Origin of the sequence: Bacillus sp. AFS073361, from assembly GCF_002567005.1 — a bacterium.
Lineage (GTDB): Bacteria > Bacillota > Bacilli > Bacillales > Cytobacillaceae > Neobacillus.
On the sequence record NZ_NUZU01000033.1, the window covers coordinates 57,672 to 115,342 of the forward strand.

The 57,671-nt window shown below is 37.2% G+C and carries 62 protein-coding genes and 1 other annotated feature (2 of these 63 cut by a window edge); of the genes, 21 read left to right on the forward strand and 41 right to left on the reverse strand.

All coding sequences use genetic code 11. The features are described 5' to 3' along the window. Positions 1-107 carry the end of a NarK family nitrate/nitrite MFS transporter gene (locus COJ96_RS16895; protein ID WP_098574983.1) on the forward strand. Its footprint begins 1,195 nt before the window's first position, so the window shows 107 of its 1,302 coding nt (coding positions 1,196-1,302); its start codon lies beyond the left edge, outside the window; the stop codon is at positions 105-107. 62 nt (positions 108-169) lie between these two features. On the opposite strand, the gene fdhF is transcribed toward COJ96_RS16895, so the two are convergent. Continuing rightward, positions 170-2,230: a formate dehydrogenase subunit alpha gene (gene fdhF, locus COJ96_RS16900; RefSeq protein ID WP_257148542.1), complete on the reverse strand. Its 2,061-nt coding sequence runs from the start codon at positions 2,228-2,230 to the stop codon at positions 170-172. Between the two features lie 144 nt (positions 2,231-2,374). Further along, on the reverse strand, positions 2,375-4,531 hold the full coding sequence (locus COJ96_RS16910) for a PAS domain S-box protein (RefSeq protein WP_098574986.1): 2,157 nt from the start codon (positions 4,529-4,531) through the stop codon (positions 2,375-2,377). A 295-nt stretch (positions 4,532-4,826) separates the two neighbouring features. Between COJ96_RS16910 and yhfH the strand changes: the two genes are divergently transcribed. Further along, complete coding sequence (yhfH, locus tag COJ96_RS16915) at positions 4,827-4,961, forward strand: protein YhfH (protein ID WP_081825336.1); 135 nt, start codon at positions 4,827-4,829, stop codon at positions 4,959-4,961. A gap of 139 nt (positions 4,962-5,100) precedes the next feature. Further along, the gene (locus COJ96_RS28725) at positions 5,101-5,274 is read left to right on the forward strand and encodes a hypothetical protein (RefSeq protein ID WP_180230149.1); all 174 of its coding nucleotides are present in this window, start codon (positions 5,101-5,103) and stop codon (positions 5,272-5,274) included. A 56-nt stretch (positions 5,275-5,330) separates the two neighbouring features. On the opposite strand, the gene COJ96_RS16920 is transcribed toward COJ96_RS28725, so the two are convergent. Further along, a complete protein-coding gene (locus tag COJ96_RS16920) occupies positions 5,331-5,549 on the reverse strand; it encodes a cold-inducible protein YdjO-related protein (protein WP_251462270.1) in 219 nt (72 codons plus the stop codon). Between the two features lie 46 nt (positions 5,550-5,595). Between COJ96_RS16920 and COJ96_RS28730 the strand changes: the two genes are divergently transcribed. Beyond that, complete coding sequence (locus COJ96_RS28730) at positions 5,596-5,733, forward strand: hypothetical protein (RefSeq protein WP_098574987.1); 138 nt, start codon at positions 5,596-5,598, stop codon at positions 5,731-5,733. Positions 5,734-5,781: 48 nt separating this feature from the next. On the opposite strand, the gene COJ96_RS16930 is transcribed toward COJ96_RS28730, so the two are convergent. Further along, positions 5,782-7,716, reverse strand: coding sequence for an endonuclease MutS2 (locus COJ96_RS16930; RefSeq protein WP_098574988.1), 1,935 nt, complete (start codon positions 7,714-7,716; stop codon positions 5,782-5,784). 606 nt (positions 7,717-8,322) lie between these two features. On the opposite strand from COJ96_RS16930, the gene COJ96_RS16935 reads away from it, so the two are divergent. Further along, positions 8,323-8,925, forward strand: coding sequence for an SCO family protein (locus COJ96_RS16935; protein ID WP_098574989.1), 603 nt, complete (start codon positions 8,323-8,325; stop codon positions 8,923-8,925). Between the two features lie 74 nt (positions 8,926-8,999). On the opposite strand, the gene COJ96_RS29275 is transcribed toward COJ96_RS16935, so the two are convergent. Then, positions 9,000-9,134, reverse strand: a complete 135-nt coding sequence (locus COJ96_RS29275; protein WP_257148543.1) for a hypothetical protein — start codon at positions 9,132-9,134, stop codon at positions 9,000-9,002. Between the two features lie 188 nt (positions 9,135-9,322). Between COJ96_RS29275 and COJ96_RS16940 the strand changes: the two genes are divergently transcribed. Further along, positions 9,323-10,942, forward strand: coding sequence for an ABC-F family ATP-binding cassette domain-containing protein (locus COJ96_RS16940; RefSeq protein ID WP_098574990.1), 1,620 nt, complete (start codon positions 9,323-9,325; stop codon positions 10,940-10,942). Between the two features lie 39 nt (positions 10,943-10,981). On the opposite strand, the gene COJ96_RS16945 is transcribed toward COJ96_RS16940, so the two are convergent. Continuing rightward, complete coding sequence (locus COJ96_RS16945; protein ID WP_098574991.1) at positions 10,982-11,113, reverse strand: YuzL family protein; 132 nt, start codon at positions 11,111-11,113, stop codon at positions 10,982-10,984. A 102-nt stretch (positions 11,114-11,215) separates the two neighbouring features. Between COJ96_RS16945 and COJ96_RS16950 the strand changes: the two genes are divergently transcribed. Further along, positions 11,216-11,458: a YkuS family protein gene (locus COJ96_RS16950; protein WP_098575037.1), complete on the forward strand. Its 243-nt coding sequence runs from the start codon at positions 11,216-11,218 to the stop codon at positions 11,456-11,458. Positions 11,459-11,609: 151 nt separating this feature from the next. On the opposite strand, the gene COJ96_RS16955 is transcribed toward COJ96_RS16950, so the two are convergent. Both COJ96_RS16955 and mprF read right to left on the reverse strand, forming a co-directional pair. Further along, complete coding sequence (locus COJ96_RS16955; RefSeq protein ID WP_098574992.1) at positions 11,610-12,779, reverse strand: D-alanyl-D-alanine carboxypeptidase family protein; 1,170 nt, start codon at positions 12,777-12,779, stop codon at positions 11,610-11,612. A 143-nt stretch (positions 12,780-12,922) separates the two neighbouring features. Next, complete coding sequence (gene mprF, locus COJ96_RS16960) at positions 12,923-15,451, reverse strand: bifunctional lysylphosphatidylglycerol flippase/synthetase MprF (protein WP_257148544.1); 2,529 nt, start codon at positions 15,449-15,451, stop codon at positions 12,923-12,925. Between the two features lie 282 nt (positions 15,452-15,733). Here mprF and COJ96_RS16965 point away from each other — a divergent pair, with 282 nt between their 5' ends. The 5 genes from COJ96_RS16965 to yidC all read left to right on the forward strand — a co-directional run bounded on the left by COJ96_RS16965 (position 15,734) and on the right by yidC (position 20,845). Then, on the forward strand, positions 15,734-16,183 hold the full coding sequence (locus tag COJ96_RS16965) for a cupredoxin domain-containing protein (RefSeq protein ID WP_098574994.1): 450 nt from the start codon (positions 15,734-15,736) through the stop codon (positions 16,181-16,183). 334 nt (positions 16,184-16,517) lie between these two features. Then, positions 16,518-18,743 carry a formate C-acetyltransferase gene (gene pflB, locus COJ96_RS16970; RefSeq protein WP_098574995.1) on the forward strand — a complete coding sequence of 742 codons (2,226 nt, stop codon included), beginning with the start codon at positions 16,518-16,520 and terminating at the stop codon, positions 18,741-18,743. A gap of 58 nt (positions 18,744-18,801) precedes the next feature. Then, on the forward strand, positions 18,802-19,554 hold the full coding sequence (pflA, locus tag COJ96_RS16975) for a pyruvate formate-lyase-activating protein (protein WP_098574996.1): 753 nt from the start codon (positions 18,802-18,804) through the stop codon (positions 19,552-19,554). Positions 19,555-19,729: 175 nt separating this feature from the next. Next, on the forward strand, positions 19,730-20,029 hold the full coding sequence (locus COJ96_RS16980; RefSeq protein WP_098574997.1) for a hypothetical protein: 300 nt from the start codon (positions 19,730-19,732) through the stop codon (positions 20,027-20,029). 21 nt (positions 20,030-20,050) lie between these two features. Then, positions 20,051-20,845: a membrane protein insertase YidC gene (gene yidC / locus COJ96_RS16985; protein WP_098574998.1), complete on the forward strand. Its 795-nt coding sequence runs from the start codon at positions 20,051-20,053 to the stop codon at positions 20,843-20,845. An 83-nt stretch (positions 20,846-20,928) separates the two neighbouring features. Here the strand turns inward: yidC and COJ96_RS16990 are convergent, their stop codons facing one another. Both COJ96_RS16990 and COJ96_RS16995 read right to left on the reverse strand, forming a co-directional pair. Then, positions 20,929-21,519: a GNAT family N-acetyltransferase gene (locus tag COJ96_RS16990; RefSeq protein ID WP_098574999.1), complete on the reverse strand. Its 591-nt coding sequence runs from the start codon at positions 21,517-21,519 to the stop codon at positions 20,929-20,931. Positions 21,520-21,580: 61 nt separating this feature from the next. Further along, complete coding sequence (locus COJ96_RS16995; RefSeq protein WP_026563761.1) at positions 21,581-21,784, reverse strand: DUF6501 family protein; 204 nt, start codon at positions 21,782-21,784, stop codon at positions 21,581-21,583. 199 nt (positions 21,785-21,983) lie between these two features. Between COJ96_RS16995 and sda the strand changes: the two genes are divergently transcribed. Beyond that, the gene (gene sda, locus COJ96_RS17000; RefSeq protein ID WP_098575038.1) at positions 21,984-22,118 is read left to right on the forward strand and encodes a sporulation histidine kinase inhibitor Sda; all 135 of its coding nucleotides are present in this window, start codon (positions 21,984-21,986) and stop codon (positions 22,116-22,118) included. 23 nt (positions 22,119-22,141) lie between these two features. Here sda and mnmH read toward each other — a convergent pair whose 3' ends face one another. The 8 genes from mnmH to trpE form a co-directional block, all read right to left on the reverse strand. Next, positions 22,142-23,236, reverse strand: a complete 1,095-nt coding sequence (gene mnmH / locus COJ96_RS17005; protein ID WP_098575000.1) for a tRNA 2-selenouridine(34) synthase MnmH — start codon at positions 23,234-23,236, stop codon at positions 22,142-22,144. 174 nt (positions 23,237-23,410) lie between these two features. Then, on the reverse strand, positions 23,411-24,196 hold the full coding sequence (gene trpA / locus COJ96_RS17010; protein WP_098575001.1) for a tryptophan synthase subunit alpha: 786 nt from the start codon (positions 24,194-24,196) through the stop codon (positions 23,411-23,413). A gap of 3 nt (positions 24,197-24,199) precedes the next feature. After that, on the reverse strand, positions 24,200-25,399 hold the full coding sequence (gene trpB, locus COJ96_RS17015) for a tryptophan synthase subunit beta (RefSeq protein ID WP_098575002.1): 1,200 nt from the start codon (positions 25,397-25,399) through the stop codon (positions 24,200-24,202). Between the two features lie 6 nt (positions 25,400-25,405). Next, entirely contained in the window at positions 25,406-26,023 is a 618-nt protein-coding gene (locus COJ96_RS17020) for a phosphoribosylanthranilate isomerase (RefSeq protein WP_098575003.1), read from the reverse strand. Continuing rightward, positions 26,020-26,811: an indole-3-glycerol phosphate synthase TrpC gene (gene trpC, locus COJ96_RS17025; RefSeq protein WP_098575004.1), complete on the reverse strand. Its 792-nt coding sequence runs from the start codon at positions 26,809-26,811 to the stop codon at positions 26,020-26,022. The genes COJ96_RS17020 and trpC overlap by 4 nt, the downstream gene beginning before the upstream one ends. After that, positions 26,812-27,840, reverse strand: a complete 1,029-nt coding sequence (gene trpD / locus COJ96_RS17030) for an anthranilate phosphoribosyltransferase (RefSeq protein WP_098575005.1) — start codon at positions 27,838-27,840, stop codon at positions 26,812-26,814. Then, positions 27,812-28,423, reverse strand: coding sequence for an anthranilate synthase component II (locus COJ96_RS17035; protein WP_098575006.1), 612 nt, complete (start codon positions 28,421-28,423; stop codon positions 27,812-27,814). Before COJ96_RS17035 ends, trpD begins: the two co-directional genes overlap by 29 nt. Beyond that, positions 28,420-29,808 carry an anthranilate synthase component I gene (gene trpE / locus COJ96_RS17040; RefSeq protein WP_098575007.1) on the reverse strand — a complete coding sequence of 463 codons (1,389 nt, stop codon included), beginning with the start codon at positions 29,806-29,808 and terminating at the stop codon, positions 28,420-28,422. Before trpE ends, COJ96_RS17035 begins: the two co-directional genes overlap by 4 nt. 61 nt (positions 29,809-29,869) lie before the next feature. Continuing rightward, positions 29,870-30,118: a binding site (T-box leader), on the reverse strand. Between the two features lie 222 nt (positions 30,119-30,340). Between trpE and bcbE the strand changes: the two genes are divergently transcribed. Continuing rightward, on the forward strand, positions 30,341-31,627 hold the full coding sequence (bcbE, locus tag COJ96_RS17050; RefSeq protein WP_098575009.1) for a bacillibactin exporter BcbE: 1,287 nt from the start codon (positions 30,341-30,343) through the stop codon (positions 31,625-31,627). Positions 31,628-31,655: 28 nt separating this feature from the next. Here bcbE and COJ96_RS17055 read toward each other — a convergent pair whose 3' ends face one another. The 3 genes from COJ96_RS17055 to COJ96_RS17065 are packed head-to-tail and all read right to left on the reverse strand — an operon-like array spanning position 31,656 to position 35,198. Then, positions 31,656-33,521: a PTS fructose transporter subunit IIABC gene (locus COJ96_RS17055; RefSeq protein WP_098575010.1), complete on the reverse strand. Its 1,866-nt coding sequence runs from the start codon at positions 33,519-33,521 to the stop codon at positions 31,656-31,658. Positions 33,522-33,534: 13 nt separating this feature from the next. Then, positions 33,535-34,449, reverse strand: coding sequence for a 1-phosphofructokinase (pfkB, locus tag COJ96_RS17060; protein WP_098575011.1), 915 nt, complete (start codon positions 34,447-34,449; stop codon positions 33,535-33,537). Beyond that, a complete protein-coding gene (locus COJ96_RS17065; RefSeq protein WP_098575012.1) occupies positions 34,446-35,198 on the reverse strand; it encodes a DeoR/GlpR family DNA-binding transcription regulator in 753 nt (250 codons plus the stop codon). The genes pfkB and COJ96_RS17065 overlap by 4 nt, the downstream gene beginning before the upstream one ends. 302 nt (positions 35,199-35,500) lie before the next feature. Between COJ96_RS17065 and COJ96_RS17070 the strand changes: the two genes are divergently transcribed. Continuing rightward, positions 35,501-35,794, forward strand: coding sequence for a DUF6509 family protein (locus COJ96_RS17070; protein WP_098575039.1), 294 nt, complete (start codon positions 35,501-35,503; stop codon positions 35,792-35,794). Between the two features lie 35 nt (positions 35,795-35,829). Here the strand turns inward: COJ96_RS17070 and COJ96_RS17075 are convergent, their stop codons facing one another. The 4 genes from COJ96_RS17075 to ku all read right to left on the reverse strand — a co-directional run bounded on the left by COJ96_RS17075 (position 35,830) and on the right by ku (position 38,610). Further along, positions 35,830-36,033 (reverse strand): cold-inducible protein YdjO-related protein, encoded by a 204-nt coding sequence (locus tag COJ96_RS17075; protein WP_180230153.1) that lies wholly within the window; start codon positions 36,031-36,033, stop codon positions 35,830-35,832. A gap of 182 nt (positions 36,034-36,215) precedes the next feature. Beyond that, positions 36,216-36,416: a cold-shock protein gene (locus tag COJ96_RS17080; protein WP_066256683.1), complete on the reverse strand. Its 201-nt coding sequence runs from the start codon at positions 36,414-36,416 to the stop codon at positions 36,216-36,218. A 290-nt stretch (positions 36,417-36,706) separates the two neighbouring features. After that, entirely contained in the window at positions 36,707-37,669 is a 963-nt protein-coding gene (locus COJ96_RS17085; RefSeq protein WP_257148545.1) for a nucleoside hydrolase, read from the reverse strand. 110 nt (positions 37,670-37,779) lie between these two features. Continuing rightward, the gene (ku, locus tag COJ96_RS17090; protein WP_098575013.1) at positions 37,780-38,610 is read right to left on the reverse strand and encodes a non-homologous end joining protein Ku; all 831 of its coding nucleotides are present in this window, start codon (positions 38,608-38,610) and stop codon (positions 37,780-37,782) included. A gap of 129 nt (positions 38,611-38,739) precedes the next feature. Between ku and COJ96_RS17095 the strand changes: the two genes are divergently transcribed. Beyond that, positions 38,740-40,584 (forward strand): DNA ligase D, encoded by a 1,845-nt coding sequence (locus COJ96_RS17095; RefSeq protein ID WP_098575014.1) that lies wholly within the window; start codon positions 38,740-38,742, stop codon positions 40,582-40,584. Positions 40,585-40,592: 8 nt separating this feature from the next. Here the strand turns inward: COJ96_RS17095 and dapF are convergent, their stop codons facing one another. The 3 genes from dapF to COJ96_RS17110 form a co-directional block, all read right to left on the reverse strand. Beyond that, positions 40,593-41,576 carry a diaminopimelate epimerase gene (dapF, locus tag COJ96_RS17100; RefSeq protein ID WP_098575015.1) on the reverse strand — a complete coding sequence of 328 codons (984 nt, stop codon included), beginning with the start codon at positions 41,574-41,576 and terminating at the stop codon, positions 40,593-40,595. Between the two features lie 79 nt (positions 41,577-41,655). Then, complete coding sequence (locus tag COJ96_RS17105) at positions 41,656-42,447, reverse strand: hypothetical protein (protein ID WP_098575016.1); 792 nt, start codon at positions 42,445-42,447, stop codon at positions 41,656-41,658. Between the two features lie 111 nt (positions 42,448-42,558). Then, entirely contained in the window at positions 42,559-43,413 is an 855-nt protein-coding gene (locus COJ96_RS17110; protein WP_098575042.1) for a patatin-like phospholipase family protein, read from the reverse strand. Between the two features lie 180 nt (positions 43,414-43,593). Here COJ96_RS17110 and COJ96_RS17115 point away from each other — a divergent pair, with 180 nt between their 5' ends. Next, a complete protein-coding gene (locus COJ96_RS17115) occupies positions 43,594-44,721 on the forward strand; it encodes an amidohydrolase (RefSeq protein WP_098575017.1) in 1,128 nt (375 codons plus the stop codon). A gap of 309 nt (positions 44,722-45,030) precedes the next feature. Then, on the forward strand, positions 45,031-45,591 hold the full coding sequence (locus COJ96_RS17120) for a GNAT family N-acetyltransferase (protein ID WP_098575018.1): 561 nt from the start codon (positions 45,031-45,033) through the stop codon (positions 45,589-45,591). Between the two features lie 51 nt (positions 45,592-45,642). On the opposite strand, the gene COJ96_RS28735 is transcribed toward COJ96_RS17120, so the two are convergent. Together COJ96_RS28735 and COJ96_RS17125 are read right to left on the reverse strand one after the other, a co-directional pair. Next, entirely contained in the window at positions 45,643-45,801 is a 159-nt protein-coding gene (locus tag COJ96_RS28735) for a hypothetical protein (RefSeq protein ID WP_180230154.1), read from the reverse strand. 90 nt (positions 45,802-45,891) lie between these two features. Continuing rightward, positions 45,892-46,662, reverse strand: coding sequence for an SDR family oxidoreductase (locus tag COJ96_RS17125; protein WP_098575019.1), 771 nt, complete (start codon positions 46,660-46,662; stop codon positions 45,892-45,894). Between the two features lie 222 nt (positions 46,663-46,884). Here COJ96_RS17125 and COJ96_RS17130 point away from each other — a divergent pair, with 222 nt between their 5' ends. Next, the gene (locus COJ96_RS17130; RefSeq protein WP_306460598.1) at positions 46,885-47,301 is read left to right on the forward strand and encodes an Hsp20/alpha crystallin family protein; all 417 of its coding nucleotides are present in this window, start codon (positions 46,885-46,887) and stop codon (positions 47,299-47,301) included. A gap of 49 nt (positions 47,302-47,350) precedes the next feature. On the opposite strand, the gene COJ96_RS17135 is transcribed toward COJ96_RS17130, so the two are convergent. Continuing rightward, positions 47,351-47,821: a FixH family protein gene (locus tag COJ96_RS17135; RefSeq protein ID WP_098575021.1), complete on the reverse strand. Its 471-nt coding sequence runs from the start codon at positions 47,819-47,821 to the stop codon at positions 47,351-47,353. Positions 47,822-47,833: 12 nt separating this feature from the next. Continuing rightward, positions 47,834-48,112, reverse strand: a complete 279-nt coding sequence (locus COJ96_RS17140; RefSeq protein ID WP_098575022.1) for a hypothetical protein — start codon at positions 48,110-48,112, stop codon at positions 47,834-47,836. Between the two features lie 100 nt (positions 48,113-48,212). Here COJ96_RS17140 and COJ96_RS17145 point away from each other — a divergent pair, with 100 nt between their 5' ends. Further along, positions 48,213-48,458 carry a DNA alkylation repair protein gene (locus COJ96_RS17145; RefSeq protein ID WP_098575023.1) on the forward strand — a complete coding sequence of 82 codons (246 nt, stop codon included), beginning with the start codon at positions 48,213-48,215 and terminating at the stop codon, positions 48,456-48,458. Between the two features lie 61 nt (positions 48,459-48,519). On the opposite strand, the gene COJ96_RS17150 is transcribed toward COJ96_RS17145, so the two are convergent. The 6 genes from COJ96_RS17150 to deoD all read right to left on the reverse strand — a co-directional run bounded on the left by COJ96_RS17150 (position 48,520) and on the right by deoD (position 55,411). Continuing rightward, positions 48,520-49,341 (reverse strand): hypothetical protein, encoded by an 822-nt coding sequence (locus tag COJ96_RS17150; protein WP_098575024.1) that lies wholly within the window; start codon positions 49,339-49,341, stop codon positions 48,520-48,522. A gap of 88 nt (positions 49,342-49,429) precedes the next feature. After that, entirely contained in the window at positions 49,430-50,335 is a 906-nt protein-coding gene (locus COJ96_RS17155) for a CobW family GTP-binding protein (RefSeq protein WP_098575025.1), read from the reverse strand. A 76-nt stretch (positions 50,336-50,411) separates the two neighbouring features. After that, on the reverse strand, positions 50,412-51,905 hold the full coding sequence (locus tag COJ96_RS17160) for a lmo1851 family serine protease (protein WP_483861183.1): 1,494 nt from the start codon (positions 51,903-51,905) through the stop codon (positions 50,412-50,414). Positions 51,906-52,068: 163 nt separating this feature from the next. Next, complete coding sequence (gene copZ / locus COJ96_RS17165) at positions 52,069-52,275, reverse strand: copper chaperone CopZ (RefSeq protein WP_098575027.1); 207 nt, start codon at positions 52,273-52,275, stop codon at positions 52,069-52,071. Positions 52,276-52,295: 20 nt separating this feature from the next. Beyond that, entirely contained in the window at positions 52,296-54,485 is a 2,190-nt protein-coding gene (locus COJ96_RS17170; protein WP_142333015.1) for a heavy metal translocating P-type ATPase, read from the reverse strand. Positions 54,486-54,706: 221 nt separating this feature from the next. Continuing rightward, the gene (gene deoD, locus COJ96_RS17175; protein WP_098575028.1) at positions 54,707-55,411 is read right to left on the reverse strand and encodes a purine-nucleoside phosphorylase; all 705 of its coding nucleotides are present in this window, start codon (positions 55,409-55,411) and stop codon (positions 54,707-54,709) included. A 160-nt stretch (positions 55,412-55,571) separates the two neighbouring features. Between deoD and COJ96_RS29280 the strand changes: the two genes are divergently transcribed. After that, positions 55,572-55,700, forward strand: coding sequence for a hypothetical protein (locus tag COJ96_RS29280; RefSeq protein WP_098575029.1), 129 nt, complete (start codon positions 55,572-55,574; stop codon positions 55,698-55,700). Positions 55,701-55,761: 61 nt separating this feature from the next. Here COJ96_RS29280 and COJ96_RS17185 read toward each other — a convergent pair whose 3' ends face one another. The 3 genes from COJ96_RS17185 to COJ96_RS17195 form a co-directional block, all read right to left on the reverse strand. Next, entirely contained in the window at positions 55,762-56,073 is a 312-nt protein-coding gene (locus COJ96_RS17185) for a YodL domain-containing protein (protein ID WP_180230155.1), read from the reverse strand. Between the two features lie 195 nt (positions 56,074-56,268). Continuing rightward, on the reverse strand, positions 56,269-57,039 hold the full coding sequence (locus COJ96_RS17190) for a sporulation protein (protein WP_098575031.1): 771 nt from the start codon (positions 57,037-57,039) through the stop codon (positions 56,269-56,271). Between the two features lie 11 nt (positions 57,040-57,050). Then, positions 57,051-57,671, reverse strand: the 3' portion of a protein-coding gene (locus COJ96_RS17195; protein WP_098575032.1) for a serine/threonine-protein kinase. It continues 177 nt past the right edge of the window; the window shows 621 of its 798 coding nt (coding positions 178-798); the start codon falls outside the window, past its right edge; its stop codon occupies positions 57,051-57,053.

Below are 57,671 nucleotides of genomic sequence, written 5' to 3' on the forward strand. Positions count from 1 at the left end.
CTTTTTACTTCTTTATCGGTTTTTATGTTATATCCTTTGTGCTTAACTGGTATTTTTATCAAAGAAAAGCAACTGCAGCTAAAGCTCTTACACAGCAAGTCGGGTAATCCCGGCTTGTTTTTTATATAATAAAGACGCAGTTAAAAAAACTGCGTCTACAATAGTTTATTTAGATTTTTTCAATTGCAACTGCGCATGCTTTGTATTCGGCGGTTCCTGAAATAGGGTCGTATTCATTTAATGTTAATACATTTGTTGGTGTTTCACTCCAGTGAAAACTCATAAAGACCAAGCCTGGTACCACCTGTTCTGTAACCTTTGCCTTTACCTCAAGCTCCCCTCTTCGTGAACGAACCCTGACCACTTCTCCATCCATAATTCCTAGTGCAGCTGCATCAGAAGGAGAGATATCTAGGGTCTCTTCCGTTTGTTTCACCTTTACACCAGAAGCATAATGACGAGTCTGAGAATGGGTATTATAAGATTCATAGCGACGGCCAGTCGTTAGTGTAAATGGATAGTCATGATCTGGTAACTCTAACGGAGCTGTGTAATCTACCGGAACAAATGGTGATTTTTTCGTTGGCACTTCATGCTGATGAAACCTCTCATGCATGATAAAAGTTCCAGGATGATTTTCGTCCGGACATGGATAGTGGATGCTATACTCTTTTTCGAGCCTCTCGTAAGAGATACCACCATACATCTCCCAAGCAAGTTTCCTCACTTCATCCCAAATCTCTTCACTATTTTTATAGGTTATCGGATAACCCATAATTGTGGATAATTCACAAAGGATTTCCCAATCCTCTTTCACATTTGGATGTGCCTCAATTGCTTTGCGAACCCTTTGAATTCTTCGATCTGTGTTGGTATAAGTACCATCTACTTCTCCCCATGAACGAGCTGGTAAAACAACATCTGCCATTTTGGCTGTTTCGGTCATGAAAATATCTTGAACAACTAACAAATCTAATTTCTCAAGCAATTTTTTCGTATGGTTCATATGAACATCGGCAAGTAGAGGATTTTCACCAATAATATATAGTGCCTTTAGTTCACCCATTTCTAAGCGGTCAAATGTACGCGTTTGTGTATCGCCTGCCTGCGGATTTAATTCGACTCTCCATTCTTTTTCATATCGGCTACGGAATTCGTCATTTGCTAAACTCATTGCTCCAGCTAATTGGTTTGGCAGGCATCCCATATCCCCAGCACCTTGGACATTGTTCTGGCCCCTTAATGGCATAATTCCAGTTCCTGGTTTTCCAATATTTCCGGTTAATAAAGCAAGATTGGCGATATCAAATACATTATTAACACCACAGTGATGCTCTGTAATACCAAGTGTATATGCTATCATTGAACAGCTTGCTGAAGCATACTCCCTAGCTGTAGCGACAATATCTTCTGATTGCAAACCAGTAATGCTTGCAGCAAATTCAGGAGTATATGGTTCAACTTGTTTTTCAAGTTTCTCAAAGTCGACCGTAAATTGTTTAATAAACTCAGGATTATATAAGCCTTCTTTCAGGATAATTCGAATGAATGCATTGATCAGTGCAATATCTGTACCGACATTAATTTGCAGATGACGGTGCGCAACTTTCACCATATCAATCCTTCTTGGATCAATAACGATTATTTTCAGGCCGGCTTTTGCCGCCTTTTTAATGCGATTAGCGATAATTGGATGTGCCTCTGTTGTATTCGACCCCATTAAAAGCAGCACCTCTGCCCGCTCAAAATCTTCCAGAGTATTTGTTGGGAAACCGCTACCAAAAACAGTTGCCAGACCGGCAACGCTAGGAGCGTGTCAGGTTCGATTGCAGCCATCAATATTATTACTCTGGATGACCGTTCTCATGAATTTTTGTGTTATATAATTGGATTCATTTGTACTCCGTGCACAAGCAAACATAGATATTGCATTTGGTCCCCATGATGTTTTGATGCTTAATAATTTAGTGGCAATGTATTGATAGGCTTCATCCCACGTCGTTTCAACCAACTTACCAGCTTTACGAATTAATGGGGTTGTTAACCTATTCTTAGCATGTACATATTCATAGGCAAATGCACCTTTTACACATGTTTGTCCTTTGTTGACAGGTGCATCCTTATCACCACGAATTTTCATGATTCGGTTGTCTTGAACTTCAAGGACTAGGCCACATCCCGTTCCACAATATCCGCAGATCGTTTTGACTAAATTAGAATCTCCCAACATGTTCACTCCTTTATAAAAACATTTGTAACTATATAATAATAATAATCTATATATTTTAATTGTAGATTCTTTTTTCGCAATATATGTGTCTATTTTTTGAAAAATTTAGCAATAAAAAAACGAGAGAATTGTTCTCCCGTTTTTTTAAGCAGTTTTGGCAGGCAGTAAGATATTAAAGGTGGTCCCTTTATTAGGTTCGCTTTCTACAAATACCTTCCCATTATGACTTTCAATGATTTTGAAGCTCACCATTAATCCTAAACCGTTCCCATTCTTCTTCGTAGTATAAAACGGCTCGCCAAGTTTCTTTAATTTTTCCTTAGAAATGCCCACACCTGTATCTTGAATAGAAATTTGAACATTATTATCGTGGATGATTGTTTTTACATGTAGTTCCCCGCCGTTTGGCATAGCTTCAATTCCATTTTTGATGAAATTTAAAAACACCTGTTTTAAACGATTCTCATCACATTCAATTTGAATAATTTCCTGATTGCAATCAAATGTTAAACCGACATTTTTCTTTCTTGCTTCAAATTCAAGCAATGCGACAACATTCTTAATTACAGGAACTACATTCTTTTCTTCTAATTCCACTGCTTTTGGCTTTGCTAATACCATAAAGTCCTCAACAATTGTATTAACTCGTTCAATTTCATCGAGAATAATGCTTAAAAACTCAATTCGCTCGGGATCCTTTTCATCCAGCTGTAAAAATTCCGCGTATCCCTTCATTGAAGTGAGTGGATTACGAATTTCATGGGCAACACCCGCAGCTAATTGACCAACCGCAGCCAATTTATCCTGGCGATGGAGGATTTCCTCAGATTTCTTCCGTTCGGTTATGTCATTTCGGATGGCAAGATATTGATATGGCTTTCCTTGATCATTTAAAAAGGGAACAATCGTTGTGTCCACCCAATAATAAGTACCATCCTTTGCTTTATTTCTTATTTCACCCTTCCATACTCCTCCAGAACCAATGGTCTTCCAAAGATCTTTGAAAAATTCTTTTGAATGGAAACCTGAATTTAAAATATTATGATCTCTGCCAATTATTTCTTCCCGCTTGTATTTCGAAATCTCACAGAATTTTTCATTTACACTGGTGATAACTCCTTTTGCATCCGTAAATGCAACAATCGAGGATTGGTCAAGTGCAAATTTTATATCAACATTCTCTTTAACGGTTTCTTTCAGATGGCCTTCAGCCCTTTTTCTGTCCGAAATATCCGAGCGAATTGCAACATATTGGACAGGTTTCCCTTTTTTATTCAAAAAAGGCACAATCGTGGTATCAACCCAATAAAAAGACCCATCCTTGGCTTTATTACGGATTTCTCCACGCCAAATCTTTCCTGACCGAATCGTGGACCATAAATCTTTAAAAAATTCTTTAGAATGGTAACCAGAATTTAAGATCCGGTGATTCTGACCCAGAATTTCTTCTTTTGTATACTTGGAAATCTCTTCAAACTTATCATTTACAAAGATAATCGTTCCATGAGGGTCTGTTATAGCAACAATGGTCGAGGCATCGAGAGCAGCTTTAATGTCCTTTAGGTTTGCATCGGATGTTACAAGTTGTTTACTAATTAATGTACTTGATGCAATTAGCCCTCCAATAATGAGAATGGTCAAGAATAATACCAAATAAATAAAAAAGGGACTATCTGCACTTGACCCATTCAGCCTATCACTTATTGACGTGTTCAAAGCTCGAGTCAATAGAAAATGACCTTCAATAATAGCTAACGACATAATAATCGCACTAATTGGTTTTAAGCAAACCTGGTTATTTCGAGTAAAACTTTTCGAAGAAGAAATAATCCATAATGAGAATAAAAAAGAAGCAAAGATTAAAAGCCCTGAAAAAAGAATCAATATTACGTGATATTTTATAACAACATTCATGGCATATAAACCGATTAGATGGGTTGCAAATACGGCCATCGTTAGAAATAAACTTCCTAAGATCAAATGATAAAACATCATTCGTTTTCCTAATAATGATAGGAAGGCCATGCCTGTGAATGCTAACCCGATGATTATTGACAAAATCGTTAGTGGAATATGATAACTGGCAAACCTGTTTGTATCTACGGAAATAAGTCCAATAAAATTCATGATCCAAATCCCGATACCTATTGAAAATGTGCCACCTAGGACCAGATGTGGCTGATTTTTTTCTGTAGACTTTATTAAAGTAAAAATATCTAATGCTGTAAAAGATGCCATGATGGTTAAACCAATGGCAATTATGATTAAATACGGTTGAAAAGTCCCTACCACTGCATTCATTTACGAGCATCCCCCCATATCTATAGCTTTTCTACTATGATTGTAATGGAATGAGAATTGTTATGGAAGTACAAAATTCACATGTACCGTCAATTTCCTATTATTTTAACCTACACATCTCCAATCCATGAATGAGGTAAATGGATGAATGAACATTTATGTGATAAAAGATTTTTTTTTAAAAAAAAGGCTGATTTTTCAAAAAAAAGTCTACACATTTTAATAAATTTCGTCTATACTGTACTATAACAAGAATGAAATAAATAAACTGTATTAATAAAGGAGGAGTTTTATTATGTTAATCAGTCCAGTTGAGTTTTTCCGTACTTTACCTAAGAAGCAATGTTCAGAATGTGGTCAGCACATGGAGGAACAAGCAGAGAGCTATTTTATGGAATGTGAAAAATGTTTAGCAAAAAAAGAAGAATAGCTTGAAAAGCTCTCCGCTTGGAGAGTTTTTTTGTTATTTCAAATGCCATGTAATGATTAATTTTTTCCTTTTAGGTGAGATTTAGGAAGGCATAATCCCTTTTCTTCATGCAAAACCTTTACATAAGGAGATGATATGCATGGCTATAAAGACTGATTCCCAGAGTTATCGAAATAGAAACGTAATAAAAGAGACTGTTATCAATAATACGAAAACAGTTTCGGGGGATTCTGTAGATGAACTTAGAAACCTAGAAGAAGCAAACACCTTGATCACCGGCGATGAAATTAAACAGCAAAATGAAAATCTGTAGAAAGAAAAGAAAAGACTGTCAATCATCCTTGACAGTCTTTAGTGAAGAGTGGTTTCTTAAATTTGCGGAAGTTCTCTCATTTCTTGAAGCATTTCATTGCCACACATTGGGCATAGTAAGTCATCTGCAACGAAGTCTTTTCTCATCCACCCTATGCAGGCTTCGGCAATGCATGAATAGATCTCAGTATTAACTAGGATCGTTTCAACTTCTTCTTCTTTAGCTCTTTTACCGTAAAAAATGGGAACCGCCTCCTTTTTTATTAGTATGCACAAAAAAGCAGCTTTTCATTTCCAGAATTCTTTAGGAGTTGTGAAAAAGATGACCAATCAAAAAAGATATACAACAGTGGGAACCGATATTGACGAGGTAAAGCGGTTAAACCTCCAATCTGGTTTGAGTTATAATGAAGTAAAGAGATTACTTGCGGAAAGATATCTTGATATTAAAAAGGAATAGAGGATGACTAACCCTCAAGCAATTGGGCTTGAGGGTTTGATTTTTTTCCTAATGATTTCCTTCTCTATGTTCGATTGATATATTTTCCTGATGTCCTTTTGAGAGCAGTTTATCTTTTTTCCGGTTTTCTTTGGATTGAAAAATAATATCAAAATCGTAATCATCAGGATATAGCTCTTTTGCTGCGATATATAAGGTGATTCTTTTGTGGTTGATTGCTTGCTTTTCCCCTTTTATTTGTACAACGTAATTTCCGAGAGGGTCCGGACCTGAATAGATAATCCCAAACTCATTGGCAGGTGAAATTTTTACATTGTCTCCCTGTTGGAAGAGCGGGATTTTCACCTCCATTTTCGTTCTTTTCTTTACGTCCTTATGTTTATTAATAATTACCTGTTTTTCCATTTCCTTTAGCTTCCATGCATCTGTAATATCAGTTGTAAATTGCTTTTCTTCTTTATAAGTGATGGTATGAGCCCTCTCAAGAATTCTCGGATGCATTCCCAGTTTTAATGCGATTGCAAAGGCCTGACTCTCTCCTCCTTTCCCGATGTGTAAGCGGTATGTCGGACTTAAAGTGGTTAGATCAAACTCCATTGATCCATTAATAAATCCAGGATGTGTTTCAGCAAGAACTTTGATTTCACTATAATGGGTTGTTGCAAGAATAGTCGCCCCCTTTTCATACAGGGTTTCTAAAATCGCTGTAGCGAGCCCCATTCCTTCACCAGGATCAGTGCCCGAACCTAATTCATCTAATAAAACCAAGGTGCGATGCTGGGTTTCTTTTAAAATTTCAATAATATTAACCATCCGTGAGCTAAACGTACTTAAATTTTCAGTAATACTTTGCCCATCCCCAATATCGACTAGAATACTCTCAAATATATTCAGACTACTTTCTGGTGCTGCCGGAATAAAAAGACCGGATTGGACCATTAAAGTTAAGAGACCCACCGTTTTTATCGTTACAGTTTTCCCTCCTGTATTTGGTCCGGTAATGACTAATGCATGTTGTTCATTACTTAAAGTAAAGGAAAGCGGAACAGCTTTTTCCCCTAAAAGCGGGTGTTTTGCAGAAATTAATTTCAACTCACCAGATTCGTTTATACTTACCTTTGATCCATTAATTGAACGGCCATACTTTGCTTTTCCAAATAAAACATCGTAATGAACCATCGTTTCAATCGCCATACGAATTTGCTGCTCTTTTTCTTCAACCAATCCCGTTAAATAATTTAAAACCCTTTGAACTTCGACCTCTTCATCTCCGAATAACCAATTTAATTGATCTTGTAACATCGTAACCTCTTCAGGTTCCATAAAAAGAGTTGAACCAGAAGCAGAAGTATCTAAGACAACTCCCTTTATTTTGTTCCGATATTCTTTTTTAATAGGGATCACATAGCGGCCATTTCGCTGACTGACAACATTCTCCTGTAAATAATTTTTATATTTATTGGAACGAATCAACTGAAGTGTTTTTTCTTTTAGCCTTTCCTCTTGAATTGCTATTTGTTTCCTCAATTTTAATAACTCTTTACTAGCATAATCATCAACGCGGCCATTTCGAATACAGCGAATAATCTCACTCGCAAGCTCCGGCAATTCATCAATTCCATTCACGTAGGATGATACTCTTGGGGCATAATATTCTTTATCCTTCATAAACTTGCGCATCTTTCTACAACAATCCAAAAAATCATAAAGCCTGGCCAACTGGTCAACCCTTAGTGCAACTCCTTTATTCATATTTTTTAATAAGGCATCCATCCCATCCAAACCATGAACAGGAACACTAGCACTCTTTTTTAAAATCTCTACAGCCTCAGACACTTCATCCAGCCATGCTTCAATTTGCTTTAAATTTGTCGATGGTGTCAGGCACTCAATTTTTTCCTTCCCTTCTTGCGTTAAGGCAAAACTTGCAATAGTCTCTTTGATTTGCTGAAATTCCAATGTAGTAAAAGTATGTTGATTCACTTTTTTAACCTCCTAAATAATTGACTATGTTCATCATTGTTGATAATGGCACTTTGTTGATTGAAGCGGAAATCAACAGCCTAGTTAAACTGAAATAAAAATAGCCGCAATGAACAATGTCATTGCGGCTACATGAAAAAAACTCATTCACTCATATTACATACAAAATATTTACCCAAAATAAAAACTGTCTACACGGAGGTACACAGCTACATTGGTGAAGATGTATGCTAATGATGCCCATTGTTCTTAACTCCATTCCTAAACATACTAAATAAGCCTCCATTCAAGAAAAAATTGAACGAGGAGCTAGGAATGAACATATCCAATTGATTGGATTAGTTAAGAACGACACCTAACATAAAACATACTCCTTTAAACACTAAGTTTTTAGAAAAATTTAATTCTTATAAAGAATATAATAACTGACAACACTTGTCAATTTAGTATTTGCTTCATTTTATAGAATATGCAAATAAAAATCCAATGCTCCCTAGAGAAGGATGAAATGATGTAGTTTTCATTTTCAGGTCCTTGGGTTTGTTCACAAATTATCCATATCTTTTTTCTGCTAACTTCTTTATCTTAAAAGTAGGAGGGATATTTATGAAAAAGATTTATTTAATTTGCAGTCTTGCTGTGCTTATCGGAATTGCAGCAGGAATTTCTTTCTTTCTCGTACGTGATGCAAATGCTAAAATACCTGCAGAGGTTACATTGATAAACCAAAATGGTGATTCTTATAATTTTGGTAAGGATAAAACCAAACTAAAACTTGTAGAGTTTATCTATACCCATTGCCCTGACATTTGTCCAACTACAACACAAAAGATGATTGCCTTAAAAAAAGATTTTCAGAAGGTTGGCGTTTTTGGGAAGGATATTGAATTTTTGACAATTACCATTGACCCTTATAGAGATACACCACAAATATTAACCGATTATATGCAAGGATTTGAGATTGAAAATAATGAGGATTGGTTATTCTTAACAGGAGATAAACCGAACATTAAAAAAGACCGAGCAGAGATCAAAAAAGTCACCGATGCCATGCAGTTTCAGTTTAAAGATCCTGGAAACGGCCAATTCGTGCACTCCACCTTTACCTTTTTAATTGATGAGAACAATAAATTTATTAACAAGTTTCCAATGGGAGAAGACTTTGACAAACAAGAAGTCTACGATCAAGTCATGGATGAATTAGAGTAACAAAAAAGCGATTAGTCCGTTTGGAATAATCGCTTTTTAATTTCTAGATTTTGTCCCTAGCTTATGTTTGTTATTTAATTCACAGAAGAAGGGTAATTTTTTATTTTCTGCAGCGACAAGAGGTAATTGGATTTTGGTTTGGTTAAGCTCGCTTTAATACCAGCCTTTTTTAACTTGTTAACAAGTTCAGTTAGTTGATTTTTTGTCATCCATCTCACACCTTCTTTTACTTGCTTCTATACCCAATTCTACAACAAAAATATGAATAAAGTGTGAAATCGGATAAATTTTTTTAGAAAATTTTTCTTATAAACTTTTTATTGACGAAAAGAATTCGCTCTTCTTCTGTTTTAATGGTATAATCAGTAGATATTTTGTTTTGGAGGATGTTTTAAATATGATTACTGTAAGTAACGTAGGTTTACGATATGGAGACCGAAAATTATTTGAAGATGTAAATATTAAATTTACACCTGGGAACTGCTACGGACTAATCGGTGCCAATGGTGCAGGAAAATCAACCTTTTTAAAAATTCTATCTGGTGAAATTGAAGCACAATCAGGAACTGTTCAGCTCGGACCTAATGAACGGATGGCTGTGTTAAAACAAAACCATTTCGAATATGAAGAGTATGAGGTCTTAAAGACGGTTATCATGGGTCATACGCGCCTGTATGAAGTCATGCAAGAAAAAGATGCAATCTATATGAAGGAAAACTTTACAGATGAAGACGGTATGAAAGCCGCTGAACTTGAAGGCGAATTCGCCGAATTAAACGGCTGGGAAGCTGAACCTGAAGCGGCCATCCTTTTAAAAGGTCTTGGTATTGGAGAAGATCTTCATTATAAAACAATGGCGGAATTGACAGGTTCTGAAAAAGTGAAGGTGTTGCTTGCACAGGCTTTATTCGGCAGACCTGACGTTTTACTACTGGACGAACCAACAAACCACTTGGACATTAAAGCAATCCAATGGCTTGAGGAATTCTTAATTAACTTTGAAAATACTGTAATTGTTGTTTCCCATGATCGTCATTTTTTAAATAAGGTATGTACACATATCGCTGATCTTGACTTTGGTAAAATTCAAATCTACGTGGGTAACTACGATTTTTGGTATGAATCAAGCCAATTAGCATCCAAGTTAACTTCCGACGCTAACAAGAAGAAAGAAGAAAAGATTAAAGAATTGCAAGCTTTCATCGCACGATTTAGTGCAAATGCATCTAAATCTAAACAAGCAACTTCAAGGAAAAAGTTACTGGACAAAATCACTCTCGATGATATCAGGCCTTCCTCGCGCCGGTACCCGTTTGTTGGCTTTACACCAGACCGCGAAATCGGAAATGATTTATTACATGTCGAAGGATTAACAAAAACCATTGATGGGGTTAAGGTCCTAGATAATATCAGTTTCTTTGTAAATAAGGGGGATAAAATTGCTCTTGTTGGTACAAACGAACTTGCAAAAACAACCCTTTTTAAAATTCTAATGGGTGAAATGGAAGCAGACAGTGGTACCTTTAAATGGGGAATTACCACTTCACAAGCTTATTTCCCTAAGGATAACTCAGAGTACTTTGAAAACAGCGACTTAAATCTCGTGGATTGGCTCCGTCAATTCTCACCTAAAGATGACAGTGAAAGCTTTTTACGTGGATTTTTAGGTAGAATGCTTTTCTCTGGTGAAGAGGTGCTTAAAAAGGCTAGTGTCCTTTCCGGAGGAGAAAAGGTTCGCTGCATGCTTTCTAAAATGATGTTAAACGGCGCAAATGTTCTTTTATTAGATGAACCAACCAACCATTTAGACTTAGAATCAATCACAGCATTGAATAACGGATTAATTAATTTTAAGGGTTCATTGCTCTTCGCTTCTCATGACCATCAGTTTATTCAAACAATTGCTAATCGAATTTTTGAATTAACTCCAAATGGCTTAATGGATAAACAAATGAGCTATGATGAATATTTAGAAAATGATGAAATTCAAAAACAAGTAGCTGAAATGTATAAATAGGGATAAAAGGGTCACCTCGATTGAGGTGACCCTTTTTCATTAGCTTCTCTTTTGTTTTCTTCTTGATGAAGGTTCTGTTCTAGAACCTGTCTCAGTTGTTGTTGTCCCTTGTCCCTCCACTTGAGAGGAAGCCAAGCCTATCGTTGATGGATCCTTTTTACGTTTTCCCATATTTGTACACCTCCCCTATTAGTTTTTGGAGGATTAATGCTAGTTATTCCGAATAATTCAGATAAACTGAGGCAAGATAAACTAGAAGAGGAGGTGTTTTGTATGGCAAAAATTGGTGTAGAACAATCTCTTACACAAGTTCAACAAGTTCTGCGTGAAAAGGGACATGATGTAGTTGAATTAAAGCAGGAGTCGGACGCCCAGAATTGCGATTGTTGTGTTGTTACAGGACTAGATTCAAATGTAATGGGTATGCAGGATACCAGTACAAAGGGTTCTGTTATCGACGCAAACGGACTATCCGCTGACGAAGTATGTCAACAAGTTGAAAGCAGACTACAATAATTGATCCAAATTCAAAGACTAAAGGGTTTACTTTAGTCTTTTTTGTTTTCATCTTTTATGTATAATTCTATTTGCTATAATGCTATTCGCAACAATATTACACAAAAATAAGCCATGATAAGGCCTCACTTATCATAGCTTTTTCATTTTTCTAAAATTTCCTAGTAAGTTTATTTTTAAAACCAATTATAATCCCTATTAATGCAATAATTATTACACCATATATGAGATTAATATTGGATAACTGCTTTTCTTTTTGTTTCTTTTTAGAGGATGTTTCATTTTTCACTTCAACCTTAACAGGAACTGGTTCTTTGAATTTAAGTGGAACGAACTGAACTACTTGTCCATTAATATTACTTTTAATAGCAAGTACTCCCTGATTATTTAATACCCTTGTACTTCCTTTGGTGGATTCTGTAATTAAGGTATTTTTTTCCGGGAAGTATTCTTTATTGTCTAATTTATAAATATCACTTTGCAATAGTGTTGCATGTTGAAAGTTTTTAAATCCATAATTAAACAAGCTGGCCGTATCATCATATTTATCTCTTGGCAGTTCAGAGTTTAGAACCACAACAGTCAGCCTTATTTTCGGATTAGCTGCAGTAGTAGCCAATGTTTGTTTTGCTTTAACTGTATATCCTGTTTTCCCTCCAGTTACTCCTGGGTAGGCAAACTCCCCTTTCAGCATTTTATGGTGGGTCAGGATATTCGTTTTCCATGATTTCCCGTTCCACTTAAGTACTTTCGTTCCAAAGATTTCTGCAAAAACAGGATTCTTGATCGCATAATTAGTTATAATCCCCATATCCCTTGCCGTGGTATAATGGTTCTTATCAAACAAACCATTGGGATTGATAAAATGGGTGTGGTTAACACCTATAGTTGTTTTTAAATAGGTATTCAAATGCACAGCAAACTGTTCGACATTTCCATCTATGTGTTCTGCAATGGCTACAGCTGCATCATTACCTGAATTAACTAACATTCCCTGGATCAATTGCTTTAAAGTGATCTTTTCCCCTTCTTCTAAATAAACCCTTGTTCCATCTTGCCTCACAGCATTGGCACTAACCGTAACCATGCTATTCAAATTGCCCTTTTCAATCGCATAAATTGCTGTGGCTATTTTTGTTAGACTTGCAGGGTACATCTTTTTATCTGCATTTTTTGCATACAGAACAGCACCCGTATCAGAATCTAAAAGTATAGCCCCTTTACTTTTTAGGTTAGGTTGTCCATTATTAGCAGCTATCGGGCTTAAATGGTTCGAACAAACAAGTAGGATTACAAAGATAACGGATACAAATTTTTTCATTAAATAACACCCAACTTTTACATTATTTCCTATTAAATCTTAACAGATTGTATTGCAAAATAATAGATTAAATTAGGATATCTATTGGGAATCAATTACAGAAATAGAAAAATCGGCTGGTATCACACCAACCGAAAATTGGACTAGTTTCTTTTTTTTGATATAAGCATAGTAATTTGCGACATGATCATCGGTAATGATGATTTTCTCCGGTATGCCAAGTATTTGGGTTCCCAAATGTTTGTATATTTTTCTTTAAATTTACGCAGACCTTGGAAGTGGTAAAAAAAATGGCCATGCAGGAAAATTTGCGCAGCAATTTTCTCGCTTAAAAATGAGAATCTTGAGAGTCCTACATTTGCCAATGGTGCCATGCCCATATTGAAACGAGCATACCCTTGTTCTTTTGCCCAATCAAATAAACACAAAAAAAGAAAATCAATTGCACCTGATGCGGCTTCTGGTTTAAACCTCATTAAATCAACAGAAATCGTTTGATAATCATCATATACATGCATAATGCTCATAAAACCAAGAATCTGCTTTTGTTCATTTCTTACAATCGCAATTGGTGCCTTATTTAAATAATCCTCAGAAAAGAAACCTAGGGAAAAACCTTTTTCCTCTCTTCCTTGCAGCCATTCATTAGATATCTCTCTTAATTCTTCTAAAAGGTCTATTGAATGTGGAGGGGTTATAATCTCGTATGAATAATCAGCACGAACAAATTTATTTCGTAATGCACGCAACCCTTTCATTTTGGATCCTGATAAGGAAAAGTATTTCAAATCTACAAATGCCTCTTCACCTAACTTAAAAAAAGCAAAACCATGCCCATGAAGATAAGGAAGCATATCATCACTAACTTGATAAAAAACAGGCGTATAGCCATGTAAATCAGCAATTTCCTGAAACTCCTCTATTGCATTTGATATTTCGTCTTTTTCCCCTATGGGATCTCCAAGAATGACCAGCTTGTCTGCAAATTGCTGAAAGGAAATTAATACATTCTTTTTACTGTTCCAAAATATAAATTTATCATGTAAAAAGATTAAATGCGATAACACCTTACCTTGATACTTCGATAAATGGTCAACAATATCTTTTTCACGGTTTTCAGATCGCTCTAAAATCCAACTTTTCGGCAAACTGATTAAATATCCAAACATAAGAATGAATAGCGCGATAACAAGCCCAATTGCTGCACTCATAAATAAATCGTGATAATCAACTATTACATAGGGCAAAAGTTTAGGTGGTATTTCTATTTTAGAAATCGGTAAATTCAGATAACCAATCACGAGATACATTGAAGTGATTACAAGAATAATCATTATATCAAAAATCGTTTTACCCCAAGTTAACACATAACTCTCTCGATAAAATTGACCTTTTGACATCCGGAGCAACAAAGCGACAATAATTAAAAAGATCGCTTCTTCATAATCAATTCCTTTAAAGATAGAGAAAAGTGCGGCCAATATTAAAGCGAACATCGTTAGTTCGTAGGCTCTCTTTACGCTATATTCAATGCCCCGAGATAAACCTAATAATAAAAACCCAGCTGCAACAGATAATTGGTGCGATACATTAATAATTGGAAAGGATAAAAGTTCTTGTGCAACCTTCAACCGGGACATAATTCCAGGCACACTAGCTGATAACAGTAGGATTAAACCAGAAAGGAAAACCAGCATGGTTAAAATGACATGGCTTAATCTTTGAACCACGGCTTTAGGAAGATCATTCCAAGTTTGATTCCACTTTTTCCAATAAAGCTTAACAAAGAAAACAAGGCTAATAAAAAATGGGAGAAAGTAATAGCCAATCCGATAAAATAGTAATAATACAATTACCTTTTCTTCAGGGATATGTAAATCTTGCATCCCCCAAATAAATACCAAATCAAAAGAACCTAATCCGCCTGGGATCATGCTAATGATACCCGCACATGCAGCTACAATATAGACAGGAAAAAGATTTGCTGCAGAGATAGAAATTCCTAGAGTCCGGCATAAAATCCAAATGGCTAAAAATACTGCAAACCATTCGATAATGGATATCATAATTAGCTTCAAGGTACTATTGGCACTAACCAGAGATGGACTTCCTTTTCTTGATTTTAAGATATGTATAAATAAAAATAGTGGTAAATATAAACCAACTCCCACCACTGCAAAATAGAGCCATTTTGTGTCATCAAACAACGGAAAGTTACGAAAATTGTTTGTGACGATCCATGATAGCACTGAAATACCAGTTAAATAAAATAATGATACGGATGCAATAACCCCTAAAAGTTTGCGCTTGTCCGGTTCGTGCTTATGAAAGAAATACGTCCGTAACATTGCCCCGATTATTCCACCAAAGCCAATTAAATTTGAAAACGAATTAGCAATAAATGATTGCTCTAATAAATCTCTGATTGGAACTTTTAATTTTAATATTCGTACTAGAACCACATCGTAAAGCAACATGGGTAAGACAGCTATAAAGGCGATAAATATTATAAATAGAAGGCGCCCCATATCAAGTTGACTTAGTTCTTCCTTAAGTAAATCCATATTTATGTTTTGAGTAAATTTTTTGATTTCGACAATTGCAAAGATTAACAGTAACAATGGAAAAATAAATTTTAGCGCCTTTAATATTCTTTCTTTTCTAATCCCCAACAAGCTAACCACCTAATTATTTGCGAATTAATTAGCAACATCTAATTTACATAGAAACACATTTCCTGTTTTTACTATAAACTTTTCTAATAGAAAAACAAAGAAAAATTATCTCACTCTATAGGGTGTTACTTCTTATTCTAGACATTTTTATTTATGTTCAACCATGTTTGAAGGTATAAGTGTTAACCAAAACAACTCAAATCTCACAAAAAAATAGACAAGTTTTCTCCCCCACTTAGCATAAGTATAAAGTAGGACAAATTTATAAGGGGGTACGAAATGAAATTTTTAGTCTTTAAAAAGGAAACACTTCTATTCTTTGTTGCAATAGGGGTTGTACTTTTCTCCCTGTCAGCCTGGTTCATGTTAAAAGCCGGGGATATAACTGTTTTTAATCAGCAATCGAAAGATATCCGTGAAATTCACATGGTTACTGCAGAATTCAGTACGAAAATGAAAAATGGAAAAGAAATGGAGGCTTATCGCTGGGATCCCGGGACAGTATTTTTAGAGAAAGGTGAAAAAGTAAGGTTATTTATTAGCGGAATCAACGGTGAAGAGCACCCCTTTTATATAGAAGGAACTAAAATAAAAGGGACCGTCAAAAAGGGCGAAGAAACAATTGTTCCCTTACAATTTGAAAAAGAAGGTACGTATCGGTTAATTTGTGAAGTCCATTCCGATCGCTCACATAATGGTCCAATGATTGCTTATATAGTAGTGGATTAAAACAGGGGATTCTTCTCCTGTTTTTTTTCATGATAAAAGAACTGCTGTTTCAATCTTTTTTAATGGTAACACCTTGTTTTTATAAATTTCTTCATATATAACAGTTTTGAAATTTACGAAGATAATTATAGTACAGTTTGGAATTTGATTCTATAAAACTATATTAACAATCTGATGACATTACTAATTATCCCCTTTAAATAGGACTTCACAAAACGTTAACAATTGTTACTAATATACGTGCCTTTTTTCACAAAAAACCTGTTATACTCGATTTATAGAAGAAACAACCAAACTGTTATATTGTTTTATAAAAAATATGAGGTGATTACTAATGGAACAATGGACTGGATTTACAAAAGGTGCTTGGTCAAAAGAAGTAAACGTTCGCGATTTTATCCTTAATAATTTTTCTCCTTTCGAAGGGGATGATTCATTTTTAGCAGGTCCTACAGAAGCTACCACTAAACTTTGGGCACAGGTAATGGAATTAACCAAACAAGAGCGCGAAAAGGGCGGCGTATTGGATATGGACACTGAAACCGTATCTACAATAACTTCCCATGGACCTGGTTACCTTAACGAAGACCTTGAAAAAATTGTTGGTGTACAAACCGATAAACCGTTTAATCGTTCCATGCAGCCATTTGGTGGGATCCGTATGGCGAAAGCAGCTTGTGAAGCTTATGGGTACCAATTAAACCCTGAAATTGAAAAAATCTTTACTGAGTTCCGTAAAACTCACAATCAAGGTGTTTTCGATGCCTACACAGATGAAATGATGCTTGCTCGTAAAGCTGCAATTATTACCGGTCTTCCTGATGCTTATGGACGCGGCCGCATTATTGGGGATTATCGCCGCGTTGCTCTCTACGGTGTTGATTTCTTAATCCAAGAAAAGCAAAAGGACCAAAAGAACACTAGCAAGGTAATGACTGAAGATAATATGCGCCTTCGTGAAGAACTTGCTGAACAAATTCGTGCATTAAAAGAACTAAAGGAAATGGCAAGCAGCTATGGATTTGATATTAGTCAACCAGCTAAAAATACGGCTGAAGCATTCCAATTTGTGTACTTTGGATACTTAGCAGCGATTAAGGAACAAAACGGTGCCGCGATGAGCCTTGGCCGCGTGTCAACATTCCTAGATATTTACGTAGAAAGAGATTTGAAAAACGGAACAGTAACCGAAGAAGAAGTACAAGAAATAGTCGACCACTTTATTATGAAGCTACGTCTTGTAAAATTTGCCCGCACACCAGATTATAATGAATTATTCAGTGGAGACCCTACATGGGTAACAGAATCAATCGGCGGTATGGCAAATGATGGTCGTTCCCTAGTAACGAAAAACTCATTCCGCTTCCTGCATACATTAGACAACTTAGGTGCTGCACCTGAACCAAACTTAACAGTTTTATGGTCACCGCAGTTACCCGAAAACTTTAAGAAATATTGTGCGAAAATGTCCATCAAAACTAGCTCGATTCAATATGAAAACGACGATATTATGCGCCCAGAATATGGGGATGACTATGGAATTGCTTGCTGTGTTTCAGCAATGGAAATTGGTAAGCAAATGCAGTTCTTTGGTGCCCGTGCTAACCTTGCAAAAGCACTCCTATACGCTATTAACGGCGGCGTAGATGAAAAATTAAAAATTCAAGTGGGACCACAATATCAGCCAATTACATCTGAAGTATTAAACTATGAAGAAGTCATGCAAAAATTCGATCTTGTGATGGAATGGCTTGCTGGTCTTTATATCAACACCTTAAATGTCATTCACTATATGCATGATAAATACAGCTATGAAAGAATTGAAATGGCCTTACACGACACTAAGATTCTTCGTACGATGGCAACAGGTATCGCTGGTCTTTCCGTTGTCGCTGATTCACTAAGTGCGATTAAATACGGTGAAGTCAAGGTAATCCGTGATGAAAATGGTCTGGCGGTTGATTTCGAAACAACTGGGGACTTCCCTAAATACGGAAACAACGATGACCGAGTCGATGCGATTGCTGTAGAAGTGCTTAAAACCTTTATGAAAAAGCTTCGTAAGCACCAAACTTACCGTGATTCTGTTCACACACTATCAATCTTAACGATTACATCTAACGTAGTCTACGGAAAGAAAACCGGTAATACACCTGATGGACGTCGTATGGGAGAACCATTTGCACCAGGTGCTAACCCGATGCACGGCCGTGACACAAAAGGAACACTAGCTTCACTATCTTCAGTTGCGAAGCTTCCATACAACTATGCGATGGATGGAATTTCAAATACCTTCTCAATCGTGCCTAAAGCATTAGGTAAAGAGGAAGAAAGCCAAACCCGTAACCTTGTATCAATCCTAGATGGATATGCGATTAAATCAGGTCATCACTTAAACGTTAACGTCTTTAATCGCGAAACATTAATTGATGCAATGGAACACCCAGAGCTTTACCCACAATTAACAATCCGTGTTTCTGGATATGCAGTTAACTTCATTAAATTAACAAAAGAACAACAGTTAGACGTTATTAATCGTACATTCCACGAATCACTATAATTTAATCAACCGGGGCCCTTCTTTTAGGGCTCCTGAAAATCTAAGGGGGATTATCATCATGAACGGAAATATTCATTCAATTGAAACATTAGGTACAGTCGACGGACCAGGTATCCGCTATGTTATTTTTACACAAGGCTGCCTATTGCGGTGCCAGTTTTGCCATAATGCTGATACGTGGGAAATTGGGAGCGGCAAAGAAATGACTGTTTCCGATATCATGGATGATCTTATGTCCTATCTGCCTTTTATTCAGTCTTCTGGTGGTGGAATTACAGTGAGCGGTGGTGAACCCTTGCTGCAAATCCCTTTCTTAACAGAATTATTTAAGGAATGTAAAAAGAAAGGGATTCATACGACCATTGACTCTTCCGGTGGCTGCTTCTCTCATTCAAAGCTTTTTGTTGACCAATTAGAGGAATTGCTCCAGTATACTGATTTAATCCTATTGGATCTGAAACATATTAACCGGAAAAAACATATTCAATTAACAGGAATGGCTAATGACCATATTCTTGAATTTGCAACATTCTTATCCAATCATCATGTTCCTATCTGGGTTCGCCACGTGCTCGTTCCAACGATAACAGATGATCCTGATGATTTAACAAAACTTGGTGAATTTATTGGGACACTTAATAACGTCCAAAAGATTGAAATTCTTCCCTACCACAAACTCGGTGTTTATAAGTGGGAAGCACTCGGACATGAATATCAACTCCATTCTATTGAGCCGCCCACAGAGGAAAATGTGGAGTTTGCCTATAAAAAAATAACTGCACACTGGAATGCACCAATCCAAAAACACTGATTCGGTTTGAATCAGTGTTTTTAGATACTGTGCATAATTTGGAAACTTTAATTCTTATCCTATTGGCCAATAAGTAAATATCTGCATAATCTGGCATTTTGGCAAGTATTAAATTGATTCTTTACCTTATCTCCTATATACTCATATCATTGACATTTAAGTGAGGTGATAATATTTGTTTCAATTGCTTATCGACAGTTCAGATATAAATGCCCTTAACGCTCTTTATGTAAGTATTTTTTTAGGAATTGCTTTAAAGTTATTATGGGCATGGAGTGTGGAATATTCTTTTGTTGGTTCCTTATCTGATCCAGCAAGGACAAATATTATTCACCCATTGGTACTTTATCTTAAGAAAAGTTGTTTAAATGGCAGCTTTATTCTGAAAAGAATTGTTATATATTTTCGTAGAAAAGAATATTCACAGGATGATTCTGAAGAACCTGTTTCCTCCTTTTTTGTCCATAAAAATTAATAAACCATTCTAGGAGGAAATATGAAAAACAAACGATCTTCTATTATTTTTGTAACAATGTTAGCTTTAACGACTTTATTATTATCTGCATGTTCGTCCCAAACAAAAAGTGGAAACAACAATAGTGGATTTTTCCATACTTACTTTGTCGAACCTTTTTCAAATTTTATCCATTATTTAGCGGAACTTTTTAATGGAAATTATGGTTTGTCCATAATTCTTGTTACTCTGATTATAAGGCTTGCCCTAATGCCGCTTATGTTAAGGCAGTATAAAAATCAAATGGCAATGAAGGAAAAAATGGATGTGTTGAAGCCTGAAATGGATGTCATTCAGACTAAAATGAAAACCGAAAAGGATCCAAAGAAAAAGCAGGAACTTCAAGCAGAAATGATGGGACTTTATAAAAAGCATGGGGTTAATCCATTAAATATGGGCTGTCTTCCATTACTAATCCAAATGCCTATTCTAACTGGTTTCTATTATGCGATTCGTGGTTCAGAAGAGATAAAAACTCATGAGTTTTTATGGTTCAGCCTAGGAAATCCTGACATCATTATTACGATTATTGCCGGGGTTATTTACTACTTCCAATTTAAAGTTTCTCAGTCAAATATGCCTTCCGCCCAGGCAGACCAAATGAAATATATGGGTTTACTCTCCCCATTAATGATTGTTATGTTTTCATTTAACGCACCCGCAGCCCTTCCTCTTTATTGGGTAGTCGGTGGTACGTTCCTGATTATTCAAACAATGATTAGTAAAAGTCTTTATCAAACCAATAAGACACCAAAAGTTCAAGTCAAACAAAAATAGTCAGATTGAAAGAGATTGAAAAAGAAGCGTCCTTGGATGCTTCTTTTTTTGGGTAGTTATTTGCCATTAATTTGACAGTTTTCTTACCTTTGCAACCTGCCTTTTAATTGGGTGCTTATCTCAGCCCATTCATCATGAAGGATACTAAAAAATACTGTATCCCTTACATATCCATCTGATATAATCCGATCTTTCCGTAATACTCCTTCTCTCACGGCACCGATTCTTGCAATCGCCTTTTGGGATCTTATATTTCGAGAGTCCGTTTTTAATTGAACACGAGTAAGGTTCCAAACATCAAATGCATGTCTTAATAAAAGAAATTTACATTCAGTATTTACTTTGGTCCGCCATACATTCGGGTGATACCACGTCGAGCCAATTTCCGCACTATTATGGTTTGGGAGTATATCTAAGAATCGTGTGCTCCCAATGATATGTTCATTGTTGTCTACAACTGTAAAGGTATAATCTGTTCCATGTTCACGTGCTTTTATGGCAGCGTCTATCATTCGTTCCATATCCTCTTTTGAGCGAATTTTCGTCGCCATATACGTCCAGATTTCATCTGGTTCCGCTGCTTCCCACAAACCGTCTAAATGAGCCATACTGACAGGAATTAATTTTACCGTTTCCCCTTGTAAAGAAAATAGATCGTTCCATAATTTATCCATTAATCATTCTCTCCCTTTTTCATAAGAAAAAGACTGCGGGCTTTGCTCCACAGTCCTCCTTTTATGCATCTTGAAAATATTCCTTGTAAAAGCCGCCTACTTTTCCTGTATTATCAACAATGTAATAAAATTCTTCAGTCTCATTTTTCACATCATAGACTTTCCCAGCCGTTAAAGCATTATTAACAAGATATTTTTTGGCATCCGTATGAACGCATTTTATCTTTTTGATTGTTTCACGATCACGCCATGATAGATGAATCATTGCTGCACCCTTCCTTTCGTTCTTTGTCCCACTTCTAGTATAATCAAAATGGCTGGTGGTGCGCAACAAAATCAATGCATTAAGAAATTGTGAACTATTTAAAAATTTTATTAATTTTGGGTTCTCAAATGGTCAAAAAACCATTACAATTATAAAAACTGAATATTCAATCCATTTTCTTGAGGAGGCATTCATAAGTATGAAAATTATGAGTAATGAGCAATTAGTTGTTTCGTATCGGGATGCATTAAAGTCTGACAAGGAAAAAGAATGGATTAAGATTTTAAAAGATGAAATCAAACGCCGCGGCCTAAAACCATTTAAAAATCATTAACACGAAAAAACCGCTGAAAGGTTTCAGCGGTTTTTCATTTTCATCTCATTACTTGTAAACGCGTTAGGATAAAAGGATAATTCTTTAAGTACTCCTGCAATCTTTTCCGCTGCCTCCACTGGATTATCAGCAAAAATCTCAATGAATTCCCCTTCATACTCTTGTTTCGCATGGTCATACCTTGGATCATAATAGTGTTCAAGTAAATTGCGAATCATATCCGGATAATTTCGATCAGATAACGCTTGGATAAGTGAATTTCTGATGTCAATCGCTTTAATACGTCTTAACACTTTTTCAATCCCATCAGAAATCTTATCAAAATACCATCGCTCATTCTGATAAGGATGTACATATTCCGCCACAAGATGTGCTACCCTTTGTTCAATCGAGGTATTTAGGTTGATATTAATACCTCTCATCTTTTTATCCATTAGTTCCTCGGTTTGGACTGCTTTTCCGATTCTTTTGCTTTCTGCTTCCACGAGAAAGTATTCAGCACCCTTTATTTCGGTAAGCCCTTTGTATAGTAAGGAGTCAAATGTTTTTTGATTATGACCATCCCCCAGGCCAATTGTTCCGAATATCGAACCGCGATGCCCTGCCATCTCTTCAAGATCTAAAATGGGATAGCCTCTTTTTTTTAAGATTTTTAAGACCTCTGTTTTCCCAACCCCTGTTAGTCCATGAAGGACAACAGCTTTGCCGGGAAGCATTGTTGGTAACTGTTCAAGAATATAGTGACGGTACTCTTTATATCCACCTACTAGCCTACTAGCATAAATACCTGCAAACTCGAGAAACGTGACCACTGCTTTACTTCTCATCCCACCTCGCCAACAATGGATAATCAGCTCGGTATCATTGGAAATGGTATTCTTTATCGTGTGCAATAGGTCAGGAATTTTAGGAGAAACAATTTCCATTGCCTTCCATTTTGCAACTGCAGGTCCTTCTTGTTTATAAATTGTGCCGATTACTTGCCGTTCGTCATCTGTGAATAATGGTACATTAATCGCTCCTGGAATTGCGCCATCCTTAAACTCAATTGGTGAGCGTATATCAATGATTACTGGGTTCTTTGTCGCGAAAAGCTCTTCGACCGTCATTTCTTTCATATCATCTACGCTCCTTAAAAAATTACTCTTAATGATTACATTAAAATATCTATTAGAAAACAAACAAAACTTCCACAACGGGAAGTTTCGAAAAAAAGTAAACTCATTTCAATTACGTATCTATTATACAGGAAACATCCCTTGCATTCAAGGAAAGACGATTAATCTGTGCGGTTACACCATTTTGGATATTGGTTTAAAAACAGACATTAACTTTTCCATCTCATCCAGTTTTCCGTTATGAAATTGATCGACAATTTTACTGCCAACTATAACTCCATCACAGTGCTTTGTTAAGTCTACTATCTGTTCTTGGCTTGAAATACCGAAGCCCGCCAAGACAGGGATTGGACTTAGAGCTTTTACATTCTGTAAGAATTGATTCAATTCCGAATCATATTCATTTCTCACACCTGTAATCCCCTTAATTGTAACCGTGTATAAAAATCCCTTGCCCTTATTTGCAATGGTTTTGATTCGCTCAATTGGTGTTGTGAGTGTGACAAGCCGAATCAATTCTATTTCAGCTTCTTCTAGCTGCGGTGTAATAATTCCTTCCTCTTCGATCGGTAAATCAGGAATAATACACCCGTCCACACCTGCATTCCGTACATCTTGGACAAATTCATTGATCCCATAGCGATAAATTGGATTTAAATAAGTCATAAGCAGGATAGGAACATTAATTTCCTTTCGTGCCTTTCCAAGTTCTGTAATAATACTTTTAAGCGTTGTACCATTTCCAAGTGATCTAATTCCCGCTTGCTGGATGGTTGGTCCATCGGCCACTGGATCCGAAAATGGAACCCCCACTTCAATGGCCGTTGCACCAAATTTCTCTAATAATTGAAGGCGATCAACCAAGCATTCCAACCCGCCATCTCCTGCCATGATGTAAGGGACAAACGCTTTTCTATTATTCTCTTTCAATGATGCAAAAGTTTTTTCAAAACGGTTCATTTCTTATCTCTCCTCTCTTAAACGTGTTTTCACCGTATCAACATCTTTATCACCGCGCCCTGATAAGCACACTACAATTTTTTGGGATTCGTCCATTTCTGCAGCTAGCTTCACTGCAAAGGCAATGGCATGCGCGCTCTCAAGTGCTGGAATGATTCCTTCAAGTTTAGAAAGAAGCTGAAAAGCGTCTAGCGCTTCTTTATCAGTAATCGAATGGTATTTTGCACGTCCAATATCATGTAAATAGCTATGCTCCGGTCCAATACCAGGATAATCTAGCCCGGCCGAAATAGAATGTGCTTCTTGAACTTGACCATCTTGGTCTTGTAAAAGGTACATGAGTGCTCCATGTAATACCCCCGGACTTCCTTTTGTTAAGGAGGCTGCATGGTACTTTGTATCCACACCCTGTCCAGCTGCTTCTACACCATAGAGATTAACCTCTTCATCCTCGATAAATGGATAGAACATTCCCATCGCATTGCTCCCGCCGCCAATACAGGCTACCACGGCATCCGGAAGCGACTCTTCGCTTAGTTGAAACTGCTGTTTTGTTTCCTTGCCAATCACGCTTTGGAAATCCCTGACCATCTGAGGAAATGGATGCGGCCCCATAACAGATCCCAATAAATAGTGTGTATCATCTACATTTTCTACCCAGTATCTCAACGCCTCATTAACTGCATCCTTTAATGTGGCGCTTCCGGAGGTAACACTAACAACCTTTGCACCCAGCAATTCCATTCTAAAAACATTAAGAGCTTGCCTTTTGATATCTTCTTCACCCATAAAAACGATGCACTCAAGATTTAATAAGGCACAAACGGTCGCGGTTGCTACACCATGCTGGCCAGCTCCTGTTTCAGCGACGATTTTTTTCTTTCCCATTCGTACGGCTAAAAGTGCCTGCCCAATCGCATTATTAATTTTATGGGCGCCTGTATGGTTTAAATCTTCTCTTTTAAGGAAAATCTTAGCTCCTCCGGCATGTCTTGTTAGGTTATCTGCATAATACAATGGGGTTTCTCTACCAACATAGTTTTTTAATAAATCTTGAATTTCCACTTGAAAGGAAGGATCCTTTTTCGCGCTTTCATACGCTTCACCAAGTTCAATTACTGCTTTCATCAATGTCTCAGGGACAAATCTTCCCCCGAAAATGCCAAAGTGGCCTTGCTCATTCGGTAATGTATAAGTGTTCATTCCCTTTTACCTCCCTACAGGTATGCTTTTCGCTTTTTCTATAAATGTTTTAATCTTTTCTAAATCCTTTTTCCCGTTGGTTTCTACCCCCGAGCTAACATCAACCATACATGGTTTGATCATTCTTATCGCTTCTTCCACATTATCAACATGCAATCCACCAGCAAGAATTATATTGTGATTTTTAATTAAGTGAGGATCGACCTCATTCCAATTAAATACCGTTCCATTTCCGCCTCTGTATTTTCCCTTTGGACTGTCTAATAAAATAAATTCACATGGAAAATCGGCCAATGCAGCTAAGCCCTCATTTCCTTGAAAACTAATGGATTTTATAACAGGCAATGACAGCGATTCACTGAAACCTCCTGTTTCATCTCCGTGTAATTGGATATGGGTAAGGCCCACAGAAGCAGCAATTTTCTCTATTTCATCTCTTGTTTCATTTACAAAAACACCGACCTTATACACCTCTTTCGGTAAATGAGCAATAATTTCTTGTGCTTTCTCTATGGTGACCTTGCGCTTACTTTCTGCAAAGACGAATCCAATGGCATCAGCACCATAACGTGCCGCCGTCACACCAGTTTCGATATCAGTAATTCCACAGATTTTCACTTTCATTTCTTGACACCTAAAATAAGTGGCAAGCGAAAGTCTAAAAACGATTGTTTCACATTAGGACTTTTCATTAATGCCTCACCCACTAATATTCCATTGGCTCCTGCATTTCTAACTCGTGCTACATCTTCTTGGTGATGAATCCCGCTTTCACTAATGAGATATGCACCTGAGTTTTTTACCTCCGAGGCTAAGTTCTCAGTTACCTCAAGTGAAACATGAAACGTCTTTAAGTCACGATTATTAACCCCAATCAACTTCGCACCTGTTTTAAGTGCACTTTCCAATTCAGTCTGATTATGAACTTCCACTAATACTTCAAGACCTAATCCCTTCGCATATTGAAAAAGTTCAACTAATCTTTGATCGTCTAATGCAGCTGCAATTAGTAAGATGAGATCCGCCCCATTTGAAGCAGCCAGATTAATTTGCACCTCATCAATAATAAAGTCTTTACAGAGAATCGGCAGATTTACCTGGCTCCGAACCGCTCTTAAATCAGAGAAACTGCCTTTAAAAAAGGTTTGATCCGTTAAAACGGATATAGCCGATGCACCATATTCTTCATAAAGCCCCGCCTGAAAGGCAGGATCAATCGTGTTATTAATGATCCCTTTCGATGGTGATGCCCTCTTAAACTCTGAGATTATCGATATTTGATCAGCTGTTTTAAGCTTTTGAATAAAAGATCTTCTCGGCTTGTTCAATTCAACTTGTTGGAGATTACCTTCACGTAGAATCCGAACTTCTTTTTTCTTTTGGTCAATGATCTTATCTAAGATGGTTGCCACTTATATCGCCTCTTTCTGCCCTGCTGCTTGTGTTTTTTCGATAAGTGTATTTAGTTTTTCATAAGCAGCACCAGAATCAATAATTTCTCTTGCCACCAATATACCCTCTTTAATGGAGTTAGCTTTACCTGCTGTAAATATCCCAAGCCCGGAATTCAGTAACACAGTATCACGGCAAGCGCCCTTTTCCCCTTTTAACACATTGATTAATATTTCAGCGTTTTCCTTAGAATCTCCGCCTCTAATACAACTGTTATCATATTGTGGAAGATTGATTTCTTCTGGGAAGAATGATTGACTTGTAATTACGCCATTCTCTAAAATAGTTAAATGATTTTCCCCTTGCAGAGATGCTTCATCCATAAAGCCTGCTCCATTGATAACAACGGCCCGCTTGCGTCCTAACTTGAAAAGAACTTCAGCAAACACATTCAATAAATCTCTCCGATACACACCCAACAATTGATAGTCCAACTCAATTGGGTTTGTAAGTGGTCCAATAAAGTTAAATATCGTTGGAATCTTTAATTGTTTTCGAACGCTCATAACTTTCTTTAATTTTGGATGAACATTTGGCGCGAATAAAAAGGATAAGCCGATTTCCTGCAGAATTTCTTCTGTTCTTTCTGCTGACAAATTTAAATTAATCCCTAAGTATTCAAGTACATCAGCACTACCCGTTTTACTCGAAACACTTCGATTGCCATGCTTGGCAACCGGAATCCCCGCACCGGCAATCACAAAAGCAGAAGTAGTACTCACATTAAAACTGGAAGACCCATCTCCTCCGGTTCCACAATTATCTAGAACGCCAGAGAATTTCTCATTAAATTTCAGTGTATTTGCCTTCATTGCTTTAACTATTCCGGTAATTTCTTCGACTGTTTCTCCTTTTGATTTCAAGCCCATTAAGAAGGCAGCAATTTCAGATTCTGAAACCTCTTCCCCTAAAATGAAACTAACGGCTTCTTTCATTTGTTTTTCAGAAAATGATTCACGTTCAGCTAATTGGAGTAAATAATTCTTCATTTTTCTTCATCCTCTCTATCTCATTTAAAAAGTTATTTAGGATTTGTTTGCCTGTAGGAGTACCTATCGACTCCGGATGAAACTGCAGACCAAAAACAGGATAGTCACGATGCCTGATTGCCATAATTTCCTGATCATCGTCCGAGTGTGCAATCCTTTCGAGCACTTCAGGAATACTACTCTTTTCAATGATTAATGAATGATACCGCATCACTTCTAATGGGCTTGGCAGGCCTTCAAATAATCCATCGCACCGATGCGATATGAACGATGTTTTACCATGCTTGATTAGGGGTGCCCTTTTAATCTCACCACCGAATGCTGCACCGATCGCTTGATGACCGAGGCAAATTCCTAAGATAGGGATCTTATTAAAAAATGTTTGAATTACTTCGATGCAAATTCCGGCATTCTCCGGCTTCCCTGGTCCCGGGGAAAGAATGATTGCTTTAGGGTTTAATTCCTTGATTTGTTCCATGCTTAGCTGATTATTCCTAAAAACTGTTATTTGTTCCCCAAGTTCCCCTAGATATTGATAGAGGTTGAATGTAAACGAGTCAAAATTATCAATTAGTAAAATCATTTCTCACCCTCCAAGAAAGAGTTTAGTTTGTTTATCGTCTCTTGATATTCGGACTCTGGATTCGAATCATATACAATCCCAGCCCCAGCTTGTATATAAGCCGAACCCTCTTTTAAAATCGTCGTTCGAATCGCAAGGGCAAAATCCATATTTCCATCCGCGGATATATATCCAACAGCTCCTGAATATAACCCTCGTTTTGACTTTTCCAATGAGTTAATAATCTCCATCGCACGAACCTTTGGGGCACCTGAAACAGTCCCGGCCGGAAGACAGGCAGCGAGGGCATCTATGGCTGTCTTGTCGGATTTTAAATGACCGCTTACTTCTGAGACAAGGTGCATCACATGTCGGTATTTCTCCACCGCCATATACTTATCCACTTGAACGGACCCAAATTCGCAAATTTTTCCGAGGTCATTTCTGCCAAGATCAACTAGCATCTTATGCTCCGCTAGTTCCTTTTCATCATTTTTCAATTCTTGTTCAATCAACAAATCTTCTTCATTTGTCCTCCCTCGTCTTTTTGTACCTGCGATAGGATTCGAAATAACTGTTTGTGCTCTTGTTTTAATTAAGCTCTCTGGAGATGAACCAATCACGGTATACCCGTCAAAGTCAATATAGAACATATAGGGTGTTGGATTATTAGCCCGATGTTTGCGATAAAGTGATAATGGATCTCCGTTAAAAGCTGATTTCATCCTCCTAGAAAGAACCACTTGAAAAATATCACCAGCTAATATATGTTCCTTCGCGATTTCTACATTTTTGATAAAAGTTTCTTTTGTTGTTTCAGAGTCAAAGCCTGAAAAATCAAATGGCTCTTCTGTTGGGTAAAAAGTAGGCTGCTTGAGTTCCTCTATTCTGCGATTGATTCTTTTCTCAATTACAGCGGTGTCGCTCTCCTTCGTTAAAGGACAACCACAAATCAAAACCTTGTCTTGAAGATGATCAAAGACGATAACTTCTTCATAAAACATTAAGTGTACATCCGGCATTTCCATACCGTTTGGAAATTCTTCTCCTATCACTTCATACTGCCTAATAATGTCATAGCCTACAAATCCAACTGCGCCTCCAATAAATGGGAAGGGATACTCTTCAAAATCCATGGGGGGGATTAGTTTCTTTAACACTTCTAGAGGATTACCCTTTATCACTTCATTTTCACCATTCTCTTTTAGAATCTCATTCCGATCCCCCCTCGAAATAAGTTCAAATGCAGGCTCTGCTCCAATAAAGGAATATCGGCCAGAGGCATTGTACTTATGTGAGCTTTCTAATAGGAATTTCTTTTTCCCATTTATTTTTTTTAAGATGGAGATGGGTGTAAGCGTGTCTCCTTTAATTTCTTTTATGAAAAAATCCATTTTAGTTTTCATGTTTGGACCCCCTTCTAAATAAAAAAAAATCGTCCTCTATATGCGCAAAAATTTTACGCATATAGAGGACGATTCTATGGTCGTGGTGCCACCTCTGTTTGAAGCAGCCGATTGCTCTGCTTCCTCTTCAGATACGGAACAAACTGTTCGATATCCTATCCTTTTAACGGTGGAGACCCGTGCATCCCTACTTAGATTCAAGATGCCTCTCACAAGTCCATTCCACAAATCCTTTCTTATCGGGCTCCCACCTCCCCCGACTCTCTTAGAAGAAATAAATAAGTGTACTCCTCTTGTTCAACGAGTTAATTATTTAACTTTGATTTATATCCTACGCAAATTTCTCTCTAAAGTCAAGGGAAAAATTCATAAATTTTTTAATTAATTTGAAAATTAGTTTTTCCGTTCTATTTTACAATCCACTAGCTTATTTTTTTATTTATTCCAGTTAAAGGATATTCCAACAAGGTTTTTTTATACTGAATAAGCAAATAGTAATAGTAGCAAATAACGAAGGCGGGATTGAAGATTAATGGAGCATATTGAACATTTAAGCCAAAATCCAAAAGCTGCCAAAAAGAAACTATCAGCAGCGGGACAAAAGCGATCGAATGAAATAGCTAATCAGAAGTGGGCAATCATCTCACTGTCTTCCATTCCACTAGTCATGACGTTGGGTAATTCGATGTTAATTCCAGTTCTACCTTCAATGGAAAAAAAGTTGTCGATTTCTTCCTTTCAAACCAGTATGGTTATTACTGTTTATTCGATTGTTGCTATTTTCCTAATACCTGTTGCCGGATACTTATCAGATCATATTGGTCGAAAAAAGGTCATTATCCCAAGCCTTATCATTGCTGGAATTGGAGGGCTGATTTCAGGTTTTGCTGCATGGAAAATGGATGATGCTTATTGGATTATTTTAGCTGGCCGTGCACTTCAGGGGGTTGGAGCTGCTGGAGCAGCTCCAATCGTTATGCCATTGGTTGGGGATATGTTTAAAAATGAGGATGATGTTAGCTGTTGTCTGGGTTTAATAGAAACATCGAATACGTTTGGAAAGGTATTAAGCCCTATTTTAGGGGCTTTTCTTGCGGGATTCATTTGGTTTATGCCGTTTTTTTCCTTTCCTGTATTTTGTGCCATTTCTGTTTTGATGATTATGTTCTTGGTCAAAAGTCCAAAATCAACACAGAAACCCATTCCATTTAAAGATTTTTTCATCAATGTGAAGAAAACCTTTACTGAAAAGGGACGCTGGCTTTACGCCATCTTTTTTATTGGTGGAATTTTAATGTTTGTCCTTTTTGGAATTTTGTTTTATCTGTCTGAGCTTTTTGAAAAGGAATATGGCATTAAGGATATCAAGAAAGGTTTCTTTCTAGCTTTACCACTTGGTGCTCTTTGTTTATCCTCGTTTATTAGCGGAAAAGTGATTAAAAAAAATAAAGTTCTCATGAAGTGGATGACATTCGGAGGTGTGATTGCTACAGCCCTATCGATTGGTGCCTTGTGGATTTCAATAAAACTTTGGTACGTAATTACCATGTTTCTTATTAGCGGAATAGGTATTGGATTAGGGCTACCTTGTCTAGATGCCTTGATTACTGAGGGTGTTGAAAAGGAAGAAAGAGGCACCATTTCATCCATTTATAGTTCAATGAGATTTATTGGAGTGGCGGCGGGACCACCAATTATTGCATTGTTACTAAAGCAAGAAACCCATTGGATTTTTATCCTATTAGGTAGTTTAAGTATTATTACAGCCCTTGTCGCATTAATGGCAATCAAACCCACTGCACAAGACCAAAAGAGCTGAGGAAAGTCCTCAGCTCTTTATATACATATTATTTTACTGGTTTTTTTAGAAGACCGATTAATAATGCTGATACAATAGAGCCCACTACAATGGAAAGTGCATAAAGTAGGGCACCATTTTCTACCAATGGGACAACAAATATTCCGCCGTGTGGGGCACGGAGACCAATTCCGAATGCCATCGATAGTGCACCAGCGATGGCCGAACCAGCCATTACAGAAGGAATGACACGTAATGGATCAGCCGCTGCAAAAGGGATCGCGCCTTCGGTAATGAAGGATAAGCCCATGACATAACACGCTTTTCCTGCATCTTTGTCTTGATCATTAAATTTATTTTTGAAGAATGTCGTTGCAAGTGCAATAGCTAGCGGCGGGACCATACCAGCAGCCATAATTGCCGCCATTGGTTCATAGACTCCACTTGCTAATAATCCTGTTCCAAATACATAGGCAGCCTTGTTAACTGGTCCACCCATATCGAATGACATCATAAGTCCTAGTACTATACCCAATAATACGGCATTCCCTGTTCCAAGACCTGTTAACCAATCAGCAATTTCCTTGTTCACCCATGCAACTGGATTGTTTACGACATAATGCATTAAAAATCCGGTTATCGCAATGCCAAATAGGGGATAAAGTAAGATACTTTTAATTCCTTCAAGAGAACGTGGTAGGCCTGCAAACAGTTTCTTTAACAGTAAGACAATGTAACCTGCTAGAAAACCTGCAACTAAACCGCCAAGGAAACCGGCTCCACCATGAGCCGCCATCATACCGCCTACCATACCTGGGGCGAAACCTGGACGATCAGCAATACTGAGGGCAATAAAGCCTGCAAGTACTGGAACAATTAATGCGAATGCATTATCCCCACCAATGGCCTTAATAACGGCTGCAATAGGGTTATAGGATGGGTCATCTGGATTAGCAGAATTATATCCGAACATAAAGCTAATCGCGATTAATATTCCTCCTCCAACCACGAAGGGAAGCATATTTGAAACGCCATTCATCAGGTGCTTGTAAAAGCCTGTACGAGATCCTTTTTGATCCTCTGTTTTTTCACTTTGCCCGTTATTCCCCTTAAAAATTGGTGCGTCTTGTTTAACCGCTTTGTCGATCAATTGCGCAGGGCGACGGATTCCTTCTGCTACCGCTGCTTGTATTACGTGCTTACCCTTAAACCTTTCCATCTCGACATTGATATCTGCAGCGATAATGACTGCTGTCGCATTTTCAATTTCTTCTTTAGTTAAGACATTTTTTGCTCCTCCTGAGCCATTTGTCTCAACCTTAATATCAACACCCAATTCAGCTGCCTTTGCTTTTAAAGAATCAGCTGCCATATAGGTGTGGGCAATACCCGTTGGACACCCTGTTACAGCTACAATTAAATTATTCTTAGTTTCTTTTGTTACGGTTTCCTGTTTATCTTCTTTATCATAGCGGTTTATAGTATCAAGGATTTCCTCAGGAGTTGTTGCCTTTAATAACTCATAACGAACTTCCGCTTTCATTAACAATCCTGAGAGCCGTGCTAATGCTTCTAAATGTGTATTATTCGCACCATCTGGAGCAGCAATCATAAAAAATAAATGTGCTGGTTTTCCATCCAATGATTCATAATTAACACCTGCCGCTGATTTCCCAAAGACAATGGCTGCTTCATTTACTACTTTTGTTTTCGCATGAGGGATAGCGATTCCATCACCAATACCAGTGGTACTTTGTTCTTCACGCTTTAAGATGGCTGCTTTAAATTCAGCACGATCAGAAATTTTCCCCGCCTTTGAAAGGACATCAACCAACTGATCAATTGTTGCTTCTTTTTGATTGCCTTCTATATTTAAAAGAATCGTATTTTTAGATAACAATTCAGTAATTTTCATGATTTTCTCTCCCTTAAAGGATCTCTTTTATATGAACTTGTGGCAGGAGTTCTTCAACTTCTTCTTTGGTACATAAACCAAGTGAGAAGGCTGTTGCACTTCCTGAGGCCACGCTATAGCGAAAAGCTTCCTCAATATTTCGAGTTTTTACATAGGCTGCTAAGAAACCTGCGACCATTGAGTCACCTGCACCTACTGAATTTTTTACTTCTCCTTTTGGAACTTCTGCCAAAAGTGTTGTTTCACTATTAATCAGCACCGCCCCAGCGCCAGCGAGCGAAATTATTACATTTTTCGCACCCATCTCTACGAGCCTTTTCCCAAATGGAATGACTTCTTCAGCAGTAGTAATAGTTGCATCAAATAATTCCCCAAGCTCGTGATGATTTGGTTTGATTAATAATGGACGATAAGGAAGAACTTTTTTTAATAAATCCCCTTCTGCATCCACCACAAATTGTGCACTGCTTTCACTGCAGATTTTGACCAGTTCCTCGTAGGTAGTTTTCGGTAAACTACTAGGAATGCTTCCTGCCAGTACCAATAAATCATCGGCACTTAGTTTCTTTATTTTTTGTTTTAATAATGAAAAGTTTTCTGCCGTGATTTCCGGTCCATTTGCATTAATCTCTGACTCTTGACCCGTTTTTAGTTTTACGTTGATTCGTGTATCTTCATCAACCTGGACAAAATCTGTTTCAATCAGTTCCTTTTGAAGATACTGTTCAATGTACGCACCGGTAAAACCACCAATAAAACCTAGTGCTATACTGCTTGTGCCAAAATGCTTCAAAACTGTTGACACATTGATTCCTTTCCCACCTGGAAATTTTGCTTCCTCCACTGTCCTGTTTAATTCCCCGAGCTGAAAGCTCTCTAGTTTAACGATATAATCAACAGAGGGATTTAACGTTAATGTGTAAATCATGTTGTCACAACCTTTATTGTAGTTCTATTTAAGTACTGCTTTTGTGTTTCGTCATCTAATTCATTCGTGATAATGACTGCTTCGTGAATATCAGCAATCTTGGAAAATGAAATTTCAGCAAATTTTGTATTATCCGATAGCACAAATGTCTCTCTTGAAAGAGCCATTGCCTTTTGTTTTACCAAAGCTTCCTCCTGATCCGGTGTTGTATAGCCGAATTGCGGATGAATACCATTCACACCCATGAAACATTTATCAAAACGGTAAAGGTCCAAACCTGCTAAAGCTCCTCTTCCGATAAATGCATTGGTATTAGGCTTTGCCAAGCCCCCAATTAAGTAAGTGGATATACCTTTATCTAATAAAGGTTTTAAATGCATTAAGCCATTCGTGACTACAACGATATCCTTAAAGTTCAAGAATTCTATCATTTCAATAACTGTTGAGCCAGCATCAAGGTATATGCTATCACCTTCGTCCACTAAACTGGCTGCATATTGTGCAATCAACCGCTTTGCTTGAAGGTTTTTGGATGATTTCTCAATCATACTGGGTTCTTGAAGTTTACCTTGTAATCTTGAGGCACCTCCATGAATTCTCTTTAAAAACTTTTGTTCCTCTAATTGTGAGAGGTCACGTCGTATAGTTGACTCCGAAGACTCTGTTAACTCCATAATTTCATTAATTTTTATTACATTTTTCTCTTTTAATAATTGCATGATAATCCGATGACGTTCTGGTGTTAACATGTCATCACCACCTAGTTTTTTTATTCGGTAACTACATAATACTGAAACCGATTGCATATTTCAATCATTTTCTTTCAAAACCAATCATTTTTTGAATGTTTTTGAACGTTTTCTGAAAGTTCATAAATTACCACATTATAATATTTAGGTTTTCCTGTTTTTCAATATATAAAAAAAACGCCAGAGATTTATGGCGTTATATATAAAAATCACAATATACGCTAAACATATCAAAATTGATTCAATTTTTTCTTGTTGAAACAAAAATGTGTATAATAGGATGGATGAATATTTTGCAGAGGATGATACACTTGAACATTACGGGACACACAGTTGAAAAATTAGAAGATCCATTCGGTTTATTATCAGGTGACCGCTATGAGTTTTTCCTCGAACTAGAGGTTGATGAAGAAGATGAGCTATATTCGGATAAAGGAATTGGCCTAAGAACTATTTTCGTTAGCGATGAAAATGGTGAGAAAATCACCAATTTTTACCTTTATGAACAAGGGAGTGAAAATGTTCTAGACTTTGTACTTGAGGAAGATGAAGAGGCACTGGTCCTTGCCTATTGTAAAGAGCATGCATCAGAATAAAAAACAGGGAGTGATTAATCACTCCCTGTTTTTTATTACATAAAGTTTTTACTATGGTTATGAATCACTTGTAATTCTTTTGTTGTTAAACTCATTTCACTTTTACAAATCGGGCATAATGGCACATCCGTGCTTTTAAAATTGTCACGTACCCAGCATTTACAAGTTGCTGAGTTACACACCCATATTTTCGTTTCTTCTAATTTGATTTCCTCATCACTTTTTCTACCAAACGCCAAAACGATCACCCCTTATAATTAGTGCATGACTGTTTTTACTCTTTTGTTTGTTAGCTAAATAACATGGAAATACATCATTTAGCAGTGTTCCATTGCCAACTGAAACTAGTTTATCAAATATAAATTTTATAGATAAAAAGGTGATGCTAAATCTAATGCATCACCTTTTTATTTTAATAGAATTAAACTGTTTTAACGTTAGAAGCTTGTGGTCCACGAGCACCTTCAACGATTTCGAATGATACTGATTGGCCTTCTTCTAAAGTTTTAAAGCCTTCTGATTGAATTGCTGAAAAGTGAACAAATACGTCTTGACCGCCATCTGCTTCGATAAATCCAAAACCTTTTTCTGCATTAAACCATTTAACTTTACCGTTATTCATGAATTAACCCCCAAAATAATTGTTCACTTTAATTTTCAGTTAAAAAAAATAAAAAAGACGTACTGACACGTTCGGGTAATAGACATCACCCACATGTTCGTGCAGTTACGGCTACTGAAACCAATATATATTTAACCAACTTAAAAGCGTACCTTCATTTTAACAGATTTTGGCCATACCGTCAATTTGAATTTCAAAAACCAGGAAATTCAGAGAAAATATTTCAGTATAATAATAACTTGTAAAACTTGTCTCATACTAACAGTATATGAAACTCGAAGTTAGTTTCATTATTCCTTATTAAATTCACCTTGTAAGAATATTTCTACAAAGTTGACAGAAAATTTCGTTACATCAATTTCCATCCCGATGTTATCAAGTGTTTCAGTGGGTTCCTGATCTGGCTTTGGTCGAAAGTCTGCCATGCTTTTTCCCTTGGCATTCCCAAATTGTTCCACTCTCACTCGTTTTGGGATATATTTCACTAAATCAGGTTCAGTTAGCGCCATCAGCGGTACTACGTCATGAAGCGGTGCTCCTTTTATACCCGGGACATTTTTCTGATAGGCTTTAAAGTAATAATCAAAAGCCGGTTTTAATAGCGGGCGGAAAGGTGTGGGGCTGTTTTGGCTAAGAAAGTCCATAATTTCGGGCGTGATGAGTGCTTTATTGGTAACATTTAATGGGTATAAGTTGATATTATGTGCTTTTTCCATCACCGTATGTGCAGCAATTGGGTCAACATAAAAATTAGCTTCGGCTTCAGCACTAATATTCCCTGGGACTAAAAAAGCCCCACCCATAATAAAGAAAGCATTTACTCCTTTAAGTGCTTCATTTCCATATAAGATAAACATTAAGGCTAACTCGGTCAATCTCCCTACCGAAACAATTATAAGGTTACCTTCATATTGGGTTACTATCTCACTGATTTTGTTTATGTCATATACCTTCACATTCTTTATTGTATCAGGAGGTTTAATAGGTCCTAATCCTTCTTCGCCATGTATCTCCGGGTAATATGTAATCGGTTCACCTAATAACGGTCCTGCGGTGCCTGCAATAATTGGAATATCAGCTCTGCCGCCTAATGTTAACAAGTAGGCTGTATTTTTAACTGATTTGTCCTTTGGTGTATTGCCATAACCACTGACAATACCCACTAGGTTGATTTTTGGATTTAATAAGGCATACATTATGGCAAAAGAATCATCAATCCCCGGATCAGCAATCATGAGCACATTGTAAGCCAAAAGTATCTCCCCCAAAAAATTATATTTCTAAAAAATATGCTTATTTTTTGGATGAAAGAACTAATATAAAAACCGATTCATGGATTCGAATCGGTTTTGTCAACACTTCCCTATGCTCGTTTTTTGACTCTTGGCGCTGCTTTCTTTCTTAGCGCAGCCGTTTTTGGAGGCTTCGTCCGGTCAATGGATGCTTGTAATGCCGCCATTAAGTCTGTAACATTTGAAGCGACTTCCTTCGTTGCTGCTGATACGGTTTCTTGTCCTTTTCGTTTCGATTCAATTAGTTCAAGTAATGCAGTTCTGTAATCATCCGTATATTTTTCAGGGTTAAAATCTGATGTCAATTGATCAATCAACATGATTGCAGTATCAAGTTCTCTTTCGGTTACCTTATCATCAGCAGGTACACTTGGCACATCACCCGCTTTTCGAACTTCATCCGGATAATGGATGGTTTCCATGATTAACACATTTTCATACACACGTATAACTGCTAATTGCTCTTTCGAACGGATGATAATCTTGGCAAGACCGACTTTTTTTGACTCTAGTAATGCTTTTCTCAGCAGGGAATAGGCTTTACCTCCCCCCTCGCTTGGAGACATAAAATAACTGCGATCGTAGTAAATTGGATCAATTTGTTCCATTTTAACAAAATCAATAATTTCAACTGCTTTATCCTCATTTTCCTTACGTAACTTTTCAAGCTCTTCATTATCCAGAACGACAAATTTCCCTTTTGTATACTCATACGCTTTAACGATATCCTCTGGTTTCACTTCTTCCTCGCAGACAGAACAAATTTTCTCATATTTAATCGGAGCATGACATTTGTTATGCAGGGTCCGAAGTTTGATATCTTTATCTTCTGTTGCCGTATGGAGTTTGATGGGTATATTTACAAGCCCGAAACTAATACTTCCCTTCCACATCGTATGCATATTTATTTCTCCAATCTTTTTGTTATTATTTTGCGTTCCCAAGACATTCACATTCCTAAAAACATTTGGAAAAGAATGAATCTAAGTATTTTTAAACAAAATAAATGAAAAAGAAGGGACCATTTATCCATGAAGCCGATGCTGCCCAGCCTTACATTTGATCTCCCTGTTCATCCTGAATGGCTCTACGAAGTAAAATATGATGGATTTCGAGCCCTTTTAGAATGGAGTTCTCATGGAATTGAACTTATTAGCCGGAATGAAAAATCTCTTCTCCCCCAATTCCCAGAAATAAAGGAATTTTTATTAAAACACGAAAATCACTTTAAACCGTTTCTACCACTACAATTAGACGGAGAACTTGTCTCATTAGAAAACACACACAAAGCCAATTTCGCGATGATTCAAGTGCGCGGACGATTAAGATCAGAAAAAAAGATTCGCGAGCAAGCCAGTAAATCCCCTTGTCGCCTAATGGTGTTTGACATACTGAAAAGCGCTGGGAAATCATTACGTTCACTTGATTTTCAACAACGCAAAAAGGAACTCATCAAATTGTTCGAAAAAGTCGGCTTTGAACTTGAGGCTGACCCCTACAACGAACAACTCCTTCAACTTGTTCAGGCACATGAAGAATTTGAGCCGCTTTGGGAAAAAGTTGTATTGTCTGATGGGGAAGGAATTATTGCCAAACAAAAAAACAGTCTTTGGGAGGAGGGAAAACGCTCCCTACAGTGGTTAAAGTATAAAAATTGGAAATATGTAAGTTGTTTTATCAACGCATATGATAAAACCAATGGATATTTTTATGTAAGTGTTTATAAGGACAAAAAAATCCATCCAATAGGTCAGGTCCTATTCGGATTTAAACCAGAAGAAAAACAAGCACTTCAACACACAATAAAACAAAATATGCTTCGTGAAGAAGCTCAATTAATAATTGTCGAACCGGCCATATGCCTGGAGGTGAAATATTTAGAGCTTTATGAAAACCAACTTCGTGAACCCCATTTTGATCGATTTCGCTTTGATTTAGAACCTACTGAGTGTACATATGATCGTTTTATCTATGCACAAAAAAACCTGCCTGGGGACCTTGATATAACCCACCCAGATAAACCATTATGGGAAAAATTAGCGATTAAAAAAGCAGACTATATTCACTACTTGCGAGAAATTTCACCCTATATACTGCCCTTTTTGAACAATCGCTTATTAACCGTCATCCGCTATCCGCACGGGATGTTCGGTGAAGCGTTTTATCAAAAAAACTGTCCAGATTATGCGCCAGAATTTGTGCAAAAACACACAGATGATGGGATTGACTATATCCTCTGCAATAATTTAAAAACACTCGTTTGGCTTGGCAATCAATTAGCAATTGAGTTCCACATCCCCTTTCAAACCACCGATAGCAGGGGACCAAGTGAGATTGTATTTGATTTAGATCCGCCCTCTATTGAGCACTTTCAATTGGCGGTAAAAGCAGCACTGTTAATCAAAGAAGTCATCGATCAATTAAATTTAATTGGTTTCATTAAAACGTCTGGAAACAAAGGATTACAAATCTACCTGCCTTTGCCGGAGAATGAATTTACTTATGACGATACAAGATTATTTACAAGTTTTATTGCTGAATATTTGATTTCAAAAGATCCTAATTCCTTCACGATTGAACGAATGAAGAAAAACCGCGGTAACAGGCTTTATGTTGATTATGTGCAGCATAGCGAAGGGAAAACAATCGTTGCCCCCTATTCGATGCGGGGAAACGAACATGCTGGTGTTGCCACGCCCCTTTATTGGGAGGAAGTAACTGAAAAACTCAAACCTGTTTCGTTTAATATGGAAAATGCATTAAAGCGAATTCGCCAACAAGGAGATCCTTTTACAGATTATTTTCAATCAAAATCGATACAACCATTTGGACCTGTGTTGGAGGTATTAAAAAATGGGGCAAACAAAAAAGGATAGGGCTGACCCTATCCTTTCATATTCGTTTCAACAAACTTTTTTGCTTCATTTTGCAATTGCTCATAAGTTCCCTGCTCAGAAAGTTCTGTTTTAGATGAAATTGTAAATGAATGATTCTCTAAATCCACATTTACTGTAGCATTATAAAGATAGGTGGCATTGCCTATTAGGTCAATCGTGTATTTACCCTCGCTTTCATGGGCTACACATTGAACTTTTCCACCATTATTATAAACATTAACGACGTTTTCCAATTTATTTAATTCCAGTAAACAAGTAACGAGGGTGGATGCTGACATGGCAGTCCCGCAGGCATTAGTAAAACCTACACCACGCTCAAATGTTCTAACATATATAGCACCAGGTTGTAAATGTTTAACAAAGCTTACATTAACACCGTCTGGGAACAAATGATTGGGACCATTTACTTTTTCACTAAGATGTTTTTGCAGGTCACCTTCAAGGTGTTCTGCTTCAACAATAGCAATGAGGTGCGGATTAGGAACAGCAAGTGCGGTAAACCTTAAATCTGCTGATAGTTCCTCAATTTTTTCATTGAAAAGGGTCGGTTTATTTAAATTTAAAGGGAGAGCTTTTAATTCAAACAACACAGGGGAAATTTCCACTTGGTAAGTATGAATATCTGGTAAAAGTTCATTTTGTTTGCTCACTTTTAAATTTGCTTTCATTGTTTCAATGACAGCTTTATTTTGACCAAGGTGTTCACATACATATCTTGCAACAAGACGCAATCCATTTCCACACATGGATGCTTCCGACCCATCTGAGTTAAAGACACGCATTCTTGCGTCTGCATGTTTGCTATTCATCACGAAAAGAATTCCATCAGCCCCTAATACAGACTGACGATTACATAACATTCTCGCGAGATCTGCTCGTTCACTCTCAGAAAATTCATATTGATTCGACATTTCATCGATAATTAGAAAGTCATTTCCCGATCCATGACCTTTAATTAATTGGACTTCCATTGTTATCCCCCTACTACCTTGATATAAGTATTCTATTTATCATACCAAACAATGTTCGTGAGGGAAACTGTCGAAACTTCTATCTTTCGATAAAATATTCATTAATCAAAAATGACATCCGAAGGAGTTTGTCTTGTTCAGATAAACTCTCTCTAATGGAAAGTACCGGTGTATTCGGCTCTGGAAACAAGGGGCTCCACTCCAATGGCATCCATCCACGACGAAGACGTGCTTCCTGAAAGTGATCGTGGTTTATGAATTGTTCATCCATAAAAGCAACAGCACCTTCTACTGCACCAATATACTTTCCTTTCGAATCTATTAATTCCTTTTTGGATGTTCTCCAATCCTTTTTACTTCGCTCAAAACTGCCTAAATATTGCCTTCGATGATTAAATACCTCTATTTTTATCGTTTTTCCACCATTAACCTTATAGTAACCTATGGCTTGGTTCTGGTTCTCCATCGAATAGAGTGCATAAATTTTTGAAAAGGAAAGTTTCTTCGTCCCACTGCCTCGGTACCTCTTAATCATTCCAGCAAGATGCCCGTTCGGAAAGTAAAATAGCAGCCTAGAAGATTTAGTGTTCAGGAAGAAAACTAGTAAATGGCGTGATTCAAATAAAGACCTTCTTCCGGCCTCAGATTTCTTCAGCTGTCTGTCAATTGAAATCGACTGCCGTCTTCTAAATAGATAGAATTGGAAACTAACCAAACTATAGATAAGAAATGGGATCGTTAATAACATGATTTCTTTTGTTTTAAAAATAGTAAGGTTGCCAGCGATGATTATGATGACTGGCAATAGTGAAGCAATACTACCATTTAAGTTCAAATGAGCTGTATCCCGGTAATATTCATTTATTTTCATCTAGAAAACTCCTTATCAATTCCTCTTTTCTTAGTTTATTTACTATAAACCAAAAAAATGATAGAAGTTTGCAATTACACTAAAAAAGAAGAAACGAAATGGTCTCTTCTTTTAATTCTTAATATAGTTAATTATCGTTGACATAGATGCTCTAGCATCTTCGTAGCCCTGATTGTAAAGCTCTTCCAGCCTATGGGGATTCCGTTCCATTCTACCGACCTTTAATGGCTGGGATGGGCGGATAATCAAAACATTCCCTTTTTTCTCTTCCTGCTCAACATATTCGACCGTTTCATTATATATTCGATATCGGTTCCTAAGGGACTGTTGCAAGCCTTTGTATTCTGGATACTTACGATCTACCAGAAAATGAAACTTTGAGGGCTTTTTCAAATACCCTTCATTTCTTGTAAGAATCACGATATTTTTTGCAAATCCATCCTGTTGTGCTTTCTTGATTGGAATGGGATCGCTAATCCCCCCATCAAGTAATATTTTATCTTTAAAACGGACTTCAGGTGCAATAAATGGAAGGGAGCTTGATGCCCGTATTACGGTTAAAAGGTCATCTCTGTAATCCTTTTTCTTAAAATAAACAGGCTCTCCTGTCAGACAATCTGTTGTCCCCACAACAAATTCTGAAGGACTATTGTAAAAAACATCATAATGGAACGGGACATGTTTATTTGGAATTTCGTCAAAAATAAAATCCATGCCAAAAAATTGCCGATTTCGAAAATAATTTTTCCACGAAATATATCTAGGGTCGGAAGCATATTCAATCGTAACGGTTTTATTTCTCCCTTTTTGCTTCGACAAATAGGAGGCTGCATTACATGCACCTGCAGATACCCCAATAACATATGGAAAAAATAACTGTGATTCCAAGAAGTATTCAAGGATACCTGCAGTATAAACACCACGCATTCCGCCACCTTCTAGGACCAAACCTACTTGGTTTTCCATGTTGCCTCGCCCTTTCATTGTTAACATTAAACTTCCTTGTCATTATAGACCCCACTTGATTCTTTTACAAAATGATACGACTTTGTTTAAAAAATTTTTTCTGATTGAAACTAATCCCTAGGCACCTAAATTGTTAAAATTTATAAAATAACTATTATCAATGTGAAGAAAGGTTTTATTATGACAAAAATTCTTTTAAAAAATGCAACGGTATATCCTATTACATCAAAGCCGATTCCACATGGAGATATCTTAATTGATGCAGGGAAGATCCTTAAAGTTGGGAAAAATCTTACAACAGATTTAAATGTAAAAATCATTGATTGTGGGAACCAATTTCTTTTTCCAGGCTTTATTGATGTCCATACCCATTTAGGTCTCTATGATGAAGGAACCGGCTGGGCGGGAAACGATGCCAATGAAACAGCTGAAGCTCTTACTCCACATATCCGAGCTATCGACGGGGTATATCCTTTGGACCCGGCATTCTCTGATGCAGTTAAAAGCGGGATCACCACAGCTCATGTCATGCCAGGCAGTGCAAATGTTATAGGAGGAACAACATCTGTCATCAAAACTACAGGTAAAAATATCAAAAAAATGATTATCCAAGAGATTGCAGGATTAAAAATTGCCTTAGGGGAAAATCCAAAAAGAATTCATAGCAATGGCAACAGTGATTCCATTACGCGGATGGGAATTATGGGGATGCTTAGGGAGGCTTTTTACCAAGCAATCCACACGGATAATCCAGACTCGCCTAGAGTCGCACCGATTATTATGGCCATCAAAAGAGAAATTCCCGTTAGAATCCACGCACATCGTGCTGATGATATTATTTCTGCTCTTCGCTTCGCAGAAGAATTTAAGCTTGACTTGAGAATAGAACATTGTACTGAAGGCCATCTTATTGCAAGTGAACTTTCAGGGGTGAATTTAAAAGTTTCCGTTGGTCCAACCTTAACACGAAGATCCAAAGTCGAATTGAAGAATAAAACCTGGAAAACGTATCAAGAACTGACGAATCATGGTGTAGAAGTTTCTATTACCACGGATCATCCCTATACACCCATCCAATACTTAAATATTTGTGCGAGCCTTGCTGTCAGAGAGGGTTTACCAGAGCAGAAAGCACTTGAAGGAATTACAATTCTGCCGGCCAAGAACTTAAGAATAGACAGTCAAGTTGGAAGTATCGAGGAGGGAAAGGAAGCAGATTTAGTGCTTTGGAGCCATCATCCTTTCCAATACTTTGCTAAGCCGAAATGGACGATGATTGGCGGCGAAATGGTCTATCAAGAAGCGTAGATTATTGCTGAAAATTGGTAAAAAATATTATCGAAAAATCCACAAAAAACCTATTTATTTTTTATCTTTTTTCTTGTATCATACTTTTAGTGAAGCCGTTAAAACCTAAAATCTTTGGAGGTTTACGAACATATTCTTGTTAACAAAAAAATGATATAGGGAAGGCAAATGGTGCGCCACCAGTATTACTGGTTCTAGTGGGTTCGATTCCCACCCCGAAATTTTTTAGTAACTTTATAAAAAATTTCGAGGGTGGACCGGACCGTTTCTTTTGACATGGGATCGGAATGCCCTAATGGAGGGTTATTCATGCTTAAAAAACGTGATCTTCATGACAGCCACACACTGTACGAATTAATGACGCATCCTGATGTCTTCCCATTTGTGCGCCAAAAAGCTGATACCTATGAAGAATTCTTATTTATGACAAAACAAACCATTGAGGCCGAAGACCGTGGTGAATTAATATCACGAACCATTCTTGATGAATGGGGTGTACCGATTGGTACCATTAACCTTTTTGATATTGAGGAAAATGCCGGATTTTTAGGAACATGGCTTGGCAAGCCTTACCACGGCAAAGGTTATAATAGTCCGGCGAAAGATGCCTTTTTTCAGGAACTATTTTATGAATTAGGAATCGAAACCGTCTTTATGAGAATACGGAAGGTTAATATTCGCTCAATCAAAGCAGCTGAAAAACTACCTTATGTAATAAAAGCAAACGAAACGAGAAAATCTATATATGAACAATTGAATGCCAATGGTGATGTATATGATTTGTATGAAATACCTAAGGATCAGTACACTTTCTATCTTATGCGGAATGGCGCTGTCCAATCAGACGATTCACAATTGTTGGAAGCGTAAAAAAGCAATCGGCTTTGTCCGATTGCTTTTTGTTTAGAATTTTATTAATTATTATTCTGTTACGTTTTGTTCAATCGCTTCATTCACGTCATTAAGACCCATTTGGAGCAAAAATTCGTCTAATTCCTCATTTGTTAATGTTTCAAAGCGGCCATCATGAAAAAATACCTGGGTTTGATTAGGATTTATTCTGTTCATATTAAAACTCATATTCTTTGCTCCTTTCATCGATGATTATTATCTATTATCCACAAAAGGAGGAGTTTTCATTCAGAAAATCAAATAGTTCAAAAAATTATACTAATTCTTATGTATCTTCCCTAATACATCCATTCCCCCAGTAATAGGAATGATACTCCCTGTAATAAAATCCGAATTTTCTTCAACCAAGAATGCAATGACTCTGGCTATATCTTCGCCTGTTCCATACCTGCCAATCGGTGCATTTCCTTCCATTTCCTTTGCATCATGTATATTACTTTCTTTCCATTGGTTAATGATATCCCCTGGACAAACCATATTTGCTGTAATTCCATATTCCGCTTCCTCTATCGCTATAGTTCTTGTTAGGGAGGCCAAACCTGTCTTTGCTGCAGCAAAGGCTGACCGATATATCCAACCTGGTGAAGTTTCAACGCGATCATACCCGAATGTAATAATTCTCCCCCATTTTTGGTTACGCATGGAAGGGATAACTAGTTTAGACAAATAAAAAACAGAGCTTAAATTCCCTTGGACTACATAATTCCATTCTTCGAAGGAATAGTCTGCGAGCTTTTTTCGTTCTTGGATGTATGGACCTGCATTATGTACTAAAACGTCCACAGTCTTGTAGACAGCAAGTGTTTCATTAACAATTCGGATACAATCCTTCTCGATCGCCACATCTCCTTGAACAGTAATGTTTTTGGTTCCAAAACATTCAGTCAATTGGTTTGCTAAAGAAATTGCTTCTGTTTCACTATTACGATAGTTTATGGCTAACTGATAACCATTTTCCGCTAAATATAAAGCAGTCTTTTTGCCAATACCAGTTGCTCCCCCCGTAATCAGAGCTGTTTTCTTATTCACAAATCATTACCTCTCTATGTTTAGTATATCTCTCTTAACTATTTGTTAACTAGACATGTTTAGTCACAATTTTTGTACATTCATATTGACTTAGGTTTTTATAACGCATGGGCAAGTGTTAGCATATGATACAAATATCTAAGTAACACGGAAAGGATGAGATCATTGTTCCCGTGGAATATATTCCCTTTTGATAAAAATATAAAGGAAAAGATGGCAAAAATGAAACCGGAAGAAATTAATAATTATGTTCAGGATGTATTAGGGAAAATCATGCCTGGAAATATGAAAGCGGGAATAAATCCAGCGGAGATGTTCCAGGGATTCCAATCATCAGGATCCTCACCTTTATCTAATAGTGACGGATTAAATGCAGCTGCATTTGAGACTCATAATTATGTATACGTTAGAATTTCAATAAAACAGGAGGAATGGATTAAGCAGCTTCGAATTTATCACACATCCAATCAACTTATTGTGGAGCATATCCCTCGTCATGAAGATAAACACACGATAACCCTCCCAGCTATTGTAAAAAAGAAAGGGGCATCTGCTACCTTCAAAGATGGCGTACTTGAAGTCAAAATCCCTAAAAATATTGATTTGCAGTTTTCACAAATAGACGTTACAGAAATTTAACCAAGCAAACGTATTCAATTTATTGGACAGCAAATCTGCTGTCCACCCTTTATTTACCATTATTTGATTCCTTCATATTATCCATATCCATGTTATCCATTGAGTTCTTTGCATTAGCATCCTCAGGTTCACTTGGGGTCCCGACAACAAACTCCTTTTTAGGCATGTTGTGCATATCTCTTGCAGTCACATGAGAGATGATATAATACGTCCCCTCTTGATTGAAAGATTTTTCAAGGCGATAGATTCCATTTTTAGAATGTTTTATTTCTACTTTTTCATGGTTGTCATTCTTTGCTCGCCAAATCTCAAAGATAACTTCTGCATCCTCCACCTGATCTTTTCCCTGGGTAACTTTCGCTTCAAATGTGACCGGCTTGCCCAGTTCACCTGGATTGGGTTTGATCGACAAGTCTACATCAACCATTTGCGGCAGATTATCCTCTTGTTCTTTTTTATTACAGGAAACAACGATATTTAAACAAAGAACAATCACCAATAAAACGAAAAACTTTTTCAAGGTCTCTCTCTCCTATCTTATTTCTTCCATCACTTTATTATGAATTTTTATTAACTGTACCTTAGCTTCTGGTGAAACTGTTGAATCACTCACTCTATTAATGGCAGAAAAATATTTCTCAAATTTGTTCTTTCTTACTCTCGGATGTGAATTTTCATCGAGAAGCTCTTTTTTTATTGCTTCTAGCAATGTCTCCTTACTGCTTTGCCCCATCGTTTCAAGTAACCGATGATTCCAAATCAGCCGATATTGTTCTAATAAATAATCAAAGGATACCTTTTCAATAGGCAAAAACAATCCCCCCTTTTTGTCTTCCCTTGCATTGTTACATATTTACTTACTACATTGCAAAAAATAACTTTTAACAAGACCGAGAAAGGAGAATCCTAATATGTCGACACCTTATAAATGTCCAAATTGCAAGACCAATCGAAGCCGTTTTAATGTGATCCAACAAGTATCTCATTCTGTTAAACTTGACCCACAATCAGGGGAAGTTATCAAAGAGTATGCCGAAAACGATTTAGAGCCCTTTCATCTCCCTTACAATGGCCCAGACTATCGAATACAATGCGGTGCTTGTGGGTTAATAGAAGATGAACGAACATTTATCAAATTTGGAGAACAGCCATTATAGCATTATCATCAAACAAAAACATCCCTAATTGGTGTGTCCAAATTGAGGATGTTTTTGTTTTTTATTTAAATTTATTTTCCTTAAGAAAATCCTTTGAATCCACTTTCCATGCGTCAAGCGGTGAAAATCTAATTAGGTGAATGTCTCCCCTAAAAGTTTGTCTTCCTCTATTTTTAATATACCAGTCAATTTCCACTGGTACGTCCAAACTGATTTCTTCTGTTAAATCCTCTGCTGGCAATAGTTCGATTCGAGAAAGTCTAATATTTTCAACATCTTCTAAAATGGGTCGCCAATTAATTTTTTGTAGTGAGGCTAGCGATGTAATTCGGCTGTCCTGCTGCTTAAATCCGGCTACATAGGCATTTATGACTTCATATGGATTCGCAGAACCTAAATACTGATTTAATTTCCCTGAAGCTTTCAATACCATAAGCATATGCGATAAGTCCATTGAGTTCGTACGATGTGTGTTACTGCCATAGAAATGAATACAAAAGTGTCCTGGAAAGTTATTCTGAAGTGCACCTGCGCCATGGGGCATCCCATGCATGGAACCTGCAATCCACTGGTCTTTATGAATAACAATAATGGCCCTGCGTTTCCAGCTCCATTTGCCCCCGTATATTTTTTTCATGATCTTCGTATCCTTGGAAGTTAAGGGTTGTACGTCCGCATGGTGGCTCCCCGCCCGTCTTTGCACTTTAAACTTTTTACCCGTTTCTACATCCAAAACAGTAAATTTTGTGTATTTAGGAAGAATTTGATCAACTTCCTTCCAATTCAACATCTCAATATTATAACTAATGTTTGATGCAGCTTTAACCTCTTGACCATTTAGGAGGATATGAATAAAAACAAAAAAAATAACTACCCTCTTCATCGCATCCTCCTTTAAAGTAATAAACTTTGCCACATTAAAAGAGTTACCTGAAGAGGAAATAATCATTCATTCAATCACGGTATTTTTGTCATTTCTCAAGATTTTCTAATTGTGTTTTAATTCCGTTCCAATCAATATTCTCACCGATAAAGACAAGGTTTAATGGCATATTCATATCCTGTTTCATATATAAGGGCATGCCGTAAGAAAATTGAAATAAAAAAGGGAGCTTTGAAAAATCAAACTTAAGATAGCCTTTAATACGGTAAATCGTATCCGGCAGCTTTTTCAAAAAATCCTCAAATTCTGTTTGGCTGATTGCTGATTCAAATTGGTAAACAAAGGTCGTTAAATTAAGATGGACAGGTTGTGTCACCTTATCAACTGACACGGAAAGTTTTCGCAACTGGTCGATAGAAACCTGAGAAAAATTAGTCAGAAGGCATCTTGCATTTGGATTTATCGACTGAATTTCAAAAGTGATCTTTGCTTGCTCACTCTCTGTTAATTCATTCAACTTGTTAACAAGAATATAGTCCGCATGTCTCACCTGCTCTAGAATCAATTGCTGAAGTTGTGGACTTAATAATTTTCGAACTAACCACCTTGTCCCATCAACGGTGGTGATAATCCCCTTTATGATTAATTTATCTGCAAATAAGGGGGAAAGAATCGCATCTAAAACCTCCACAGGGTGTGCAGCTCCGGTTGTCTCGATATAGATTACTTCTGGTTCTTCCTCTACCAATAGACCTTGTAATTGGGCTTCAAGCTTATCCTGAATGGAACAGCAAATACAACCGCCCAGGAGTTCTTTTAATGTAACATCTTCCTCATCGACTATATCAGAATCAATGGAGACCTTGCCTAATTCATTCATCATGACAGCCGTTTTTCTTCCTGTTCGCTGTTCATCCTCTAATAATTGTTTGAGAAGGCTGGTTTTCCCGCTCCCTAAAAAACCGGATAAAATATAAACCTCAGCTTTTTTCATTGTCAAAACCCTTCCATTCATTGATGGTTACTTAAAAAAATGGACCCAACTTCTAGGGAAGTCGGGTCGCTATTGTTTATTTCATCGTTCCCTTTAATACTTTTATCGCCTCTTGCATTTGTGTATCATTATTTTTAATTTTGTCTCTTAATAATTCCATTAATTTTAAGGTAGAATCGCCTTTTAGAATTCCATTAGCCGGTAGCTTTTGAGCCTTTTGGAAAGCAGTGACGGCAGCTTTTGTCTTTTTATCAAAGAACCCGTCTGTACGGCCAGGGTTATATCCAACTGCTTTTAACATTTTCTGTGCAGTCTGTACTTCTGTTCCCGAACTAGATTGTTTTAATTCTTTATCCGGATTTATGATTGTTAAGGTTGCATAATCAGGCAAGGCAACTGCCACATCAGGATTAATCCCCTTTTTATGGATCCAATTACCGTTAGGTGTTAACCATTTTGCGGTTGTAAATTTAAGATTGGAACCATCCTTAAAGTCGGAAGCCGTTTGCACAGTTCCCTTCCCAAAAGACTTTTCTCCAACTAGTTTTACACCTGCAGATTCTTTTACAGCTCCGGCAAGGATTTCTGATGCACTAGCACTGCCTTTATCAATCAAGACAACTAAAGGAAGATTTGGATTCCCTTCATTTTGCGACGGATACTCTTTGATCTTTCCATTACGATCTTCTACTTTTAAAATAAGTTTTCCTTTTGGAACGAACATACTGGAAATCGAGATGGCTTGGTCTAAAAGACCTCCTGGGTTTTGACGTAAGTCTAATACAAGTCCCTTCATTCCTTTACCATTCAATTCATTGAGCTTTTCTACAAGTTCCTTTGCAGTATTACTTGAAAAACTGGTAATTTGAACCTTTGCAATACCATCGCCAGCCATTTCACCATAAACCGTTTCAATCGGAATCTCATCTCTAATAATTGGGACTGTCATTGGTGTATCTGTTCCAGGCCGTTGAATGGATAACACTACCTTCGTACCTTTTTTGCCACGAATCAAAGTTACTGCTTGAGTTGAATTCATGCCTTGGAGGCTTTTTCCATTCACGGACATAATCATATCATTAGGTTTTAAACCAGCTTTTTCCGCTGGAGAGCCTTTAATTGGAGATACAATAATAATATGCCCGTCTTTTTCCTGAATTTCGGCCCCTATACCTTCAAACGAAGAAGAAATACTGCCATGAAAGCTTTCGGCCTCTTCATTGCTCATATAATCAGAATAGGGATCATCGAGTGACTCCACCATTCCGTTGATTGCTCCATTAATAGCCTTTTTTTGATCGATTTCTTTGTAATAACCAGTCTTTAATGTATCAAAAGCTTCATAAAGTTTATTAAATTCTGGTCGTTCCGTTCCTACAGTAACTACCTTTTCATCCCCAAATGCAAGTGCAAATGTTGTAATCCCCGCAGAAAGGAACACTACCATAAACAATAGCATGATAAAATGAAATTTCTTTAATCGTATGTATCCTGTCTTGTTTTCGTTTGTCTGCTCTTGTTCGATATTGGTATTTTCCACTTTTTCTTGTCCAATTTTCTCATCTTCCAAAGCCTTCACCACTTTCATTCACCATAAAAATTAACTCTTAGTGATTAGAATAACATCTTTTACAGAAAATTAACAAAGAAAAGTTAATGAAATTAATAATATTCGCAGGAATCCGATATTCACAATAAACGGCACCTACCAATATAGTAGGTGCCGTTCGTATCTATTCTACATCATAGCCTTGGTCTTCAACGGCTTCTTTTAGCTTCGTGACTGGGGCTTTACTTGAATCATGATCTACCTCAACCTTTCCATCCTTTAGTGAAACATTTACCTTGCTTACCCCTTCAACACCTAGAAGTGCTGTTTTGACAGCTTTTTCACAATGTCCGCAAGTCATTCCTGTAACTTGTAATGTTGTTTTCTCCATAACGATTACCTCACTTATTTTTATATATTCATTCTCTTCAATCGAAGGGAATTAGAAACTACTGAAACTGAACTAAATGCCATGGCTGCACCAGCAACCCATGGGGCTAACAATCCTAAAGCTGCTATCGGTATTCCCCCTGTATTGTATACAAGAGCCCAGAACAGATTTTGACGAATATTTTGCATTGTTTTTTTACTTAAAGCCATCGCTTTTGGAATTAAGGTTAATTCACCGCCAAGAATCGTGATATCTGCTGCTTCAATGGCCACATCTGTCCCAGTACCAATTGCTATTCCGATATCAGCAACTGCAAGAGCTGGGGCATCATTAATGCCATCACCGACCATCGCCACTTTAAGACCTTTTGACTGTAATTCTTTCACATGATTAGCCTTTTCCTCTGGCAGTACTTCTGCAATGACATTTGCGATTCCAACTTGATGTGCAATCGCCTTGGCTGTCCGCTCATTGTCACCGGTTAACATAAACACATCAATCCCTAAATGCATCAATTGCTGCACGGCTATTTTTGCCGTTTCTTTCACTGTATCAGCTACTGCAACCACACCGACCATAGTAGAATTAATAGCAATAAACATAGCTGTTTTTCCTTCGTTTTCTAAACGAGACAAATCTTTTTCTCCCGCTTGGCTGGCAATATTTTTCAGATTCATTAACTTTCGGGTGCCAACGAATATTTCATCATCACCAATTTTCGCTTCAATTCCATACCCTGGTACAGCCTTAAACCGTTTAACAGGAAGAGTACTTGATCTTTTTTCCATCCCGTATCTTACTATTGCTTCTGCTAATGGATGTTCGGAAGACTTCTCAGCGGATACAAGATATTGGAGAACCTTTTTCTCCTCCTCATATGCAATAAAATCAGTGACAATGGGTTGTCCTTTTGTAATGGTGCCTGTTTTATCGAGAATGATTGCATTAATCTTATGAGCTGTTTCTAAATGTTCTCCACCTTTAAAGAGGATACCCATTTCTGCTCCTTTCCCTGTCCCGACCATAATTGATGTCGGCGTTGCCAGGCCAAGTGCACATGGACATGCAATCACGAGAACAGCTATGGCTGTTTCAAGGGCGGAAGAAAATTCACCAGGGCGGACAAAGAAATACCAGATCAAAAAAGTAATCAACGAAATAGCCACAACAATGGGGACAAAATATCCTGATATGGTATCAGCGACACGTTGAATTGGCGCTTTGCTGCCTTGTGCTTCTTCGACAATTTTAATTATTCCAGCAAGTGCTGTATCTTTACCTACTTTCACTGCTTTTATTGTCAAGGTACCATTTTTATTGATGGTCGAACCTATGACTGTATCACCAACAGCTTTTTCGACCGGAATCGATTCACCGGTTATCATGGACTCATCAACAGATGACTGACCTAAAGTTACTTTACCGTCAACGGGAATTTTTTCACCTGGTTTCACTAATAAAAGATCGGAAACCTTCACCTCGTCTATAGCGATTTGCCACTGCTTTCCATCTCTAATCACTGTAGCCTCCTTTGCTTGGAGACTTAGTAATTTAGAGATAGCAAGCGTAGTCTTCCCCTTTGCAATCGTTTCAAATAACTTTCCCAAAAGAATTAAAGTAATCAGCACGGCGCTAGTTTCAAAATAAAGATGCGGCATATAGGCCCGGTTTTCAATTGTTTTCACTCCTTCAGCAAGGCTGTAAAAATAGGCTGCAGAAGTTCCCAAGGTAACAAGGACATCCATATTAGCACTTTTATTTTTTAATGCTTTAAAAGCACCTACATAAAATTGACCGCCAATATAAAATTGCACAGGAGTAGCCAAAAGCAACTGAAACCATGGATTCATCAATAGGTGTGGCATAACCAATCCTAGATCCACTGGAATATGCGCAAGCATCGTATATAAAAGTGGAATGGACAAAATAACCGATAGTAGAAACTTTCGTTTTTTCCCCTGTAATTCCTCTTCTTTATATTGCTGTTTTTGTTCTGCTTCATCAAATCGTGCACCGTAGCCAAGTTTTTCTATTTTAGCAATAATATCATTACTCGAAACTTGTTCAGTATCAAAAGAAATAGCCGCTGTCTCCATGGCCAAATTGACATTTGCTTGTACACCATCCATTTTATTTAGAACCTTTTCTATTCTGCTCGAACAGGCCGCACATGTCATTCCAGTAATATCTAATTTGAGCTGCTCTTTCATTTTAATCACCTCTAATACTTATACTATACCCCCGGAGTGTATATTTCGTCAAAGGAATAATTTCAAAATCATATTATTTTAAATTTAAGCCTAATTAAAACGCCTTTCGATGATATTTATCACAGTGAAGTTTGTTTTTATTAATTCTCCATTTTATTGGTGAGTTCCTGTTATCTAAATAAATTTAAAGCCTCATCCTATATGGAAGAGGCTTGTGGAGATTATTCCTTTATAGCTGCTTCTAATGCTACTTCAATCATATCGTTAAAGGTTAGTTGTCTTTCTTCAGATGTGGTTTCTTCCCCTGTTAGGATGTGATCACTAACAGTTAGAACGGATAGTGCTTTGCGGTCAAATTTAGCAGCTAATGTATATAGTGCTGTTGTCTCCATTTCAATCGCGAGAATTTGATACTTAGCCCACTTTTCCAACTCTGCATTATCATTGTAGAACGAATCTGCTGTAAAAATATTTCCTACTTTCAAGTTAAGCCCTTTTGCCACCCCAGCATCATATGCCTTTCGAAGTAAATCGAAGTTTGCTGCAGGGGCAAAATCGACATGACCAAAGGTAAGTCGATTCATATTAGAATCTGTAGAGCTTGTCATCGCAAGTATGACATCACGAACCTTTACATCTTTTTGAATAGCTCCACATGTTCCCACTCGAATAAGATTTTGGACATTATAGCTTTGCATTAGTTCATTTATATAAATAGAAATAGATGGAACGCCCATCCCAGTCCCTTGAACCGAAATTCGCTTCCCTTTATAGGTCCCCGTAAAACCAAACATATTCCGAACTTCATTGTAACATATCGCATCTTCTAAGAATGTTTCTGCAATATATTTTGCCCGAAGCGGATCTCCCGGCAGTAATACTGTCTCTGCTATTTCGTTTTCTTTTGCACCAATATGTACACTCATTAAAAATCCTCCAATCAAGAACTACGCACAGTATTTAATGGTTAAAACTGTATCAATGACAATATATCATAAACATTTTCCAATGAGAAACTCTGCAATGAAATAGACATGAATTTTTTAATTTGTGGAAAGCTATTTTTAGATAGGAGGGAGATTATTCATGGGTAAAAAACATCGAAGCCGCATTAATTCACCAAAGAAAAATAACCACATCCCTGCTGAGGCTATCGTAGCTGAACACGAAGCACATGCAAAAGAGCACAATGCAACAGGCGGACGAAAACATTAAGAGAACCAACCGTTTAGCTGCAGAAAATAAACCTAAGGAGTTGACCTTAGGTTTTTTAGAGTTATAGGAGAACGATTCTGTTTATAGGAAACCATCCACCAGGTTTTAATTGATAATAATGCTGGCCGCCACGGCCTTCATCAATTAATACAATATCTCCAGTGGAAAGAAATCTTCCCTTATAGTTTGCAGGAATTCTATCGGTAACATTAAAGCGGCTGAAGGTTTCCTCTAAGCACTTTTTGCGGCTGGATGCTGGAACCATCGTTCGATAAACCTCTTTATGCCCCTTATGTTCACGATACCTTGGAGTTTGAAAGATCGTAACATCATATTGCATTCTAGCTCTTTTTGTTAAAACTTTGATCATCATAATCCTCCAATTATTAGAATTTAATGTCTATTCTAATAATTAGCGATGCCACCTTTTGATTCCTCCCTAGAACTTCCATTTTTTTGTCGAAAAACACTTTTTTTATCCAGACAGGATGATTCTTGTGATAAATTATCGAATAAAGATGGAACGTTATAAAAAAATAGGACCATACTGGCCCTATTTCCATTGGTTTTATGAATATCGTTGAATTAAACTTTGAATTTTTTGTTGTAAATATGGGATATCTGCATTTGATACTGAGAGGCGCACATTGGTCTCATCTGTCCCTAAAGCTTCCGAGAACAACCCTGATAATCCTCTTGCCCGCCTATCTACTTGAAACATAATATCGAGGTTACCATTCCCTGACGGAAAGAAAACAACTTCTAATTCATCTAGTTTGCCTCGAAATGCTCCTGAAGTTGGGACGAATTCAAATTCTTGAACAAATGGTAATCTTCCACGTAATCTCCGCGGTGCTTCTTCACAATCTGCCTCACGAATTCTAAAGCCTAACTGATCAATGGCAGTAAACACAGCAGACATCAATGGATTGGGGACAACTTTGAGATAATCTTTATCACTTGGGTCAACACCGCCTTTAATATCAAGGCCTGTTGTTACCCAAACTTTTGATCTTCCAATGGAAAGTGGTGTATCAAACGGAAGTTGAAATGAAAAAGGAATGTCTTTTTTCTCATTCGGACGAATAACAAAAGGAGTAGTCAATCTAAACTTGTCAATTGCGGCTGTAACCGTATATTTTTTGTCATCCGATTCTCTTAAATAAGTGGTATTTAAGGTTAGATAAATCTCATCCACTTGCTGCTCCACCTTGCCGCCTTTAATCTCAACTACACCATTAACTGTCTCTCCTGGCATATAGGTATCTTTTTCAAGCTTTGTGTCTACAGCTGCAGACCCAATTCCTACACTGGCAAATACTTTGTTAAAAAAAGACATCTTTCTTCCTCCTAGATTAAGTATAAATTTATTATTTCAGCTCTTATTTCAGCACAGTTCTCATATGCAGGTTCGATTTGCAAGAGCCTTCTAATTATGTGTTTCGCTTGGTTCGAGATTTTCAGTTCCTCTTCCCAGCTTTTTTCATGTATGTTTTTTGAAAAAGTAAAATTAGAATACAGCAAAAACAATAGGAAATGTCCAAGTCCATAGAAATCCGCTTGGAGATTTATTTCTTTACGCAAATGATTTTCCTTCGTTTTTACTACGTCATTTTCCTGATGGAAATGTCTACCCAACCCTAAATCGATCAGCTTTACGTTTGAACCATCGGTAATGACATTGGGAATGCGAATGTCACGATGGACTATTTTAAGGTTGTGCAAATATTCTAGTGGTGTAAGTAATTCATGGACAATTTGAAAGGCTTCTTTTTCTGAAATTTTCCTTCCTTCTGAAAAAATGAGCTGCTCGAAATTCATGCCCGCAATAAATTCCATGGTGTAAAAGGGAATGTTTTTATAGTTCCCCCCCTCAAAATACCTTGGAAAACTTGGATGATCAATCGAATCTAACAGTTCTTTTTCTAATTCAAAACTTCTTCGCCCAGATCGGATCAATCTTTTATGAAG

What these genes read in the sequence shown, in the direction of transcription:
- COJ96_RS16965 (WP_098574994.1), top strand. Translation starts at nt 15,734, where the DNA reads ATGAAATTTTTAGTCTTTAAAAAGGAAACACTTCTATTCTTTGTTGCA.
- COJ96_RS17095 (WP_098575014.1), top strand. Translation starts at nt 38,740, where the DNA reads ATGAAGCCGATGCTGCCCAGCCTTACATTTGATCTCCCTGTTCATCCT.
- COJ96_RS28730 (WP_098574987.1), top strand. Translation starts at nt 5,596, where the DNA reads ATGACCAATCAAAAAAGATATACAACAGTGGGAACCGATATTGACGAG.
- COJ96_RS17150 (WP_098575024.1), bottom strand. Translation starts at nt 49,341, where the DNA reads ATGAAGAGGGTAGTTATTTTTTTTGTTTTTATTCATATCCTCCTAAAT.
- COJ96_RS17145 (WP_098575023.1), top strand. Translation starts at nt 48,213, where the DNA reads ATGTCGACACCTTATAAATGTCCAAATTGCAAGACCAATCGAAGCCGT.
- pfkB (WP_098575011.1), bottom strand. Translation starts at nt 34,449, where the DNA reads ATGATTTACACATTAACGTTAAATCCCTCTGTTGATTATATCGTTAAA.
- COJ96_RS16990 (WP_098574999.1), bottom strand. Translation starts at nt 21,519, where the DNA reads ATGGATAAATTATGGAACGATCTATTTTCTTTACAAGGGGAAACGGTA.
- COJ96_RS17155 (WP_098575025.1), bottom strand. Translation starts at nt 50,335, where the DNA reads ATGAAAAAAGCTGAGGTTTATATTTTATCCGGTTTTTTAGGGAGCGGG.
- COJ96_RS28735 (WP_180230154.1), bottom strand. Translation starts at nt 45,801, where the DNA reads ATGAGTTTTAATATGAACAGAATAAATCCTAATCAAACCCAGGTATTT.
- copZ (WP_098575027.1), bottom strand. Translation starts at nt 52,275, where the DNA reads ATGGAGAAAACAACATTACAAGTTACAGGAATGACTTGCGGACATTGT.
- dapF (WP_098575015.1), bottom strand. Translation starts at nt 41,576, where the DNA reads ATGGAAGTCCAATTAATTAAAGGTCATGGATCGGGAAATGACTTTCTA.
- COJ96_RS17065 (WP_098575012.1), bottom strand. Translation starts at nt 35,198, where the DNA reads ATGTTAACACCAGAACGTCATCGGATTATCATGCAATTATTAAAAGAG.
- COJ96_RS17035 (WP_098575006.1), bottom strand. Translation starts at nt 28,423, where the DNA reads ATGATTTTACTAATTGATAATTTTGACTCGTTTACATTCAACCTCTAT.
- pflA (WP_098574996.1), top strand. Translation starts at nt 18,802, where the DNA reads ATGAACGGAAATATTCATTCAATTGAAACATTAGGTACAGTCGACGGA.
- COJ96_RS17105 (WP_098575016.1), bottom strand. Translation starts at nt 42,447, where the DNA reads ATGAAAATAAATGAATATTACCGGGATACAGCTCATTTGAACTTAAAT.
- COJ96_RS29275 (WP_257148543.1), bottom strand. Translation starts at nt 9,134, where the DNA reads ATGACAAAAAATCAACTAACTGAACTTGTTAACAAGTTAAAAAAGGCT.
- trpD (WP_098575005.1), bottom strand. Translation starts at nt 27,840, where the DNA reads ATGAAGAATTATTTACTCCAATTAGCTGAACGTGAATCATTTTCTGAA.
- COJ96_RS17055 (WP_098575010.1), bottom strand. Translation starts at nt 33,521, where the DNA reads ATGAAAATTACTGAATTGTTATCTAAAAATACGATTCTTTTAAATATA.
- trpA (WP_098575001.1), bottom strand. Translation starts at nt 24,196, where the DNA reads ATGAACCGTTTTGAAAAAACTTTTGCATCATTGAAAGAGAATAATAGA.
- COJ96_RS28725 (WP_180230149.1), top strand. Translation starts at nt 5,101, where the DNA reads ATGGCTATAAAGACTGATTCCCAGAGTTATCGAAATAGAAACGTAATA.
- COJ96_RS16950 (WP_098575037.1), top strand. Translation starts at nt 11,216, where the DNA reads ATGGCAAAAATTGGTGTAGAACAATCTCTTACACAAGTTCAACAAGTT.
- yhfH (WP_081825336.1), top strand. Translation starts at nt 4,827, where the DNA reads ATGTTAATCAGTCCAGTTGAGTTTTTCCGTACTTTACCTAAGAAGCAA.
- yidC (WP_098574998.1), top strand. Translation starts at nt 20,051, where the DNA reads ATGAAAAACAAACGATCTTCTATTATTTTTGTAACAATGTTAGCTTTA.
- trpE (WP_098575007.1), bottom strand. Translation starts at nt 29,808, where the DNA reads ATGAAAACTAAAATGGATTTTTTCATAAAAGAAATTAAAGGAGACACG.
- trpB (WP_098575002.1), bottom strand. Translation starts at nt 25,399, where the DNA reads ATGAACACTTATACATTACCGAATGAGCAAGGCCACTTTGGCATTTTC.
- COJ96_RS16945 (WP_098574991.1), bottom strand. Translation starts at nt 11,113, where the DNA reads ATGGGAAAACGTAAAAAGGATCCATCAACGATAGGCTTGGCTTCCTCT.
- COJ96_RS29280 (WP_098575029.1), top strand. Translation starts at nt 55,572, where the DNA reads ATGGGTAAAAAACATCGAAGCCGCATTAATTCACCAAAGAAAAATAAC.
- COJ96_RS16940 (WP_098574990.1), top strand. Translation starts at nt 9,323, where the DNA reads ATGATTACTGTAAGTAACGTAGGTTTACGATATGGAGACCGAAAATTA.
- ku (WP_098575013.1), bottom strand. Translation starts at nt 38,610, where the DNA reads ATGCATACGATGTGGAAGGGAAGTATTAGTTTCGGGCTTGTAAATATA.
- mnmH (WP_098575000.1), bottom strand. Translation starts at nt 23,236, where the DNA reads ATGAAAGAAATGACGGTCGAAGAGCTTTTCGCGACAAAGAACCCAGTA.
- COJ96_RS17130 (WP_306460598.1), top strand. Translation starts at nt 46,885, where the DNA reads ATGAAACCGGAAGAAATTAATAATTATGTTCAGGATGTATTAGGGAAA.
- COJ96_RS16935 (WP_098574989.1), top strand. Translation starts at nt 8,323, where the DNA reads ATGAAAAAGATTTATTTAATTTGCAGTCTTGCTGTGCTTATCGGAATT.
- COJ96_RS17020 (WP_098575003.1), bottom strand. Translation starts at nt 26,023, where the DNA reads ATGAAAGTGAAAATCTGTGGAATTACTGATATCGAAACTGGTGTGACG.
- COJ96_RS17110 (WP_098575042.1), bottom strand. Translation starts at nt 43,413, where the DNA reads ATGGAAAACCAAGTAGGTTTGGTCCTAGAAGGTGGCGGAATGCGTGGT.
- COJ96_RS17080 (WP_066256683.1), bottom strand. Translation starts at nt 36,416, where the DNA reads ATGAATAACGGTAAAGTTAAATGGTTTAATGCAGAAAAAGGTTTTGGA.
- deoD (WP_098575028.1), bottom strand. Translation starts at nt 55,411, where the DNA reads ATGAGTGTACATATTGGTGCAAAAGAAAACGAAATAGCAGAGACAGTA.
- COJ96_RS17070 (WP_098575039.1), top strand. Translation starts at nt 35,501, where the DNA reads ATGATACACTTGAACATTACGGGACACACAGTTGAAAAATTAGAAGAT.
- COJ96_RS16910 (WP_098574986.1), bottom strand. Translation starts at nt 4,531, where the DNA reads ATGAATGCAGTGGTAGGGACTTTTCAACCGTATTTAATCATAATTGCC.
- sda (WP_098575038.1), top strand. Translation starts at nt 21,984, where the DNA reads ATGAAAATTATGAGTAATGAGCAATTAGTTGTTTCGTATCGGGATGCA.
- COJ96_RS17190 (WP_098575031.1), bottom strand. Translation starts at nt 57,039, where the DNA reads ATGTCTTTTTTTAACAAAGTATTTGCCAGTGTAGGAATTGGGTCTGCA.
- COJ96_RS17185 (WP_180230155.1), bottom strand. Translation starts at nt 56,073, where the DNA reads ATGATGATCAAAGTTTTAACAAAAAGAGCTAGAATGCAATATGATGTT.
- pflB (WP_098574995.1), top strand. Translation starts at nt 16,518, where the DNA reads ATGGAACAATGGACTGGATTTACAAAAGGTGCTTGGTCAAAAGAAGTA.
- COJ96_RS17170 (WP_142333015.1), bottom strand. Translation starts at nt 54,485, where the DNA reads ATGAAAGAGCAGCTCAAATTAGATATTACTGGAATGACATGTGCGGCC.
- COJ96_RS16995 (WP_026563761.1), bottom strand. Translation starts at nt 21,784, where the DNA reads ATGATTCATCTATCATGGCGTGATCGTGAAACAATCAAAAAGATAAAA.
- COJ96_RS17120 (WP_098575018.1), top strand. Translation starts at nt 45,031, where the DNA reads ATGCTTAAAAAACGTGATCTTCATGACAGCCACACACTGTACGAATTA.
- bcbE (WP_098575009.1), top strand. Translation starts at nt 30,341, where the DNA reads ATGGAGCATATTGAACATTTAAGCCAAAATCCAAAAGCTGCCAAAAAG.
- COJ96_RS16955 (WP_098574992.1), bottom strand. Translation starts at nt 12,779, where the DNA reads ATGAAAAAATTTGTATCCGTTATCTTTGTAATCCTACTTGTTTGTTCG.
- COJ96_RS17115 (WP_098575017.1), top strand. Translation starts at nt 43,594, where the DNA reads ATGACAAAAATTCTTTTAAAAAATGCAACGGTATATCCTATTACATCA.